General features: G+C 58.7%; 54 protein-coding genes, 1 tRNA gene and 3 pseudogenes (2 of these 58 running past the window's edge). 31 read left to right on the plus strand and 27 right to left on the minus strand.

Translation table 11 applies throughout. The annotated features are described in order from the left end of the window. Positions 1-379: the 5' portion of an ATP-dependent helicase gene (locus ACPPVR_RS16420; RefSeq protein ID WP_426615235.1), read on the minus strand. Its footprint begins 1,679 nt before the window's first position; 379 of the gene's 2,058 nt are visible here — the first part of the coding sequence; it begins with the start codon at positions 377-379; its stop codon lies beyond the left edge, outside the window. 111 nt (positions 380-490) lie between these two features. Between ACPPVR_RS16420 and ACPPVR_RS16425 the strand changes: the two genes are divergently transcribed. Further along, positions 491-1,087, plus strand: coding sequence for a TMEM175 family protein (locus ACPPVR_RS16425; RefSeq protein ID WP_426615236.1), 597 nt, complete (start codon positions 491-493; stop codon positions 1,085-1,087). A gap of 7 nt (positions 1,088-1,094) precedes the next feature. Here the strand turns inward: ACPPVR_RS16425 and ACPPVR_RS16430 are convergent, their stop codons facing one another. Next, the gene (locus ACPPVR_RS16430; RefSeq protein ID WP_426615237.1) at positions 1,095-1,481 is read right to left on the minus strand and encodes a YciI family protein; all 387 of its coding nucleotides are present in this window, start codon (positions 1,479-1,481) and stop codon (positions 1,095-1,097) included. A gap of 206 nt (positions 1,482-1,687) precedes the next feature. On the opposite strand from ACPPVR_RS16430, the gene ACPPVR_RS16435 reads away from it, so the two are divergent. The 6 genes from ACPPVR_RS16435 to ACPPVR_RS16460 all read left to right on the plus strand — a co-directional run bounded on the left by ACPPVR_RS16435 (position 1,688) and on the right by ACPPVR_RS16460 (position 3,768). Next, positions 1,688-1,873: a hypothetical protein gene (locus ACPPVR_RS16435; RefSeq protein ID WP_426615238.1), complete on the plus strand. Its 186-nt coding sequence runs from the start codon at positions 1,688-1,690 to the stop codon at positions 1,871-1,873. 28 nt (positions 1,874-1,901) lie between these two features. Further along, complete coding sequence (locus ACPPVR_RS16440) at positions 1,902-2,105, plus strand: hypothetical protein (protein ID WP_426615239.1); 204 nt, start codon at positions 1,902-1,904, stop codon at positions 2,103-2,105. 356 nt (positions 2,106-2,461) lie between these two features. Further along, positions 2,462-2,535 (plus strand) — tRNA-Gly (locus ACPPVR_RS16445). Between the two features lie 194 nt (positions 2,536-2,729). Continuing rightward, a complete protein-coding gene (locus ACPPVR_RS16450; protein ID WP_426615240.1) occupies positions 2,730-3,050 on the plus strand; it encodes a hypothetical protein in 321 nt (106 codons plus the stop codon). Between the two features lie 132 nt (positions 3,051-3,182). Beyond that, a complete protein-coding gene (locus ACPPVR_RS16455) occupies positions 3,183-3,431 on the plus strand; it encodes a hypothetical protein (RefSeq protein WP_426615241.1) in 249 nt (82 codons plus the stop codon). Positions 3,432-3,498: 67 nt separating this feature from the next. Next, on the plus strand, positions 3,499-3,768 hold the full coding sequence (locus ACPPVR_RS16460) for a hypothetical protein (RefSeq protein ID WP_426615242.1): 270 nt from the start codon (positions 3,499-3,501) through the stop codon (positions 3,766-3,768). Positions 3,769-4,498: 730 nt separating this feature from the next. Here ACPPVR_RS16460 and ACPPVR_RS16465 read toward each other — a convergent pair. The 4 genes from ACPPVR_RS16465 to ACPPVR_RS16480 form a co-directional block, all read right to left on the minus strand. Beyond that, complete coding sequence (locus tag ACPPVR_RS16465) at positions 4,499-4,651, minus strand: hypothetical protein (RefSeq protein WP_426615243.1); 153 nt, start codon at positions 4,649-4,651, stop codon at positions 4,499-4,501. 318 nt (positions 4,652-4,969) lie between these two features. Beyond that, positions 4,970-5,680, minus strand: coding sequence for a hypothetical protein (locus tag ACPPVR_RS16470; protein ID WP_426615244.1), 711 nt, complete (start codon positions 5,678-5,680; stop codon positions 4,970-4,972). 8 nt (positions 5,681-5,688) lie between these two features. Further along, positions 5,689-7,071 (minus strand): DUF4055 domain-containing protein, encoded by a 1,383-nt coding sequence (locus tag ACPPVR_RS16475; RefSeq protein WP_426615245.1) that lies wholly within the window; start codon positions 7,069-7,071, stop codon positions 5,689-5,691. Beyond that, entirely contained in the window at positions 7,068-7,238 is a 171-nt protein-coding gene (locus tag ACPPVR_RS16480; protein WP_426615246.1) for a hypothetical protein, read from the minus strand. Before ACPPVR_RS16480 ends, ACPPVR_RS16475 begins: the two co-directional genes overlap by 4 nt. A 269-nt stretch (positions 7,239-7,507) precedes the next feature. On the opposite strand from ACPPVR_RS16480, the gene gstA reads away from it, so the two are divergent. Further along, the gene (gstA, locus tag ACPPVR_RS16485) at positions 7,508-8,140 is read left to right on the plus strand and encodes a glutathione transferase GstA (RefSeq protein ID WP_426615247.1); all 633 of its coding nucleotides are present in this window, start codon (positions 7,508-7,510) and stop codon (positions 8,138-8,140) included. Between the two features lie 115 nt (positions 8,141-8,255). Here gstA and ACPPVR_RS16490 read toward each other — a convergent pair whose 3' ends face one another. The 3 genes from ACPPVR_RS16490 to ACPPVR_RS16500 all read right to left on the minus strand — a co-directional run bounded on the left by ACPPVR_RS16490 (position 8,256) and on the right by ACPPVR_RS16500 (position 12,855). After that, positions 8,256-8,690: a hypothetical protein gene (locus tag ACPPVR_RS16490; RefSeq protein ID WP_426615248.1), complete on the minus strand. Its 435-nt coding sequence runs from the start codon at positions 8,688-8,690 to the stop codon at positions 8,256-8,258. Positions 8,691-10,837: 2,147 nt separating this feature from the next. Next, on the minus strand, positions 10,838-11,020 hold the full coding sequence (locus tag ACPPVR_RS16495; protein ID WP_426615249.1) for a hypothetical protein: 183 nt from the start codon (positions 11,018-11,020) through the stop codon (positions 10,838-10,840). A gap of 464 nt (positions 11,021-11,484) precedes the next feature. Continuing rightward, positions 11,485-12,855: a transposase gene (locus ACPPVR_RS16500; RefSeq protein ID WP_426615250.1), complete on the minus strand. Its 1,371-nt coding sequence runs from the start codon at positions 12,853-12,855 to the stop codon at positions 11,485-11,487. Positions 12,856-13,414: 559 nt separating this feature from the next. Between ACPPVR_RS16500 and ACPPVR_RS16505 the strand changes: the two genes are divergently transcribed. After that, entirely contained in the window at positions 13,415-14,248 is an 834-nt protein-coding gene (locus ACPPVR_RS16505; RefSeq protein WP_426615251.1) for an FkbM family methyltransferase, read from the plus strand. 161 nt (positions 14,249-14,409) lie between these two features. Here the strand turns inward: ACPPVR_RS16505 and ACPPVR_RS16510 are convergent, their stop codons facing one another. Beyond that, a complete protein-coding gene (locus ACPPVR_RS16510) occupies positions 14,410-15,159 on the minus strand; it encodes a Crp/Fnr family transcriptional regulator (protein ID WP_426615252.1) in 750 nt (249 codons plus the stop codon). A gap of 282 nt (positions 15,160-15,441) precedes the next feature. Here ACPPVR_RS16510 and ACPPVR_RS16515 point away from each other — a divergent pair, with 282 nt between their 5' ends. The 9 genes from ACPPVR_RS16515 to ACPPVR_RS16555 all read left to right on the plus strand — a co-directional run bounded on the left by ACPPVR_RS16515 (position 15,442) and on the right by ACPPVR_RS16555 (position 28,422). Continuing rightward, entirely contained in the window at positions 15,442-16,911 is a 1,470-nt protein-coding gene (locus tag ACPPVR_RS16515) for an undecaprenyl-phosphate glucose phosphotransferase (protein WP_426615253.1), read from the plus strand. 105 nt (positions 16,912-17,016) lie between these two features. Then, on the plus strand, positions 17,017-18,327 hold the full coding sequence (locus ACPPVR_RS16520; RefSeq protein WP_426615254.1) for a nucleotide sugar dehydrogenase: 1,311 nt from the start codon (positions 17,017-17,019) through the stop codon (positions 18,325-18,327). A gap of 37 nt (positions 18,328-18,364) precedes the next feature. Then, on the plus strand, positions 18,365-19,579 hold the full coding sequence (locus ACPPVR_RS16525; protein ID WP_426616123.1) for a glycosyltransferase family 4 protein: 1,215 nt from the start codon (positions 18,365-18,367) through the stop codon (positions 19,577-19,579). Positions 19,580-19,623: 44 nt separating this feature from the next. After that, a complete protein-coding gene (locus tag ACPPVR_RS16530; RefSeq protein ID WP_426615255.1) occupies positions 19,624-21,609 on the plus strand; it encodes a heparinase II/III family protein in 1,986 nt (661 codons plus the stop codon). A 9-nt stretch (positions 21,610-21,618) separates the two neighbouring features. Next, positions 21,619-22,392 (plus strand): class I SAM-dependent methyltransferase, encoded by a 774-nt coding sequence (locus ACPPVR_RS16535; protein ID WP_426615256.1) that lies wholly within the window; start codon positions 21,619-21,621, stop codon positions 22,390-22,392. Continuing rightward, positions 22,382-23,365 carry a glycosyltransferase family 2 protein gene (locus ACPPVR_RS16540; protein WP_426615257.1) on the plus strand — a complete coding sequence of 328 codons (984 nt, stop codon included), beginning with the start codon at positions 22,382-22,384 and terminating at the stop codon, positions 23,363-23,365. The genes ACPPVR_RS16535 and ACPPVR_RS16540 overlap by 11 nt, the downstream gene beginning before the upstream one ends. Next, positions 23,362-25,848 (plus strand): glycosyltransferase, encoded by a 2,487-nt coding sequence (locus ACPPVR_RS16545; RefSeq protein WP_426615258.1) that lies wholly within the window; start codon positions 23,362-23,364, stop codon positions 25,846-25,848. The genes ACPPVR_RS16540 and ACPPVR_RS16545 overlap by 4 nt, the downstream gene beginning before the upstream one ends. Next, positions 25,848-27,110 carry a hypothetical protein gene (locus tag ACPPVR_RS16550; RefSeq protein WP_426615259.1) on the plus strand — a complete coding sequence of 421 codons (1,263 nt, stop codon included), beginning with the start codon at positions 25,848-25,850 and terminating at the stop codon, positions 27,108-27,110. The genes ACPPVR_RS16545 and ACPPVR_RS16550 overlap by 1 nt, the downstream gene beginning before the upstream one ends. A gap of 259 nt (positions 27,111-27,369) precedes the next feature. Beyond that, positions 27,370-28,422, plus strand: a complete 1,053-nt coding sequence (locus tag ACPPVR_RS16555) for an AMP-binding protein (RefSeq protein WP_426615260.1) — start codon at positions 27,370-27,372, stop codon at positions 28,420-28,422. Between the two features lie 85 nt (positions 28,423-28,507). Here ACPPVR_RS16555 and ACPPVR_RS16560 read toward each other — a convergent pair whose 3' ends face one another. Beyond that, positions 28,508-29,272 (minus strand): FkbM family methyltransferase, encoded by a 765-nt coding sequence (locus ACPPVR_RS16560; RefSeq protein WP_426615261.1) that lies wholly within the window; start codon positions 29,270-29,272, stop codon positions 28,508-28,510. A gap of 245 nt (positions 29,273-29,517) precedes the next feature. On the opposite strand from ACPPVR_RS16560, the gene ACPPVR_RS16565 reads away from it, so the two are divergent. Continuing rightward, a complete protein-coding gene (locus ACPPVR_RS16565) occupies positions 29,518-30,765 on the plus strand; it encodes a glycoside hydrolase family 5 protein (protein ID WP_426615262.1) in 1,248 nt (415 codons plus the stop codon). Positions 30,766-30,922: 157 nt separating this feature from the next. Here the strand turns inward: ACPPVR_RS16565 and ACPPVR_RS16570 are convergent, their stop codons facing one another. Next, positions 30,923-31,543, minus strand: a complete 621-nt coding sequence (locus ACPPVR_RS16570; RefSeq protein WP_426615263.1) for a methyltransferase family protein — start codon at positions 31,541-31,543, stop codon at positions 30,923-30,925. 109 nt (positions 31,544-31,652) lie between these two features. Beyond that, positions 31,653-32,996 (minus strand): glycosyltransferase family 4 protein, encoded by a 1,344-nt coding sequence (locus ACPPVR_RS16575; protein WP_426615264.1) that lies wholly within the window; start codon positions 32,994-32,996, stop codon positions 31,653-31,655. 362 nt (positions 32,997-33,358) lie between these two features. On the opposite strand from ACPPVR_RS16575, the gene ACPPVR_RS16580 reads away from it, so the two are divergent. Then, positions 33,359-34,690, plus strand: a complete 1,332-nt coding sequence (locus ACPPVR_RS16580; RefSeq protein WP_426615265.1) for a polysaccharide biosynthesis/export family protein — start codon at positions 33,359-33,361, stop codon at positions 34,688-34,690. Between the two features lie 18 nt (positions 34,691-34,708). On the opposite strand, the gene ACPPVR_RS16585 is transcribed toward ACPPVR_RS16580, so the two are convergent. Both ACPPVR_RS16585 and ACPPVR_RS16590 read right to left on the minus strand, forming a co-directional pair. Then, a complete protein-coding gene (locus tag ACPPVR_RS16585) occupies positions 34,709-36,541 on the minus strand; it encodes a P-loop NTPase (protein ID WP_426616124.1) in 1,833 nt (610 codons plus the stop codon). Positions 36,542-36,674: 133 nt separating this feature from the next. Further along, positions 36,675-37,616 carry a phosphatase PAP2 family protein gene (locus ACPPVR_RS16590; protein ID WP_426615266.1) on the minus strand — a complete coding sequence of 314 codons (942 nt, stop codon included), beginning with the start codon at positions 37,614-37,616 and terminating at the stop codon, positions 36,675-36,677. A gap of 258 nt (positions 37,617-37,874) precedes the next feature. Between ACPPVR_RS16590 and ACPPVR_RS16595 the strand changes: the two genes are divergently transcribed. Both ACPPVR_RS16595 and ACPPVR_RS16600 read left to right on the plus strand, forming a co-directional pair. Continuing rightward, positions 37,875-38,156, plus strand: a complete 282-nt coding sequence (locus ACPPVR_RS16595; RefSeq protein ID WP_426615267.1) for an adenylate/guanylate cyclase domain-containing protein — start codon at positions 37,875-37,877, stop codon at positions 38,154-38,156. 216 nt (positions 38,157-38,372) lie between these two features. After that, complete coding sequence (locus ACPPVR_RS16600; RefSeq protein ID WP_426615268.1) at positions 38,373-39,104, plus strand: hypothetical protein; 732 nt, start codon at positions 38,373-38,375, stop codon at positions 39,102-39,104. Between the two features lie 111 nt (positions 39,105-39,215). Here ACPPVR_RS16600 and ACPPVR_RS16605 read toward each other — a convergent pair whose 3' ends face one another. From ACPPVR_RS16605 to ACPPVR_RS16615, 3 genes are all read right to left on the minus strand, one after another. Then, the gene (locus tag ACPPVR_RS16605) at positions 39,216-39,749 is read right to left on the minus strand and encodes a hypothetical protein (RefSeq protein ID WP_426615269.1); all 534 of its coding nucleotides are present in this window, start codon (positions 39,747-39,749) and stop codon (positions 39,216-39,218) included. A 108-nt stretch (positions 39,750-39,857) separates the two neighbouring features. Next, positions 39,858-40,244 carry a Mov34/MPN/PAD-1 family protein gene (locus ACPPVR_RS16610; protein ID WP_426615270.1) on the minus strand — a complete coding sequence of 129 codons (387 nt, stop codon included), beginning with the start codon at positions 40,242-40,244 and terminating at the stop codon, positions 39,858-39,860. Between the two features lie 27 nt (positions 40,245-40,271). Then, positions 40,272-40,610 (minus strand): PilZ domain-containing protein, encoded by a 339-nt coding sequence (locus ACPPVR_RS16615; RefSeq protein WP_426615271.1) that lies wholly within the window; start codon positions 40,608-40,610, stop codon positions 40,272-40,274. A gap of 996 nt (positions 40,611-41,606) precedes the next feature. Here ACPPVR_RS16615 and ACPPVR_RS16620 point away from each other — a divergent pair. Beyond that, positions 41,607-41,747, plus strand: coding sequence for a hypothetical protein (locus tag ACPPVR_RS16620; protein ID WP_426615272.1), 141 nt, complete (start codon positions 41,607-41,609; stop codon positions 41,745-41,747). A gap of 324 nt (positions 41,748-42,071) precedes the next feature. Here ACPPVR_RS16620 and ACPPVR_RS16625 read toward each other — a convergent pair whose 3' ends face one another. Both ACPPVR_RS16625 and ACPPVR_RS16630 read right to left on the minus strand, forming a co-directional pair. Next, a complete protein-coding gene (locus tag ACPPVR_RS16625) occupies positions 42,072-42,302 on the minus strand; it encodes a hypothetical protein (RefSeq protein ID WP_426615273.1) in 231 nt (76 codons plus the stop codon). Between the two features lie 614 nt (positions 42,303-42,916). After that, positions 42,917-43,795 (minus strand): transglutaminase-like domain-containing protein, encoded by an 879-nt coding sequence (locus tag ACPPVR_RS16630; RefSeq protein WP_426615274.1) that lies wholly within the window; start codon positions 43,793-43,795, stop codon positions 42,917-42,919. Between the two features lie 154 nt (positions 43,796-43,949). On the opposite strand from ACPPVR_RS16630, the gene ACPPVR_RS16635 reads away from it, so the two are divergent. Beyond that, entirely contained in the window at positions 43,950-44,831 is an 882-nt protein-coding gene (locus ACPPVR_RS16635) for a transglutaminase family protein (protein ID WP_426615275.1), read from the plus strand. Between the two features lie 501 nt (positions 44,832-45,332). Here ACPPVR_RS16635 and ACPPVR_RS16640 read toward each other — a convergent pair. Further along, the gene (locus ACPPVR_RS16640; RefSeq protein ID WP_426615276.1) at positions 45,333-45,473 is read right to left on the minus strand and encodes a hypothetical protein; all 141 of its coding nucleotides are present in this window, start codon (positions 45,471-45,473) and stop codon (positions 45,333-45,335) included. Positions 45,474-45,528: 55 nt separating this feature from the next. On the opposite strand from ACPPVR_RS16640, the gene ACPPVR_RS16645 reads away from it, so the two are divergent. Beyond that, positions 45,529-45,762 (plus strand): hypothetical protein, encoded by a 234-nt coding sequence (locus ACPPVR_RS16645; RefSeq protein WP_426615277.1) that lies wholly within the window; start codon positions 45,529-45,531, stop codon positions 45,760-45,762. Positions 45,763-46,270: 508 nt separating this feature from the next. Further along, a complete protein-coding gene (locus tag ACPPVR_RS16650; protein ID WP_426615278.1) occupies positions 46,271-46,447 on the plus strand; it encodes a hypothetical protein in 177 nt (58 codons plus the stop codon). Positions 46,448-46,515: 68 nt separating this feature from the next. Here the strand turns inward: ACPPVR_RS16650 and ACPPVR_RS16655 are convergent. Beyond that, positions 46,516-46,982, minus strand: a pseudogene (locus tag ACPPVR_RS16655) (IS5 family transposase); the annotation flags it as partial. Between the two features lie 223 nt (positions 46,983-47,205). On the opposite strand from ACPPVR_RS16655, the pseudogene ACPPVR_RS16660 reads away from it, so the two are divergent. After that, positions 47,206-47,502: pseudogene (locus ACPPVR_RS16660) on the plus strand (transposase); the annotation flags it as partial. Between the two features lie 13 nt (positions 47,503-47,515). Here the strand turns inward: ACPPVR_RS16660 and ACPPVR_RS16665 are convergent. The 5 genes from ACPPVR_RS16665 to ACPPVR_RS16685 form a co-directional block, all read right to left on the minus strand. Further along, the gene (locus ACPPVR_RS16665) at positions 47,516-48,478 is read right to left on the minus strand and encodes a sugar ABC transporter substrate-binding protein (protein ID WP_426615279.1); all 963 of its coding nucleotides are present in this window, start codon (positions 48,476-48,478) and stop codon (positions 47,516-47,518) included. 207 nt (positions 48,479-48,685) lie between these two features. Then, on the minus strand, positions 48,686-50,032 hold the full coding sequence (locus ACPPVR_RS16670; RefSeq protein WP_426615280.1) for a sensor histidine kinase: 1,347 nt from the start codon (positions 50,030-50,032) through the stop codon (positions 48,686-48,688). A gap of 315 nt (positions 50,033-50,347) precedes the next feature. Next, complete coding sequence (locus ACPPVR_RS16675; protein WP_426615281.1) at positions 50,348-50,548, minus strand: hypothetical protein; 201 nt, start codon at positions 50,546-50,548, stop codon at positions 50,348-50,350. Between the two features lie 152 nt (positions 50,549-50,700). Beyond that, entirely contained in the window at positions 50,701-51,081 is a 381-nt protein-coding gene (locus ACPPVR_RS16680; RefSeq protein ID WP_426613752.1) for an ester cyclase, read from the minus strand. Next, positions 51,078-51,218: a hypothetical protein gene (locus ACPPVR_RS16685; protein WP_426613753.1), complete on the minus strand. Its 141-nt coding sequence runs from the start codon at positions 51,216-51,218 to the stop codon at positions 51,078-51,080. The genes ACPPVR_RS16680 and ACPPVR_RS16685 overlap by 4 nt, the downstream gene beginning before the upstream one ends. Before the next feature lie 568 nt (positions 51,219-51,786). On the opposite strand from ACPPVR_RS16685, the gene ACPPVR_RS16690 reads away from it, so the two are divergent. From ACPPVR_RS16690 to ACPPVR_RS16705, 4 genes and pseudogenes are all read left to right on the plus strand, one after another. Continuing rightward, a complete protein-coding gene (locus ACPPVR_RS16690; protein WP_426613754.1) occupies positions 51,787-51,960 on the plus strand; it encodes a hypothetical protein in 174 nt (57 codons plus the stop codon). 1,448 nt (positions 51,961-53,408) lie between these two features. Further along, complete coding sequence (locus tag ACPPVR_RS16695; RefSeq protein WP_426615282.1) at positions 53,409-54,440, plus strand: IS110 family transposase; 1,032 nt, start codon at positions 53,409-53,411, stop codon at positions 54,438-54,440. A gap of 756 nt (positions 54,441-55,196) precedes the next feature. Beyond that, positions 55,197-55,509 (plus strand): annotated as a pseudogene (locus tag ACPPVR_RS16700) (PilZ domain-containing protein). 299 nt (positions 55,510-55,808) lie between these two features. Beyond that, positions 55,809-56,118 carry the 5' portion of a hypothetical protein gene (locus tag ACPPVR_RS16705; protein WP_426615283.1) on the plus strand. 11 nt of this gene lie beyond the right edge of the window, so the window shows 310 of its 321 coding nt (coding positions 1-310); it begins with the start codon at positions 55,809-55,811; its stop codon lies off the right edge, out of view.

Below are 56,118 nucleotides of genomic sequence, written 5' to 3' on the forward strand. Positions count from 1 at the left end.
TGGTGAAGGCGGGGTCGACGCCGATCCGCTCGGCGTATTCGCGCAACAGCCGCGCGCCGATACCGTGGAAGGTGCCGGCCCAGCTCAAGGCGTCGCGCATGATTGCGGCGTTGTTCTCGCCCAGCACCTTTCGGGCGATGCGTTCCACGCGGCCGCCCATCTCGGCCGCGGCACGGCGGGAAAACGTCATCAGGAGGATACGGCGCGGATCGGCGCCCGCGACGATGAGATGCGCGACGCGGTGGGCCAGCGTGTTGGTCTTGCCGGAGCCCGCGCCGGCAATGACGAGCAGGGGGGCGCCCACGGTCGCGCCATCGGCCACGCCATGCTCGACGGCGCGGCGCTGCTCCGCATTGAGCGTGTCAAGATAGGTTGTCACGAATCGCCCCGATGAAGCGCCGAGAGTCGGCGATTTGCCCGCGAATCGCAATGCGGCTGGACGAGGCGGCAGTTTGGATTTAGGGGAAAGTGCCGTACGTGGGTTCCAGCCATGGCGTTGCCTGAAATAACCGATCCCGACCTGTTTGAGATGCGGCGGCTGGAATCGCTCAGCAACACCATCTTTGGCGTGGCCATGACGCTGCTGGCGAGCGACCTGCCCAAGGCCGGCGAGTTCAAGGCGATGCCGACCTGGAGCGATCTCGCTCAGCTCTATTCCGGCCGCGTCACCGGGCTGGTGCTGAGCTTCATCATCGCCGGCGTGTTCTGGATGAGCCATCACCGGCGGCTGGCGCGTCAACCTGCGGCCAGCCACGGCGTGGTGATGGGAAACCTGCTCTTCCTGCTGTCCATCGTGCTGCTGCCGGTCACCAACGGCCTCGAAGCCAATTATGGGTCGAGCAGTGCGGTGGCTGTGCTCTTCGGCCTGCATTTGACGGCTATTGCCAGCCTCAATGCCTGGCTGTGGTGGATCGTCGTGGGAGGCTGGCGGCATGAGTTCGTTGCCGCGCTGTTCCCGATCTTGGTCCTCGTGTCGGGGACGATCGTGGCGGGGATTGCGCCACAATACGCGTCGTATCTCTGGCTGTTCGCGTTCGCGGCGCTCCTGATTCGTCGCGCCTCCGGTTCGCCGAGCGCAAGCAGCTAGCGCCCCGTCATTTCTCTGGAGTCGTCGCGCCGAACCCATCCGCCGGCACGTAAAGCTTGACCGGGCGGATTTCGTAGACCGCAGTCGGATTGACCTGGCGCAGCTTTCGCACCGCCGCGATCACCTCCTCATCGGTATCGAAGTTCATCAGGTGAAAGCCAAGAAGCTGCTCCTTGGTCTCGGCAAATGGGCCGTCCAGCACCACGCCCGCGCCGGGGCCACGCACGGTGCGGGCCGTTCGGGTCTCATCCAGACGGGCGGCCGGCCCAAAATGTCCGCTGGCCCTCAGGGGCGCCTGCACCTCGATGACTTTGGCCACGACCGCGGCGTCCTGCTCCGGCGTCAGCGCCAAAATCTCGTCTTCCACGTGATAGGCCAGGATGGCGTAAAGCATCGTCACCTCGTTTGTTTTGGAGCTCGCGGTCCGAAGGACGTATCATCGCCGCCGATACCGACAAACCCCAAGAGCAAAAATATTGCGTCGCAGAGTGCGCGACGAAACCATCCTGAAACCCGATTGCCGCCTTGCGGGGTGAACGATGCCCAAAGCCGCGGCGACTGATGGCCACGAAGAACACGTCAAGCCAATCGGAGGCGGCAATGTCGGGTCAGACCATCAAGATCATCTGTGACGCGCGGCGGGCAGGGAAGTCGGAGCCGGTCGATTTGCACGACCAGGCGGGCCATCACCGCTATTACGGCAGCTCCGTCGAGAACGGCGGCGAGCGCATCACCGAGAGCCGTCGTGGCAAACGCCCGTCTCTGCTGAGCGTCTTCGGCTTCTGAGCCTTGCCGAGCGAAATGGCGCACGCCAATGAGCGTCCTGCAAATCGCGATCGCCACGCTGCCGTTCCTGCTCTCGCTCGCGAGCCGGAACAGCAACGCGATCGCGCCTTGCCTGATCACGAGCATCTTCACAGCGTTGCAGGGCGACGAGCCCCACCGGGCCGCCGTGGCCTGGTGCATCGGCTTGCTGATTGCCGCAGTCGCAGTGCGCGAGCGGCTTCGCGCGCTCTGAGCCGGGGGCTCGCATCGCCCCCATCCGAGGCAAATTCCCAAAAGAAAAGGCGCGGCGGGGAGAGCCCCGTCGCGCCCGATTTCTTGCTCGCTGGTCCAGGGCTGAGAGCGCCCCGATGCCAAGCCCTTTTCAGAACTTAGCGGGCGATCCCAGCGAGGTGACAGCGCTTGGTAAGAGACACTGGATCACCTCCTTTCGTTGGTTTCGGAAGATCTCAATATAGGCTGGAAGGCCGCCGCTGTTAAGGGGCGGCGCGCCGGCCGGAACCAGGCCTGTGCGCAAGGCCGGAAAGCCGCGGGAAAGCCACATCCTGGGCAGTTGAGACCGCCGCCCGGCCGTGTTAGGGAGCCCGTAACGCGGGTGTAGCTCAATGGTAGAGCAGCAGCCTTCCAAGCTGAATACGAGGGTTCGATTCCCTTCACCCGCTCCAACAAGATGTGCCTGCGGCACAAGGGTTTCTTGAATTTTGGCTCGACTTTTTCCGGCCATTTCGTGTCCCGCGGTCTATTTCGGGACGCTCCCGAGAAACCCTAGTATTTACAAGCATTACCATCCGTTCCGACGCCCGCTTCTGTCCGTTTCAATCTGTTCCGTGTGACAGGGAGGGCACATGAAACATCACCGATGTTCGACAGGTGTTCGCTCATTATGAGAACCATATTGATAGCCGTTGCGGCGATGATGTCGATGTCACCCGCGCTCGCTGCACCAAACGCCAACGAGCAAGCGTGCATTCTCAAGGTCGCCGATACGCTGCCGAAGATTGCGGGAATGAATATCGGTAAGAGCCGGACCACACCGATGCCGTTGCCCGCAGGCTGGCCCGGGTCGGGGCCACCACTTCGCGTGGAAATAGATTGGAGCGCGGCCGGGCAGACTGCTACGTGGGCTTATCTATGCGCCGTGTCGCTCAACGGCGTGATCGTTCAGCGATTGGCTCAGTAGGTGCGGGCTAGGTCGGAGGTCTACGTCCGGCCAGCACTTCTCCACACCAACGACGCGGAGTGGCTCGCGCGCCTTCTGAACCACAAGTAATCGACAATTTGACTCTGGCTCGCGCCGCGTTTCGATGGCGCCATGACCAAGGCAGAGAATAGAGCCGCCGCGAAGGCGTACCATCAAGAGCGGATGCATTGGCGTGCCGAGGAAGTCCGAGCAGCAGCCGTCAAAGCTGAACTTGTCGAGTTGGATCGGCTCCGTAGCTACCTCATCAAGAACATGACGCTCGGGTTTCGAGAACCGCTCATTAATGCGATCGACGACTATGTCGAGCAGATCACCGGAGACCGGACCGCGCTGCATACCAAAAACCACAAGTGCGGGTAGGCAGGGCCTTTACGATGATGCGCAATCTGCCTATAGCTCATCGGCTTTATCCGGCTGGGGCCGATCTATGAAATTGGTAAGTGACCGACCGTACTCCGATCCGGAGGCGGCTGCCCGCAAGCTCATTGAGCTCGCCAAGGGCATTGAGGCTGTCCAAGACGGCCGCGTCCACATCGAAAAGCTCAACGAGCCCTTTCTCTTTAAGCTCAAGGCAAGCGGTCCAGAGTTTGGCGCCGGTATCAAGCACGCAATCGAGAGCGGTTGGCTCGAGCTGCATGAAAGCGGGACCTATGTCCGGGTATTGGCGCCTGGTGACACGCTCCTAACGGCTGACTAGCCGTCCCCGCAAGGAGCAGCGAGGAACAAAGCTCGCCAGATCGGCTTGGGAGACTCGCTGGCTCGCCGCACGAGCCGGCGGAGCGGCCCCGGCCCATACCCCCCAAGCCCCCTGCGGAGCCGGGGCCGTCTCTCCGGCATGTCATGACCCAAGCTGAAGAGGGATCAATGACCGTCTTCGTGTACGTCAATACCGCCAGACAGGTTGGCGACGGATCACGTCAAGGTTCTCGCTACTGCAGATTCCGCTGAAACGTGGTTCGAGGAGAACGACCCAGAGGGCGTCGCTTTCGAATACGACGTGATCGAAGGGGTAGGCCCGCTGGCGTGAACCAAGCCCAAATTGACTCGCGCATCAGGTCAATGAAGCGCATACTTGTGGGTATCACCGTTACGTATCCTGGCATTTGCCGGTGACAGAGAGTGTTGCGCTCCCGCCTGTGCGTAGGGAGTCCTCAACGCCCGTCGCCTGCCATTCCACCGATCACATTCCAGCGCTCTGTCTGTCCAAGGTGCAAGGCTTCGATGATGCTTGTTAGCATCGAGGCAGAGCGCCCAGGCGTGGACTTGCACAGGTTTCAGTGCGCTCTCTGCAATGACGTACTTACGATCCGTGCCGCCTACGAAGATCCGATGCATTCCAAGTCCCTTGGCCGCTGGCTTCAAGGCGATTTACACCCGCCTGGGTAATCCCGTTGCGAGAAGAAGCCCGCCAGGGTGAACCGGCGGCCTTAATCCTGGTCGGGGTGGAGCTTTCGTTTTTGCTCCTCCAACTCGGCAATCAGCGAGGCGATGCCATCCAATGTTTGTCGATCACTGATCAGGGTGCGCAACATCTGGTAATGGGCGATACGGTCTTCGATCGGCTTGCACTTCTCGCACATGTCACGGTTCCGCATTAGCGCGGGGGTGGGCACCATTGCCCACCGGTTCCTATGACGGCGGGGCCGCCGTTTGTTCATTCATAAATCAGAGAGTCGGGAACACCAATACCGCACGTAAGGCACGCGTTTTGGTTTCGCTGCGCTGCAAAAAAATCTGATTGCAACTACATCAAGCCCAGCGCTACGGTTGGCTACCGGGGCTGGCTACATACTTCACTTGTTCATTTTACCCGGTTTCTTTTGACCATGCGCGGGCTGCAGCGATTTCGTGTCGCTGCAGCCTTCGTGGAGCCATTACTTGAACTTCTGATTTGATGGTTACGCGGCCTGCAACGAATGCTGAATGTCAGCGTCAAGTCGTGAGGTATCGCCAACCGACTGCTCGACGAAGGCCTGCAGCAGCTTTGCATTCGGAAATTCGCCGATGTCGCGTGCCGTGTCCTCAAGAACGCGAGTCACGACGCCGAGCAATTCCACGGCTTCGGCGTCTCGCTCCAGTGCAGCCAGAGCGCCAGGGTGCTCGCGTTCGATAACGCGTTCCGTCACGGCTCGCCGCGTTTCGTCATTGATGCCGCTTGCGTAGTTCGGCAGTTCAAGCACCGCCGCAAGCAGGATCGGGTCGGCGTCGGGCGCGAGCAGGAGTTGCATGCTTTTGCCAATTGGCATGCCTCGCAACATGCTGCGAAGGTCGCTTCGTGCTACCGCTCCCACCAGGTCGGTCCTGTCGGCAGCACGCGGCTGGATAGCGACGCGCTGCGCTTCGTGCTGTTCTCGGATCTTCGCGAGGGTTCGCTGCGCCCGGAGAACCCGGTGTGATTCCTTGCCCACGTACTCCTGCATCTTTTCCCGGCGACCGACGGGCGTCAGCCGATTGTCGGCGGCGACCTTCTTCACCATTTCGGCAGCCTCTTTCTTAAGTGTCTTATGCGCGTCCAACGTCACCTTGAACGCCGACTGAACGTGCTTGAGGCTGGCGACGTCGGCAAAGCGCTGCATTTGATTGGCGAGAGTTTCTTCAAGTGTCGGCATGGTCGCTCCTAATGCGTGAGAAGGTTCATTGAGCCGCCAGCCGCGTCAATACGATGCAGCACGGTTTCGGTGTCGACAGCGTCGCTGAGCGCGCCGCGGCGTTTTAGCTCGTCGATGTAGGTCTGATCGTCGAGCATGCCGGCGATGACTGCCTGCGTGAGGTACTGGATGTCGAACCGGTTGCCGGAGATGCCGAATTCGGTATTGACGGCGAGCGAGCCGCCCTTGTCATCACCGAGTCCCGCGTATTCAGCGAGAAATCCGAACGAAAGTTCGAGTGCGTCTTGAAGCGCCGCAACCATATACGCGAGCGTCGAGTTCTCTTTCACGTCGTCCCGTATCTCGCCGGTCGCAGTTCGGCCAGGATCAGGCACAAGCAATTGCAATCCACACGCCTGCATCTGGAATTGCAGATTCTGCAAATCCTTGTCGCCTGCTGCGATCGCCGCACCCGTGTGTTCGACATAGCTCAGCTTGGCGTCAGGATTGGATACGCGCACCATTGAACTGGCGCCGATCTCTAGAACGACTTGCTCCTCGATCCCGGTGCCGAACAGAATCGGCACGCGAGCGACCGTCAGGATATTTCGCTGGTCCGACTGTGATTGCCAATGGGCGACGTTGAGATCGGCCAAATCTTGCAATGGCGGCTCGCCGGTCATGAAGCCAGTTCGGTTGAGATAGACGGGCGCGATCGCAATTTTGCCGAGACCGTTTGGGCCTTCTGCGAACACTTCCCATGCGCCTGACTGCCCGCTTTTGCGCCAAGTCTGCCACCTGGCAGGTTCGATAACGCGGATCTGGTCGACGGTCTTTTCTGCAAAATCACCATCGGGCTCGCTCACGCATTCCTTGATGCGGATCTGCGTGAGGGTTTCTGATCCGTCGACCGTGGTTGACTTCCAGCCGATCAGGTTTTCGACCGGAATAAAGACGAGGTATGGCCGCCACCCCGCACCCTGGTAGTCGGCGACGGTCGGCGTGAGGCCGTCCGTGCGAACAGGAGCGGGAGGTGCATCCGTTAGAATGTAACCGATCCCCGTCTGTAGGCAGTCGTAAAAGACGTCACGCGCGAAAACATTGAGATGCCGACCCGTCAAGTCGATGTTTTCTGCGAAGCCTACCAGTTCCTCGGGCACGTCCTTCCCTATTGCGATGGGCTTGATGAACACACGGCCCGTCATGTCGGCAACGGTCTTTTTGAACGCATTGAACGAGGTCGAGCGGTGTAGGCGCGCGCTATAGTTCGCGACCGTCTCGCTTGCGAATCTCGGCAAATAACGTTCGCCCGCAGCGCGCATCGCGCGCGTTCCGCCCATGAGCGTTCGCGGTAGCTCGGCGAGCTTGTTTGCGCGGTCGTGCTCCGGGGTTGGTTTCGCGACGTTTGTCACTGCTTGACGCCCAAAGCGCGCGCAAGGTCCGGCGGCAGCGGTTTGACGACAGGCGGCGGCGCCTGTTTCACGCCTTCGGCGGCATTGAAATCATTCACCGGCTGCGTCGCCTGGATAACCTTGGCGGCGGCCGTGTCTGCGGTAAGCTTTTTGCTGGTATCGGTCATTGTGAACCTCTTGTCAGGTTTCACAATGACACGGAGTCAATCCGTTTTACGGCGCTGGCTGGACGAATTCTGCAAACGGTCTAAAACGTGTACTCACAAATCCGAGCATTCGAGCGTCCGGGCCAAATGCCTGCTGTACCCGGAAAGCAGACACCCGCCGCTACGATGGCCAGGTTTGCTAAGGGCCAACAACAGACGTTCGAGGTTCCTTGGCAATCTGAACATGATACTGTCAAATTCGCTTTGCTCGCGCTGGTCGAGGTGCCCTGATGAAGTTGTTCTATGCACCCGGTTCTTCATCGCTGCTCGCCCACATCGTTCTTTACGAAGCGGAGTTGCCATTCGAGCCCGTCAGGATTGATGAGCACACGAAAGTCATCTCGGGCGGTGGCGACTATAGGAGCGTAAACCCTCTCGGATACGTACCCGCGCTCCTGCTTGATGACGGGACGCTGCTGACGGAAGGAGCGGCGATCGTCCAATACATTGCCGACCTTGTTCCACAGAAGAAGCTCGCTCCCCCGAACGGCTCGATTGAAAGAGTTAAACTACAGGCATGGCTCAATTTCTTCGCGAGCGAGCTGCACAAGGGTGGCTTCTCACCGCTATTCTACGGGGGCGTCCCAGAGGAAGGCAAAGATGTGTTTCGCGCCCGCCTCAGGGCCCGCTTCATCCATCTTGATGGGCATCTGTCGTCGAACGATCACCTGATGGGACGCGCCTATTCGGTGGCAGACGCGCATTTCTTCGTCGTGTCGAACTGGGCAAATTGGGTCAACTTCGATCTGTCGCCTTATCGCGCTGTTCTTGCTTACCGCGAACGAATAGGTTCTCGCCCGGCCGTTGTTGCTGCCCTCAAGGCCGAGGGGCTTGTGCCGTGGCCGCCCGCGCAACCTCATTGATGCCGCACACCTTCGATGACCGGTTTGGGTCAAAAACAGTCTTCCAGCCTCGCTCGCGCAACTTCACCTTATCGCCAATAGCGGACATCGGCTATTGCGGTCTCTAGGTTAACTCTTATCCGGCTTTTGTGGGTACGCGCCCGAGTTCGACCAGGCCGGCGTTGATCGCGATATGGGCGGCGCTTCGCTTCAGGTTGAATCGAGGCAAGCGACCGACTTCCGTCATCAACGCAAGATCCGAACGATTGGTGCCGAGTCCGGCTCTGCGAACAGCGCGTTTATTAAACTCTCGCGCCATTTCCATATTGCGCTCGCGTGTTCGAAGTCTCTTGGTCGGGGATCTAGCGTTTTCACTGTTGCGCGCGCACAGATCGGCATATTTCGCGGCCTTGGCCAAAATCTCGCGGATCGCATGCAAGTTTGTTAGGGTTGCCTCCGCGCGGCGCGCGAAAGCGTCCCCCGGGTTGAAGTCGATCAAATCCAGCAGGTGCCGAGTTGCTTCCTCCCGGCTTGTAATCCAGGCTTCAATGGTTTCTTCGGTGTCAGCCACGCTAAACCCCTAATGGTGTGACAGTCGCCGAATGCCGGTTGACGACGCAATGCGCCACGCCCGCCACCGCGTTTGCGACATCGTCGTGTCCGGCCGGCGGGGAAGGGCCGTTTTTGACGCTGACGGAGTTGAGCGCGCCTCGATTGAGCGGACGGCCCTTGCCAAGGGGGGCGAACGGCCTTCCCAAGGCGGGCGCATCTTGCAGCAAGTCGAAATGGTCGTACTTGGCGCGATTATCTCGAGGGCTTCCACGAGTGGCGCCTTCGTCGCTCCAACGCGGGATCGACGATAGTTACGATCAATACGGCTACGAACGTGCAAAGAGTGAGGCCTTCGCCTCGTCGATCAAGGGACATTATATGGGGACATCGAGGAGACATCGGGGACATTCGGTGCGCCGCAGACGCTTCCAGCGGACATCCGGCAAGCTAGTGGAAGCTGGGCACGTCGGAGCGCTTGGGCGTCGTGTATGGCTACCCTGATAGCGGGGACATCGGGACATGTCCCGGCCCATCCTAGCGGGACAGGATGGGACAGGTATCTATTACCTGTCCCGATGTCCCGCTGTGGGAGGTAAGAAAGAAGAAAAGATACCGCAGGGCGGTGGTCATACCGCTGGACGGTGCTGGCGAGGCCGTACAGTGGATTGGGCGGCGGCCGGTCTTTGGTGAGGCGTATTGTCCATCACCGCGCCAGCGATCACGACAAGCTGCATACAGGAGGCAAGTGATCCGATCGTTTGTCCTGGCTAGGCTCCGCATCAAAGCCATTCCTCAGCGAACCGTCGCTCTGCTCAGATGAAATAGGACACATAGTCAATCTGTCGAAACGTAGTTCAGCGCGCGGCGGCGGAGAACTCAAGGCGGTCGACTAACCAAGCGACCTTCGCTTGCGCGTCGCTGGGCTCGGCCAACTTCTTTCGGACTTCATCCAACAGTTTGTTTCGCTCTGCTAGTTCATGCCGAGCAACGTCTCGTTCCGCCTGCAGAACGCTAATTATTCTATCGGTGCTATTCATCTGCACTTTGCTCGGAAGGGGTCAATCCAGAGTCAAGTATAGACCGCCACGCTGACAGGAAACTGAACCAGCATACCGCTCCGCGCCGACGAAGCGGCATCCAAATAGGAGGCAAGGCACTAGGCATGTCAGCCGCAAGATAAGGCAAAGCGCGGCCTCGGTGCCCCCAGGGCAGGGGCATTGCATCTCAAAAAGCGGTTCTAACCGATAATGCCAGTTCGCAAACGCAATCTGTCGCGCCGTGCGGCTCTCAGCAGCAACGCACAGGAATGGCTCCGCGGTGATCCATCGTGGGGATTCTTTCGCTTCAAGCCTCAGGACGAACTAGCGCCTCTCTGGGCGGGATACGGCGACCACGCGAATATGTTTTGGGAAAGCCGCTATTGCCTACCGGCGAAACTGGAAGAGGCAATTGAGTAGGCCCGAAGCGATCGCTCCGGGGCTGGCGTCTTCGCGCTCAAACTTCGGGCCACTGAGGTGCGAAACACCCTCAAGTCGAGAAGTAGAGAGGCGATGGAATCGCGTCAACTTACAACGTCATGCAAAAAAGGCCGCAGCTGGTAGGCTGCGGCCAACCGGGTAAAAAAGATTAAGTGAAATATGAGCCAGCCCCGGTGTCCGTAATTTACACAACCTCCCGCCACAGCGCAAACACAATCAGATTTTCCTTCATTGGGAACCTTGCCAAGCGATTTGCACGCGGCAGGAATGCTGCCACTTAGCTGGAGAGGGGGCCGTAGGCGCTAAGCTCGCGGCTTTCGCAATTCATTGAGACCGCTCTCAGTGATGCGGTACAGCACCGCGCGCTCGCTCTCTTTCCTTTCGATCCACGCATGACGCAAAACGTGTGTCCTCACCTTGGGCGCATGCGCTAGGTCCTTTGAGCGGACCCACCCGCCGTGCCGAAGATGCTCGAGAAATTGGCGGTGGTAATAACTGAATCGCACGGGCTCGCCGGAGTGTTCGGCGCGTACCTGTTGAAGGACGGTTTCTAAAGAACGATCGTTGCTCATTTGGGTACGGTTGCATTGCCTCGTTTAGAATCCGTTTATCTCGGCTGACTTCTGAAGCGCACGATGCTGGCCGCAATTGTCCTAGCTGAGGCCACACGTCGCACGTGAGCATCTGTCTATCGCCTGTGCCCAAGCGGCATACCTAGCGACATCGCTTTTTGGCGGAGAGATGCTTCCGTACGCTTCGTCAGCTTGGCAATTTTCACCACGGGCGTCTTGGCTTTGGAATGGGCACGAAGTTCTTTGACGTCCGCCTTCGTGTATTCACGACGTGCGATCTTCTTCACTTTCTTGGCCATTGCCGCTCCATTTGTTGAGCGGCGCTTTTACCCGCTACGGTGGCTGAAGAACAGTTATGGTTTGACGGATGTCCACTTTTAAATAGGGAACGGACGATTTGCTTTGATGGAGCAATGACCGCACATGACCCCCATAGCCGACGTACAAATTGCGGTTGCACGCGTCAACGCGGTCGGTCTCTATTCCTTAGTATGCGCCTGACCGAATAGCCTACGTGATTTGCTGAGCGCGAGTATTACGGCTCGTGACCCAACTCTCTCGCCCGCAACTGAATGACTCCTTGCTGGTGGAGCCGGCGGCGATCCGCATGGGCATTCCTGCCGCCATCAAGTTTGCGCCGATGTCAGCTAACAGCAGATTTTGTTGCAAAAGTCTGCAGTGACCGGTGATGCGGTTCCGCCATTTTAATTGGGGTAACGGGGTTTGGTCCCGCGAGCCGGACGCTCTCTACGCGACTTTTACGCTACGCAGTACACAGAGCCTGAGCGGGTGGCGGTCGCGCAACCAGCGATGCGAGCCGCCGTAGGTTCTGAGCAATGGCGGCCAGAACAAACTCGTCCTGAGCGCCTCGTGGACCACGCAGTCGGAGCCGACCAAGCTTCAGGATACGCTTCAAGTGTGCGAACCTCATCTCGATCTTCTTGCGCTCATGCCGCGACTGCTCGAAGCCCTTGGTGCCAGCCAACGACCGGGCCACGTCTCGGGCATGCTCATGGATATCGCGTGGGATCTTGCGTGATGGTTCCTTTGGGCAGCACTGCGGTTTGAGCGGGCATGCATTGCAGTCGAGCTTGCTTGCGCGATACAGAAGGGTCTTGCCCTCGTGCACGGTACCGCTCGTCCCAAGCCGCTTTCCGCCCGGGCAGTGGTAGACGTCGCTGGTCGGGTCATATCGAAAGTCGCTGCGCGAGAAGGTGCCATCATCCCGCTTCGACTTGTCGAACACGGGGATATGTGGCGCGATGCCTTTCTCCTCGACCAGCCAGTTCAGCATCGGAGCTGCCCCGTAGGCGGTATCTCCGATCAGCCGCTCCGGCTTGAGGCCGAAGCGCTCCTCTGTTCGCTCGATCATGGTCTTCGCCGCCCCGACCTCAGCCTGGCGAATGGAGCGGGAGGCCTCGACATCAACGATTACACCGAACTTCACGTCGATGAGATAATTGTCGGAGTAAGCGAAGAATGCCGGCCCCTTGTGAGCCCGAGTCCACTGCGCCGCGGGATCGGATGGCGAAACGAACTTCGGGACAACATCGCTGGCGGCGCCCCACGCCGTATCGTCAAGGGTCGCCAGATACTCCTTCACCGCGCGGCTCGACCTCGCTGGATCACGATCTCTCCGCCAGTCCTGACCTGCGATCGAGCGTTGCTTGTTGGCATAAGCCTGGATCAGGCTCGCATCGACTGCAAAGCCATCGCCGCCAACCAGACCGGCCGTAATGCACCTCTCGACAACTCGCTCGAACATGTGGCGAAATACATCTCCCTCGCGAAAGCGCTCGTTGCGGGCGCGCGAAAACGCCGAATGATCCGGGATGGCGTCCTCGATCCCGAGCTTGCAGAACCAGCGATAGGCAAGGTTCACCTGCACTTCACGACAAATCAATCGCTCCGAGCGGATCGCAAAGACATATCCCACGACCAGCATCCGGATCATCAGTTCCGGATCGATCGACGGGCGACCCATGGACGAATAATGAGGTGCTAGTTCACTGCGAAGCCAGGACAGATCGAGAGCAGCGTCGATCTTCCGCACCAAATGATCTTCAGGAACCGCGTCGCCAAGATGAAACTCGTAGAACAGTTGACCTTGGTCACTCTTCACACGGCCCATCATGGATCGACCTCGCCGAGATTCGCGTCACACACAACGGAATCACGGTTCGCCGCTCGTCTCAACCGACTTTTGCAACAAAATCGGCAGCCAGCCGCCATTTAGTGGGATGGCGGGCGGGGCGCGTTGGGGCGCTTGGGGCAGCGGTATGCTTTAGTCCTCGCCGGACGAGCCGCTGGCGGCAACTGGACTTCGCTCGTCGATAACTCGACGCACACGATCACGTCGAGCGAGGCCGGAAGCGCCGTTCCCAAAGGCGATAGGCGGCTATCCTCCTCACGCGTGAAGCCTGTCCTTCGTTGGAATCCGACGGAGGCCCGCTTCGTTCTGCAGAACAATTCGGAATGAATACCGCTTTCCTTGATCATTGCTGCCGGCGAAGAAGCAAGCGCAACCACGTACGGAACGCGCCGGGTGATTATGCGAACGGGTGCCCCGCAATGGCAACAAATGTTCCACGCGTGCGTTTCATCCGACCTCAAAGACGGAAGAACGGCGGGTAGTCTGGGTTCATTTTTGCGTGAACGCTCGCTCTTCCCGACACTCCGAATGGAATCTGCCAATGGCCCTGTCCAATCGCGTCCAAGGAAATTGCGTTCACGAAGACCTGATATTTGATGTAGGTCTCCATAAAGGCGAGGACGCCGCCTACTATCTCAGAAAAGGGTTCAGAGTTGTCGGCATTGACGCAAATCCTGATCTGATAGAGTGGAACAGGAAACGGTTTGCCGGAAATGAGCGGATCAAGATCATTTTTGGCGCCATCGCCCACGGCCAAGGCAATGTTCGCTTCTTCGTCGACAAGCAATCCACCTGGGGCACGGTCGATCCAAATTGGGCCGGGCGCAACGTGCGCCTCGGGTCCGCCCATCACGAGATCGAAGTGCCGATATTCGATATCCGCGAAGCATTCGAAAGATGGGGCGTTCCATACTATCTCAAGCTCGACATCGAGGGGCGAGAAGACGTCGTCATTGATGCTCTCGGCGGGCTTTCCGGCCGGCCAGCATTTATCTCCATGGAAAGCGAAAAAATTGACTTTCGAAAACTGATCCATGAACTCCGGAAGCTGCGTAACCTTGGATATCAACGTTTCCAGGTTGTGCCCCAAGTGCACATTCCGAATTCGTCAATCCGCACGCGCGACCGCAATGGCTCTATCTTCAACTATATTTTCGAAGATGATGCATCGGGAGCGTTTGGCGATGATCTGAATGGGCGCTGGATCAGCTTTGTAGAAGCCACTGCAAGATACGCCTTCATTTTCATCCAGTACAAGCTGTTCGGAGACGATGGCTTGATGTTCCGCCTAAGAGGTGGAAGGTTCATTCATCGCTTCTTGATGGCGTGCTTCGGGCCGTTTCCCGGATGGTACGACACGCATGCGAAGCTATAGCCGCCTTTCTCGGCTGAACTATGAATCATGCTTTGCGTTCGCCATCGTCGTAACGTTGAGTTTGCCGCTCGATCAAAGGGAAACCGTTCGTCCCAGTCATCTCCTCAGGCATGTAAGGCCATTTAACTTGAATACATTGTGAGGGGTTTGGAAACAGCTGGTCAGGCGGCCAAACGGCCCGCGCCGACGATCTGTTTGACCTGGTCCTTGATCGCGGCGTAGCACTCGCACGAGCATTCTTCCAGCGCTGCGGCATCAACGATGCGGACCTTGCCGCGCGAAAGCGAAACTAGCCGGGCGGTTTCTAACTTTCGCAAGACGTGCGTCAGGCTCGGTCGGTAAACCCCCAACATGGAAGACACCAAATCCTGCGTGAACGGCAGGGTGTCCGCGCTCGACAGATCTCTACATTGCAGGAGCAACCGGCAGAGGCGCGCTTCCAGCGGATGTACGGCGTTGCAGCCGGCGATCTGGACAGACTGCGCCGCCAATGCCTGGGAATGCCGGATCAACACATCGCGAAGAGCCTCGCTCTCCCGTGCCAGCCGCCGCATCACATCAGCCTCGATCCGGTCGGCATTTCCTGGAGCTGCAACCATCACCTGATTCAAAGCGGTCCCATCGCCAAACGCCGCGATCGCTCCAACGATTGTATTGGAACCTGCGACAGCCGCCTCGGCCGAATTGCCGTCGGAGAAGATCACGACGATGGAAAGTAAGCCGCTTCGCGGGAAGTAGATGTGCCTTACGGGCTCGTGCGGGGTGTGAATAGCGTGTCCAGGGATCAGTTCGCACAGCCGCAAGTGAGGAACGATCAGCGATCGTTCCTGTGCGGAGAGGCAGCTTATGACCTGGTTGGTTCCGGAGTAGAGCATCGTTCGGGCCCCGCAAGCAGCGTCGAAGTGGTTCAAACGCCCGGTCTCATTTTTCGTTCAAGGTAAGGAAGCATACCGAAGCAGGCGGAAGTGCATGTCATGCTTCGTATGGGTAAGTCTGCCCCTCGCGTCTTGTCGCATATCGCGAGTTTGACGAACGGTGGAGCAAACAAGGCGCGCAGCGAATGTATGTTCGCGTGCATAAGGTCTGAGCCTTGTCTCTGAGCCTCTTGCTCTGAGCCTCCTGCTATCTTGGAATTTCCTGGAAGCCCATGCCTCGGCTGCGCGTGCAAATCGCGTAAGGGAGATCGGCAGCAGATGTTCCATCGGACGGTCTCCCCTCAAACCGATGAGTTGCGTGAGCGGGCGCCGCACGACCGTTTGCTCGCAAGTATCGTCCCATATTCCGAGATCGGACTATTCATGGCGGCCTCGGATCTGATGCTGATCCTGATGGCCAGTCTGGCTGGGGGCGTCACCTATCACATACTGGCATTCAGCGAGGTGGGCAGCCTTAGCGAGTACCTCGGAGAGGGGGGCAATGCAGGACTGTTCTTCGTGCTGCTGATGAACTCACTGGGGTTGTACCGGGTATCCATTCTATTCTCTCGCGGACAACTGCGTGCCGTGGCCGGCGGATGGCTGACGGCGATGGCGACCCTCGTCGGGTTCCTTTTTCTGCTTAAGTCGACGGCCTATTATTCACGCGGAGGGCTGATTACCTTCGCGTCGCTCGGATTCGCGTTTCTGCTTGGTTGGCGCGTAATTCTGGCCGCACAGCTTCGAAATGCCCTTGCGGAAGGTCAGGTGAACGGACGCAGGGTCATTCTGATCGGCGAAGCAGCGGAACTCGCACGTCATTCCCCTCGCAGTCTGTTGATGAACTACGGGGCGCGCGACATCGGCCGCTTTCCGCTCTCCTGTTGCGATCCTGGCGGCGCCGAATTGTGCTCTCGCGATTCGGAGGTCATCGCAGATGCAATACGCGCCGCCCACGCTTACGAAGCGGAGAAGGTGCTGATAGCAATAGCCTGGAATGACGAACGACGGCGCAAGTTGATTTGTGAACGCCTGAGGATATTGCCTGTCCCGGTCTTCCTATTGCCCGACAGGCAGTTGGAAATGTTGCTGACGCAGCCATTAACGAATATGGGCAGGAACGCCGCGATCGAGCTCCAACGCGCGCCCCTGTCTCGCGTGGAATTGTTCGTCAAACGAGGGTTCGATCTCATTTTGGCGATCCTCGGGGGGGTCCTTTCGCTGCCACCTCTCATCATCGTCGCGGTACTGATCAAGCTAGAGTCCGCGGGGCCTTTGATCTTCAAGCAGCGCCGGCACGGGTTCAATGGTCGAGAGTTCACAATATACAAGTTTCGCACAATGACCGTACTCGAAGACGGTCCGAACATCCGCCAGGCCCAACGAGGCGATAGTCGAATAACGCGCGTAGGAAGGGTTCTTCGTAGAACCAGCATCGATGAGGTGCCGCAGCTATTGAATGTGCTGTTGGGCGACATGTCCCTCGTGGGTCCACGACCACATGCCGTCGCGCATGACGACCAATACTCGGCGTGCATTGCCGACTATGCATTCCGCAATCACGTGAAACCCGGGCTCACAGGTTGGGCGCAAGTTAACGGCCTGCGCGGTGAAACAGCGCAAATCGAGCTGATGAAGCGCAGGGTCGATTACGACGTCTGGTACATTAACAATTGGAGCCTGTGGTTGGACCTTTTGATCGTGGTCCGCACGTTCTTCACTGCCCCCTGGGCAAAGAATGCGTACTGACAGCAGCCGATAGTCAGGCAACGTCCTGCAGGACACTGATCGAGCCGAGGGTCGATCGGGTGGTTCCTGCAAAGTCATGTGAACCGGAGGCTTGGGAAGGACACCATGAACATCAGCATCTTCGGAATCGGTTATGTCGGCGCAGTCGCGGCGGCGTGCCTCGCACGAGACGGACATGAGGTCTTCGCCGTCGATATCAATCCCGACAAAGTCGACGATATTGCCTGCGGTCGGTCTCCCATCGTGGAGCCGCGGTTGGACGAACTGATATCGAAGACGGCGGCCGCCGGCCGACTGCGGGCAACTCGTAGTGCTGATGAAGCGATTGCTGCTACGGAACTGTCGTTCGTGTGCGTAGGCACGCCGTCGCGGCCGAACGGCTCCCTAAACACCAGCCACGTCGCCCATGTGTCGGAGCAGATCGGCGTGGCCCTCAGGAAGAAGAATGACTTTCATTCCGTGGTGGTGCGCTCGACGGTTCTACCAGGAACCATGGAGAGTCTGATCATTCCGGAGTTCGAAAGGTGCTCGACCAAGAGTGCAGGCGACGGCTTCGGTGTGGCGTATTACCCGGAATTTCTGCGCGAAGGGTCAGCGATCGCCGACTACGACAACCCTGGTGCAGTCGTGTTGGGAATTCACGATTCCATCACGTGCGATCGAATGCTGAAGCTTCACTCGCATACGCCGGTCACGCCACAGCTCATGAGCATTCGGGCGGCGGAGGCGGTCAAGTACGTCAACAATGCGTGGCATGCCTTGAAGATCAGCTTCGCCAACGAGATCGGCTTGGTATCGAAGGCTCTTGGTGTCGACTCGTTCGACGTGATGGACGCCCTGTGTGCCGACGCGAAACTGAACATCTCGGCGGCGTATCTGAGGCCCGGATTTGCATTTGGGGGGTCCTGCCTTCCGAAGGACCTGCACGCGCTGCGCTATTGTGCGCACATGTTGGAGGTCGAGACGCCTGTTCTGGACGGCGTGTGGAGAGCAAACGAAAATCAGTTCGAGGCCGCCTATCGCGTCATCGAGCAGAGCGGTCAGCGCCGAATTGGTTTCATCGGGCTGAGCTTCAAGCCGGAAACTGACGATCTACGGTCCAGTCCTTTCGTCCAATTGGCCGAGCGGCTCATCGGCCGCGGATACCAGGTGAAGATCTATGATCCGATCATTCGCCTTTCGTCGCTGAACGGAGCGAACCGAGCCTATCTCCTGGAGCACCTTCGGCACATCGCTGATCTCCTGCTTGAACGCAGCGAGGATCTCGTCGCCGAGAGCGAAGTTATCGTTGTTGGCAATAGCCGTGTATTCCAGCGGCTCGATCAGATTGGAAGCGAGGACAAGCTCGTGATCGATCTCGTCAGGGTCGATCGCTCGCGCTCAAGCAACGGATCGTACCAGGGACTGTGCTGGTGACATGCATGCATCTTGGAGAGAAAGCCGGCGCGTGCTGATGATGGTCGAAAACCTGCCGGTGCCGTTCGACCGCCGGGTCTGGGCTGAAGCCCGCACTTTGCGGGCGGCCGGCTATGAAGTCACGGTGGTGTGCCCGCGGGGCACGTTTGCCTGCGAACCGGCGGAGGTGATCGACGGCATTCAGATCTATCGCCATCCTTTGCCGCTCGAAGCAGCCGGGAAGTTGGCCTACGTCGTGGAATACGGTACCTCGCTGTTCTGGGAGTTCGTGTATGCCTTCAAGGTGTTTCGTGCGACGGGGTTCGACGCGATCCACGCGTGCAACCCGCCTGACCTGCTGTTCGTCGTCGGCGCGGTCTTCAAGTTCGTGTTCGGCAAGAAATTCGTGTTCGATCATCATGACGTGAACCCGGAGCTGTTTGAAGCGAAGTTCGCGCGGCGCGGTATCCTCTGGCGGCTTCTCGTGCTCCTGGAGCGATCGACGTTTGCGGTCGCCGACATCTCCATCGCGACGAACGAGTCATATCGGCGGATCGCTATGACGCGCGGGCGTATGCCGGCGGACCGCGTGTTCACAGTGCGGTCGGGACCGGACCTCGATCGGGCGAGATCTCGCCCGATCGACGAAGGATGGCGAAATCGGCGCGCCCACATGGCGGCGTACGTTGGAGTGATCGGAGCGCAGGAGGGCATTGATCTCCTGCTTCGGGCGATGGATCACATCGTCCGGGAGCTGGGACGCAAAGATGTGCAGCTGGTCATCGTGGGTGCGGGCCCGCAACTGGAATCCGTCCGGCAACTCTCTCAGAACCTTGGCTTATCGGACTACGTGACGTTCACCGGCCGCGTCGATGATGACCTGCTGATGACCATCCTGTCCACGGCCGACGTGTGCGTCAATCCCGATCGCCCCAATCCGATGAACGACATGTCGACGATGAACAAGGTCATGGAATACATGGCGCTGGGCAAGCCCATAGTCCAGTTCGACCTCAAGGAGGGGCGCGTTTCGGCTCAGGAGTCGTCGCTCTATGCGCGCAATACTGATGTCGCAGATTTCGGCGAGAAGATTCTGGAGTTGGTGGACGATCCGGATCGGCGAAGTGCAATGGGCGCGATAGGACGGAAGCGAGTGCTGAGCGAACTATCATGGTCGCATGAGGCACCGAAGCTTCTCGCCGCCTATGATGCGCTCTTCGCGGCCGAGCCGGAGTTGGCGTCGGTGCGCCGGTCTCGTGGAACGAATGAATGAGAGGGCGTTCGCAATTCCTGTGGTACGCGCGCCGGCTCGGGCGCATGTCCGGGCCTGAAATCGCGCATCGGGCAGTCGAACTCTCAAAGCGCTTGAGCGATGCAAGGCGGAACTTCGGCTGGGATCGGTTCTCTGGATTGGAAGGACCGCTGGATGGACTGCCCGGGCTCGTGCCTGTGGCAGGTGCCGGTGTCCACCAGGAAGTTGCTGGCATTGATGCCGGGAACTTCTGTTTGCTTGGCCAGCAATGGCGGCTGCCCGCGGGTGATCGCCCATGGTACGCGCAGCGCGGCATCTGGCATCGCGATCCTGTATCAGGCGATCTGTGGCCAGGTGCCGGGACCTTCTCATTCCAGATCCCGTACCGCCACGAGCGGCGGCGGGGGGATGTAAAGTTCGTCTGGGAACTTAATCGTCTGCAGATTCTCCAGGTGCTCGCCGCTGCGGGCGCGCACGGCTCCGTGCCGGACATCATGGAATCCTGGATGCAAGCAAATCCTCCATTTGAGGGGATCAACTGGACGAGCGGCTTAGAGGCCGCATCGCGGGTCGCGTCGCTTCTGGTCGTGCTGGCTTCGGTCGACACTAAACTGCGCCGTCGGCTCGATCCGCTGGCACGCCGTTTCCTGTCGGCGCACGTCTACTGGATAGCTCGATATCCGTCGTTGCACTCGTCGGCAAACAATCATCGCGTTGCCGAGCTTGCGGCGTTGCTTCTCGCGGGCACCTGCGCGCCCGGTCTGCCGGGTGCGAGGCGCTACCTGGCCGAAAGCCAGAGGGACCTGGAACAGGCGATGCTCGACTTGTTCTACCCTGACGGAGTTGGCGCGGAGCAGTCGCCGACCTACGCGGCCTATTCGTTGGAATGGTTCGCGCTGGCGAGCCTTGCGGCCGAAGAGAGGGGAACGCCGTTTTCCCCGACCTTTCGCTCACGCCTGCATGCCGCTGCGAGCCACCTGCGCTGGATGATGGACGACGGCGGCCGCCTGCCACGCATCGGAGATGACGACGAAGGTCGCGTGCTCGCGTCCCGCCTGCATCGCGAGGACCGCTACGTCGCATCGGTCGTGGCGCTGCTAGCGCGCATGTTGAGTGACCCGGCCCTGCAGCCACCGTCGTCTGACCCGCACTTGAGGGACCGATTGATGCCCAGGCGTGCAAACGCGAGCGCCGCGGTCAAGCCGGAGTGCGCGCTCGCCGACGATCTCGGCGCGAGTACTACGCGGATCAAGGTATTCGGGCAGGGCGGCTACACCGTTGCGCGCACCGGCACGCCGCACGGCTCGCTCGTCGCTGTTTTCGACCATGGACCGCTCGGGTTCGGGCCGATCGCGGCGCATGGCCATGCCGACGCGCTGGCGATCTGGCTGCACTGGGGTGACGAACCGATCTTGGTTGATGCCGGGACTTACCTCTATCACTCCGGCGGAGCGGACCGGGACCTGTTCCGCGGGACGGTCGCCCACAACACGCTGGAGGTCGAGGGTGCCGACCAGAGCGTCATCGCCGGTCCCTTCAATTGGTCGAGCCACGCCCGGACGCTGGTGATCGAGCGGACCGCAAGCGGCCTCATAGGTGAGCATGACGGTTACTTCCATCGGTTCGGAGTTATCCATCGGCGTGGCCTCGTCTTCGAGCGTAACATGCTGGTGATCGAGGATCGCCTCATCGGCCGTCCAAGCAAGAGGCCTTTGCGCTGGTCGATCGGGTTCCGGCTGGCGCCGCATGTCGTAATACGGCTCAATGGCGATCGCGCCGACATAAGGACGAAGTCCGGTCGGGTCCTATCCTTTTGCTTGGGAAGTTCCCACTTGGGTTGGGCAAGAATGCCAGCCATGCACTCACCCGCGTTCAACTGCCGGGATGAGGCGCTCGATCAGCTCCGTGTCGGAGCTACGTTCAACTCGGCACCGCACGAACAACCTTACGTCCGGACCGTCATAACCGCTTGTTGTGTCGCACCAGAGGGAAGCGAGACGACATACCATGAAAATGCGCGTGGCGCGGCTGCACAAGGCACCTGGATCTAGGAGTGCATCGTGAGTGCTTCCGTAAGCGAGATCTCCGAGTCGAAGACGCGAGCTCTTATTTCCGTGGTCGAGCAGCGTCTGTCGCCCAATCCGTCGCGAATCCTGGTTGTCGGCTGTGGAACCGGACAGGAGGCGGGTACACTGGCCAGGCACTACCCCAACTCCTACACGATCGGGATCGATATCGGCTGTCAGTTCGCTTTCGATCACCCGGGTGCGCGACCCGCGAGGCTCCTGATCATGGATGCGCAGAAATTGGCGTTCCGCGACGGTTCGTTCGATTTCGTCTACTCCTTTCACGCACTTGAGCATATGCCCGACGCGGAGCAGGCGTTAGCAGAAATGTCGCGTGTCTTGGCGCCAGGTGGGGCGTTCTGCGTCGGAACGCCGAACAAGAAACGATTGATCGGCTATCTCGGATCAGACACCTCCTGGCGGAACAAGCTTGCATGGAATCTTGCCGACTACTCGTGCCGTCTTCGTGGGCGGTGGGAGAACATCTACGGCGCCCATGCGGGCTTCTATGCAGACGAACTTCTGCTCCGCTGTCAGATTCACTTTGGTACGGCCCAAGCCGTCAGTGATGACTATTACGGCGCGGTCTACGCAAGCCAGCGGCACTTATTCGGACTACTCGCGTTGGCGCCAGTCCTCAAGGAGCGCCTGCTGCCGTGCGTTTATGTTGTCGGACGCAAACGCGCGTACCCAGGTGAGGGGAGCGGGCGGCGTGCTGACCTGGAGCAGGTTTATGGGCGAACAGAGGAGGCGGAAGATGCCGGCTGATCGTCCCCTGTCAATCACGATCCTTATCAATAACTACAATTACGCCGCCTTCTTGGCACGGTCGATCGAATCCGCGTTCAGTCAGACTTGGCGGCTTGTCCAGATCATCGTCGTTGACGACGGATCGACGGACGCCTCGGTAGAAGTTGCGCAGCGCTATTCCGCCCGTAGATATCTTTTCTTGCGCAAGCAGAACGGCGGGCAGAATTCTGCTATTGCGCACGCCTTGCCCTATGTCGAGGGCGACTACACGATCATTCTGGACGCGGACGACTGGCTCGTCCCGGACGCGTGCGAGACTGTCGCGAAGGCCGCCGCAAGAACTACGCCGAATGCGGTGATGTATCGGCTGGCGATGATCGATACGAACGGCCGCGCCGTCGGAGTCTTCCCAAACGAACCATTCCAAACGGCAGACCTGTCCAGATTTGTCCTGCTCCACGGTTACATCCCGTCGCCACCCACGTCTGGCAATGCCTACCGGACCGAATTTCTGAGAAGCGCCTTTCAGTTCGTGAGTGCTTCCAGCTCCTTTTGCGACGGTTATTTGTCCTGGGCAGCCGCTTCGACCGACGCTGTCGTGAGTCTCCCGGCGGTGCTCGGCTGCTATGGTGTGCATGGAGGAAATGTGTCCACATCGGGCGGATGCGATCGAGCGAGGTTGTACCACAACAATAACTATGCGCTTGATCACGCCCGCCATCTCTATGCCTGGCTGGACGCGCGTCATGCTTCGCCCACCTCGTGGCACGATCTGATAAGTGCGTATGGATGGCGAAACATTCTCTACTTTAAGCTCGTAGAGCGCGCCTATCCGGAGTTTTCATGGACACTCTGCCGTCGGCAGGGCACGGCGAAGTTCTGGCGGGCCCGCCACCATGGGGCATGGAAGCAGCTCAAGAACATAGTTTTCCTGGTCGCCGGATGTCAGCTGGGGGAAGTCCGCGACCTGATACAACGCCGCCGACCATGATCAAATCCTTTTTCGTCTACTTGCCGTCCACGTTCCTGATGAGGGCGGTCGCATTCCTGACGATGGTCGCGGGCACGCATCTTCTGGCCTCGAAGCAGTTCGGATATTTTTCCTTGGTCATCATCATTGGCGAGCTCGCCGAGACCACAACGACGAACTGGACGCGTCTGGCGTTGGCGCGGTTCGGCGCCCACGGGGGGAATCTGCCGCGCGCCTTCGCCAGCAAGGTCGCACGACTTTCGGCAGTTTGCACGCTTGTCGCAATCGCGCTCTCCGCGGCGGCAGCTTGGCTGCTCGCTGCTGAAAACGTCATGGCGGTCGGTGTGGCAGTGGCGGTGTATATCGCCGCGGCGGCGGTGGTTCGCTTCGGCGTAACGCTTCACCAAACAATGGAAAGCGGACGCACTGCGTCGATGCTGGAAGGTAGTCGCGCTGTCCTCGTGCTTGTGGCGGCGATCATCGCCATGATTGCAACCGGTGACTTCCTGATTACCTCGCTCTCCGCGAGCGTCGTCAATCTTGGGATCGGTTGGATCGCGGTCGCGACTGGCTTTCGGCGCACCAATGCGGCGCGAATTGAGCAAATAGCGGCCCGCGTCCTGTTTTCATTTGCGGCTCCGATGGTCGTGCTTGCTCTCCTGTCGCAGGTCGCCGCTAGTCTCGATAAGGTTCTGCTGAAATCATATCACGACGCGGCCATGCTCGGCTTTTACGCTGCGGCCTACACGGTCGGGAGGAACGGGTTCGACGTTATCGCAGCGGCTTTCAATATCGGGACTTTCGTACAGTTGTCCTCGATGTTCAACGCGGGACGGCGTCAGGAGGCCGGCAGCCTGCTATCGCGACAAATGGCCTGCATTCTGGCGATCGCTTTGCCGGCCGCGGGCATTCTGATCGCATCGCGAGACGTCATTGCCCGCATTCTCTTTCCGCCCGCTTATCTGGACACTTTCGTGACCGCAATTCCGTGGATCGCGTTCGGGGCGATCACGCTCAATATCAAGAATTTCGTCTACGACAATGTTTTCCACATGCAATTGCGCAATCTACGCCAGCTTCCGAGCTGCATAGCAAGTGTTGCCGTATCGGCCGCCGTCGGTCTTATCCTGATTCCGTCTAGACCGGCCCTGGGCGCGGCCGTGATGTTCGCCAGCGGCAGCATGGCAGCGTTGATGGTGAGCATTGCGTCGACCTGGTCTCTCATGCCCGTTCGGATTCCCTGGCCGTCGATCCTCGTGGCAACGGGCGCGGGCCTCGGTGTCTGGGCCGTAGGAGCAGGCCTCGAGGTGGCTCTGGACGATGTGCTTCCTAGTACCGTTCTGCTCGGGGTTCTGACGATGATTGGTGTACTGGCAGCGGGAGTGTCGCTCCTTCTTGCGCGAATCCTGGAGCAACCGAAGGGCAACAACGTCGCCATTTCCTTCATCACGCCAAACCCCGATCGGGTCACGGGGATTTCCAGCTACGCGGAAAGCTTGTTCGAGGCAATGGCTCGGCCGCGCGAGCGCCCGCCGCTTGTCCTGCTGACGAATGCGCGGCGGGAGCTTTTTGCCAGAATTGCTGGCGATTGCAATGTTGAATGGGTGATGCTCCCGGCCTGTCCGCGCGGCTTCCCCTACAAGCTCTACAGCCTCATTATCCATGATGTGGCCTGCTCACGTGCGCGCCTGAAAGGTTGCGGCTGCTATGTAAGTGCGACGGCGGCGGGCGCGCTGTTCCCGGTGCTCGACCAATTCGTGACCTTGCACGATCTCTACGACGTCGAGCGACGCTTCCGTCCGTGGCGTACAGTCGTCTATGCCCACGCGCTGTGGCGCTGGCTGGCGTTGGTGTCGCGGGGAATTATTTGTGTTTCCGCCAGCACTGCGACGGAAGCGCGAAGGTTGCTACCATTCGCCGCCGACAAGATGTGCGTCATAAAGGAAGCGTCCAAGTTTACACCCGAGGACGCGTTGAAATCGGCTGATCCTGCACGTTTCCTGTTTGTGGCCAATATCCAACCGACCAAGAACATCGAATGCCTGCTCGAGGCGCTGCGGCGCGCCGACCCAGACATAGAGGTGGACTGGATCGGCTGGGACCCGGCAGGCATCATCAAGGAGTGGATCGCACGGCATGGCGCGCCCCGCGGCTTCAACCCACTGGGCTCGCTGCCCGAGGCGGAACTCCGCAGGGCCTACCGGAGCGCGTTGGCACTCATTGTACCTTCCTGGAAAGAGGGCTTTTGCCTTCCAGTGCTCGAAGCTCACGCGTTCGGCGTGCCGGTGATCGCCTCCGATCTTCCAGTCTTGCGGGAGGTGTCAGGCGAAGCTGCCCTGTTCTTCGATCCTCACGATCCAGACATGCTGCTGGCATGCATGCGAAAGCTGTTGAGTGATCCCGCCTTGCGCGCACGGTTGAGCCGGGCTGCGTCCGCCAACGCGCGGCTCTATTCGTGGGACCACGCGGCCGCAGAGACCTTTCGGCTTGTGGAGGCGAGCTGATGCAGGTCATTACCACCGCCCCCCGTTCGTATCCCGCACGCGTTATGGACCTCGAGCCGTTAATCGCCTGGCTATGCGGCGCAACGATACTGCTGACTTTCACATTGGGTACGCCGAGTCTCGACCTGTTCATGCCCTACGCTGTGTCCGGCGGCAACTTCTTGGCCAAATTTCATCCGGCCAGTTGGCTGGCACCCCTTCTGCTCCTGCTCGTCTGGGAGGACTATGCGGTCGGATGGCAAGTGCCGGTTGGGCATCTCACCTGGGGCATCGGAATTCTGGCTTCCTTGATTTTGTGGCTAGCGATGCGGGGGAAGGGCGCGTTGGCGGCGACCTTTATCGATATCTACCTCGTGCCTGCTATCCTGCTGCTGGCACTGTCGCGGCTTCCTACAGAGCGAGTGCGCTCGCTGCTCAAGCTGTTCATCGCGCTGGCGGCAGTTAACGTCTTCATTGTGGCCATTGAGTTCGCTTCACAAAGAGCTTTGCTGCCACGCGAGGGCTATGAGCCATTTTTCCGGCCGGCGGGTCTGTTTGCACATCCGATCATGGCGGGCTCACTGTTCTATTGCGCCATGTTCTTGACCTCGCGCGGCGTGGTCTCCTCCGGGATGATGCGCGTGCTTATGCTGCTCTTTCTGGTGGGCATTGCGCTATGTCGTGTGCGCGGGCCGCTACTGGTGGGCGGGCTGATTTTCCTGATGAATATCATCACCCCTGCCGTCCCGAGAAGACGCATATCTGACTACGTGCTCGATTTTGGGCTCGTCTTGCTCGCACCCGTTGCCATCTTAGTGGCATTCTCGTCCGACGCTTTCGATCGCATCGTCGCACTGGGGATCTGGGACCAGAGCGCACAATCGCGCTATACCATCTTGGACACGATACACCTGCTGAACGGACACCAGTTCTGGAACGGCGTCGATGGGTATGACGTTGGCAAGTTCCTTGCGACCCAGATGACTGGTGACCAACTGATAGAGAATGCCCTTGTGAGCGTGATCTTGCAGGCTGGCTTCCCGGCGGCTCTGATGATGGCCATCTGTCTGCTCATCGTGCACGCGCCCGCCATGCGTCACAGCCTGACCTTCGTCGTCATACTGGTCGTGATTGCGACAACCACGCTCGGATTTGGCGCAAAGAACATGATCCCGGCTGCCATTGCGTTGTGCGGCTATTGGGTACAGCGCCAGTTCGTAGAACAGCGGCGACGACGTGCCCGGTCAGCAAGAGCAGGAATCAAACCGAATGCGATGGCATGACGTGTTCGGTTTGAAGGCCACTCGGTTTGGCGACGTGCTGCTCCGCCGCACGCCGGGGATTTACCCGCGGTTTCGGGGACTTCTCTCCCAGTCGGAGGACGCTTCACCGGCCGCGCGCCTCTCAACCCGTGACCGGCTGACAGCGCGGACTATGCGGCAAGCCCGAACGTCGGTTTACGCACGGACTCGCGGCGCGGATAGTTTCTACGAGAGGTGGCCGATCCTCGAAAAGGACGTTCTGCGAGATGAGGGATCTACATTGCCCCAACGTGCATGGCTTCCGACGATCGGGGCCGAAACCGGCGGAAGCACGGGCGTTCCGATCGCGCTGCGGCGCTCGTGGTCTTCCGTCGTGTTCGAGCAGGCCGTGCTGGATCATCTCATAGAGCGGCATGGAGGCGTCGACTGGCGGAGCGCCCGGACCGCGGTACTGCGCGGCGACACGATCAAGGATCCGTCCGACATGACGCCGCCTTTTTGGCAGCATCAGCATGGCGGAAGTTATCTGGCGCTCTCGTCCAACCACCTTCATGCGGCCACGGTGGCTGACTACATTGAGGCCCTCAAGGAATTTCGCCCGGACATTCTATGGGCATATCCGAGTTCGCTTGAAGCCCTGTACCGTCTGGCTGGATCGACGTCGTTGGTCATTCCCGGGCTCAAGATTGTCGTTTCGTCGTCCGAAGTTCTAACACCGGAACTACATTCCGAAGCCGCTCGCGCCTTCAAGGTTCCGGTTCTCGACTACTACGGGCAGGCAGAGCGCGTCTGCCTTTCCTATTCGATCGATGGCAAGAGCCATTATTTTGTGCCGGTCTACGGGCGTGTAGAGCTCCGCCACTCCTACGATGACGAAATGTACGGACTGCATGAGATCATTGGGACATCCTATTGGAACGCTGCGCAACCGCTCGTGCGCTACGCCACCGGCGATCTCGTCCGCATACCGAAAGACGAAGGCGAGGCGGGGATCGAAGAGGTTGCACTTGGAATCCGTCCTCATGCCGGCATTTCCGGCCGGCAATCGGACTATCTGGTGTCGCCGGAAGGCGGGCATCTGATTGGGATAAATCATATACCGCGCGGCGTGCCCGACGTGGCGCAAATGCAGGTTCTTCAACCTTCGCGCTTTCACGTCAAAATTCATGTGGTGCCCTTGGCGACCTATTCGGAGCAGACGGAGAGGTTGATCATGAAGAAGGCCCGACAGAAGATTCCCGCAAGCATGAAGATCGACATTGTTGTAGTTGACCGCCTGCAGCGCACCGCGCGCGGAAAAGCGCCTCTGGTGGTGAGGACTTGCGGGCAATGATCAATCATCCGAAGCGCTGGAGCGTTTTCGAGTGAGGTGGCCAACGGTTCGTGCGAAGGATACGCGCAAGGCAGGCGACGACAAGCTATACGCGAATGAACGCCAGATTGTCACCGCTAATCAGGATCTCGAACGGCTGCTGTGCCATTGCACGCTGAAACGGCTTGCTGGTCATTTGGCCTGGCAGCATCCAATCGTGTGGTTCGACATAGACGACATAAACATCGTTCAACCAGTCCAGATTTTCGGAGAACAGGTCCTTCTCGAATCCTTCGATATCGATCTTGGCGATGAAGGGCACGCCGTGTTCCACTGAACGAAACGCGTTGTCCATCGTTATGATCGGCACTCCAGTTTGTGCTCTGATCGTCTGTGTGGCCCAGTGAAGGCCGTCGCTCTTGATTGAAACAAATCCTTCGGTGGATCCAACCGCCGCGCCAATCACGGACAAACGCTCTTTCCCATGCGCATTCAGTCGCAGCATAGCGAGATTGTCAGGTTCCGGTTCTATGGCAACAACCGCGGCTCGCGGGTATGTGCTCAAGAACCACAGGGATGCGGCTCCTATATTCGCACCCGCGTCGACAATTGTCGGGATCTCGCCACGTTGCAGGATTTCTGTATAGCGGCGCCAAATGCGCTCGTTAATTCCCGCGGTGGTGCCGACATCATATTGCCGTTCACGGAAGACCTGCCTTATCACGGCGCAGTCGCTCTGGCCTGGGCGCAAATGAATATTGCCGTAGCCGGCGATCGATACACTTCGTGCCTGCGCGTGATTAAGATGGCGAAACAAAAATTGCGGACCAAGCGAGAAAACATCCTTGATGTTCTCCTTGGCGTCGATCAAGAGATTCCTGACTGCCATTTCGCGCTGACCTCTGCTGAGGCTTCAAAGCGTGCACCACGGAAGTGTTTAGATCGTGCACTACGGAACTGTTGAGATCAAGAGTTGGTGCTTGCGCTGGGGCAGCGGCGTGGAAAGCAGGAGACACTCGGTCGACAGCCTTTGGAACCAATCGCCAAGCCGCCTTGTTACGTCGAGTCTTCAGGGGAGTAGCAAGATGTCGGCGACAGCAAGCGGGAGAGCGGGAAATGCGAAAACTGAAGGGGCCCTTCGCCGGCTTGGTTGCAATCGTGATCTCGGCCGTAACGGCATACGGAACGGAGTTGTTGCCAGAAGCCCGAGTAGGGCGGGGCATCTCTATTCACGGAGTGATGAACTGGCCTCAGATGACGCGGGGGCCACAGCCCTCGTACGTCTGGCCTCCGTTCGCCGCCGCGCCCTACGCTCTGCGCCAAGATAAGCTGGCCCGGTTGAAACAAGTCGGTTTCGATACCGTGAGGCTGACGGTCGGGCTCGGTATCTTTCTGTCGGCGAATGCGGAGCAGCGTCCTGAGCTCGATGCCATCATGGTCGATCGCGTATCGCAACTAATCGCTGCCGGATTCACCGTCATTGTCGACTTTCATCCAACCAGCCAGGACCCGCGGTTCCCGCCTGTAGCTTTCACGCGCGGCCCGGGCCAGCCGCTCGTCGACGCCTTTCGCGAGGTCCTAATGCGGACTGCCGCGAACTTGTCGCGCCTACCGCGGGACAAGGTCGTCCTCGAAATCCTGAACGAGCCAACCACGAACAACTGGAGCGAAAGCGAGATCGCCCTTTGGCAGCTCGCGCAAAAGAGCTATTTCGATTCCATCCGCAGCATTGCGCCGGAGCTGACTGTGATGGTGACGGGCTGTTGCAATTGCTGCGGACTTGAACTGATGGCGCTCGATCCTTCCAATTATCCCGGGAGGAACGTCTACTTCACCTTTCATTTCTATTCGCCGCATGGCTTTACCCAGCAGGGCGCGTTCGATCGCAGCGATATTCTGGCATCGACCCGGTTCGTGAACAACGTGCCCTTTCCGCTGGATTCCATCGGCCTCGCAGACGTGGAAGGCCGCGCACGTGCGGGGCTGGAGGCCGAAAAGATTGGCGACCTGCAAACCCGGTTGCGGGCCGAGCATGGAATCGACGTGGCCGTTTCCGACTTGCGACAATTCTCGAGTGTGGCCGACATCGAGCGCGTGTTTGACAAGAATCTGGATTGGGCGAGAACTTACGGCGTATCGCCGCAGAGGGTTTTCCTAGGAGAATTCGGCGTCATGCGTCCAAACGTTGACCCGAAGTCGCGCTACAATTGGCTCGAGACGGTCCGCGAGGCAGCTGAGCGGCGGCAGATGCCGTGGGCGTATTGGAGCCTGGAGCAGCCGGAGTTCATGGGCCTGGAGCTGAATCGTAGCACGGGCGAGCTTGATCCGCTCACTCTTGATGCACTTGGAATGACTCATCATTGATGCACGCATCGCGGCAGAGTCTGTGCGGTGAGGATATCGTCAGGCAGCCGTCGCGTGACGTCGGGATCCGGTCGTTGAAGTAGGTTTCGGACGAGCCTGATCGATCCAGTTTCCGTGCTCTTGGCCTGCAGTTAGACGCTAGCGGCGTCCGGTGAGTTCAAAAAAGGAAGGGCACAAAGCGCTTGGTGCTTCGCATATATTGCCGATAGCTCTCGCCGTGTTGGGTGAGAAGCGCCTTTTCCTCGACCATTACTCGAAAGGCATAGACCGCCGACATCGTCAGGGCGAGCACTATCGTGCTCAGCAGATTTGTCAGGACCAGTCCAATCCCGATGTTGTAAAGCAGGCCTCCTGTGTATGACGGATGCCGTACCCATCGATATGCGCCTGTTTGCACGATCGGTTGTGCGGCCGACACCGTGACGGAGAACGTGAAATCCTCTCCGAGTGCTATAAAGCACTTTCGTCGCAAATACGTGCCGGCGGCCATCGCAACCAGACCTATGGTATACATCAGCAGCTGCGCAGATCCACCGACCCAAGGAGGCGTGACAAATGCTGTCACAAGTGCAACGAGGCGCGCCGCCTTTGATCCATAATCGATGAACAGCCATGATCCCCTGTCGAAATCATGAGCATCAGGCCTCGCTGTGCGCTGCCGCTTGTCCCTCTCATTCCTGCGAGTCCAGATGTATATGCCCAAGAATGGGATTACATACGGCGGCCAGATTTCCAATGCCATCGGCCAGTGAAACTGATCGACAAGGGACGCATACATAGTAGCTCTCCTCCGTGTGGAGTGACAAACGTCGTGCAATCCCTGTCCTGGCAATTACCCGCGAGGTCGGCGATGACCGGCTCTACCTCACATCCAATCGTGTGTCGTATCAGTTCCCGCGTCCGCGCGGCATTGATCGCGCCAAGTTGTTGTATTCGTCCAAGAGGACGGGAATGACGTGGGCATCTGAAAACAGACATTCTGCACGTGATCGAGCGCGAAACGAGAGGCTCTTTAATAGACCCGGAGAACGGATGGCTGCGAGGAGGACGGAAGCGTAGTTATCGGCTGTCGAGTCAGTGGACAAAATGAATCCGCAGTCTCCGACAACGTCCTCGTTGAACCCATGATCGCTGCAGACAGGAACCAATCCGGCGGCCATCGCTTCGGTCAGTGCATTCGAGTGACCTTCTCCAAAATGACGTGTGGGAAAAAGAAAGATGTGCTCCTTCGAAAGGCGAGCCTCGATCTCAAGCGGGTTCAGGCTCCCGGCAAATAGGACCGGAAGATCCTTTCCATGTTCCATGAGAAAGTCGATGTAGGTAGGGGCGCCGGTGCCGATGATCGTTAGTCTGGCCGGAACATTGGCGTTGCGGAGAAGCCGCACAATCTCAATACCAAGGCCGGCTCCCTTTTCAGGGGCAACGCGCCCCAGCATCACGATGTTTATCCGGTGGTCGAGGTCATCGAACCGAATCTCGTCGCGCTTGCGTGGAATGGTCGTGAAGTTCGGGAGATAGACGACGCGTGATGCCTTCAGTGTTTCAACGAGAAAGCGCACATAACAATTCCCCTCGGAGCCAACGACATCCGCCGTCGAAATCATGATCGCCAGGCAGTTTCGATGGAACGCGCCTCTCTCCTGATAGGAGCTCACAAGGTCTCCAGCTCGCAGGTCGAGTAACAGTCGCTTCTTCAGCATCTGCGTCAGTCGGCAGAGGAGCATCTCGGGGAGAATGAATTGGCGTCGGAGCGGAGTGATGTGGACCAGTTGAAATGAACCGGCGCGCCTCACGAGAGATAAGGCTATCCGCACGAAACCTTGGAGATAAAGCAGTGTTTTGATCCACGTCGGACCGCGCGCCACGGGGTAGGGTAGTTCCAGCACCTCGACGCCGTGCTGTCTGAGTAACGTGATGGTGCGTCGATTGGCCGATTCAAAGCCGCCTCTGGCCGGTTCACCCTCGCCCGCAATCGGTCCGATAAAGGCCACGGTGATAGCGGGCGCCATCTTTGAATCAATGCCCGCCTCGATTGGCCACCGCTCAGGTGCCGCCGCATCGGAGATCAAGGGCGGGACCAGAGTGGTTGCCGTGGCATTTCCGGTGGGCTCCGCAGGATTTTGCGTCTCCGCTGCGTAAGCGCGATCCTCCCGTTGGAGCTTCGCCAGAGAAGGGTCTTGCAGCCTCGCGGATTGCGACATCCAGTACGGCCGGTCGGTTCCGTCGCCCATCGATCGATCCCCCCCTCACACGCCTGTAGTACTGCCGGTCCGCCTTCCCAGTGAGCACCCGCGCGAGCCGAAGTCGCTGGTTCGTCGCCAATGTCTGGGCCCAGAGACGATCTTCAACAACAAACAAGAGAAGTATAAAAATGGTTCCGAGATGTGATCACCTTGCGCGGGAACAGCAGAAGCCGAAAACCGTAGCAATGATGTAGCGTTCGACTATTGGTCGACCCATACGGCGATCCCAGCGCAGAGGCGCGCGGATACGACAATGACCAGGGTTGGAATGCTGTCAGCGTTCCCGGGAACTCGAAGTCGGCAGCGTTGTTGTGATGCTGAGCATTCACAATCACAAAGGATAAGCCAGCATGCCAGCTTCAGGTAGTTGGGGTGCATTGCTTGGAGCTAACCCCCTCCTGTTACTTATCTTTTTCCTGCTTGTTCCGGCTCGCGCGCACGCGGAGTACATATTGGCACCCGGAGACGTTGTGGAGGTTGGGGTGGTTGGTGTGCCGGACCTGCGCCATCGCGCCACCATCGATGTGGATGGTCGCACCTCGTTACCTCTGCTTGGAAGCATCCAAGCAGCTGGACTGACCGTCACTGGGTTGGGCAAACAGATAAAGTCGCTGCTTTCAATGAAAGCCTTTCGCGCGCGCGAGACGGATTCGCGTGGACGCTCGCTCGCCACCCATGACAACGATGTGGTCACGATTTCTCCGGAGGAAGTGATCGTCGAGGTGGTGGAGTATCGGCCGGTCTATCTCAATGGCGATGTGGCAAAACCGGGTGCAGAGACCTACCGGCCGGGAATGACCGTGCGTCAGGCTATTGCCCTCGCGGGCGGTTTCGACACGATGCGCTTCCGCTCTCGAGACCCGTTCCTGGACTCCGCGGATTTCCGCAGCGACTATTATGACCTGTGGACCGAGTTCGCGAAGATCAGCGCTGAAATCGCGCGGTTCCAGGCTGAGTTGGACGGAAGAAGCGCGTTCCAGGCGCCAAGCTTGGGTGACGTGCCGCTTCCAACCTCGGTCACGTCGAAGATCATCGACTTGGAAGCGCAACACTTTAGTGTCGACGCTGCGGATTTGGCCAAGGAGAAAAGATATCTGTCCGAAGCCATCGCTCAGGAAGATCGGCGGATTACGGTGCTTGATCAGCAACGGCAGTCGGAACAGCAGGATGCGGACGCCGACGCCGCCGACTACAAGGAGGTCATCTCAAACTTCCGTAAGGGCATCTTGCCTACAACGCGTGTGTCGGAAACGCGACGGCTGACGCTCGAATCGGCGACCCGCGTACTTCAGACAACCGCGCTGCTCCAGGACGTCGAGCGCAAACGCTCCGAATTCGCCAGATCCCTGGAAGCCATTGACGACAAAAGGAGGAAAGAACTGCTGCAAAGTATGCAGGATGCGACAGTGCGGCTCAACAATGTTCGGGCTCGACTTCAGTCCGTCAGTGAGAAGTTGTTGTACGCTGGAATGGCGAGATCCCAGCTTACCCGCGGCCCAGGTGGAGAGCCGGACGTCAAAGTGTTCCGAAAAAACAACGACACCACGGCGACGATAGTCGCGAACGACCAGACGGAACTCATGCCGGGGGACGTGGTCGATGTCAAACTCCGCCTGGACAGCACGCCGGCACAAGAGAGCACACCACCGGAACGGAACGGCGAAAGTAAGCCAACAAAGTAAGCCAACGAGGCTTGGGCATCAGGCCATTGAAGCGCGAGATCCGTAGAACTCGCTTTCTTGCTGGCGGTAGCCATACCTTCGCATTGTGCGAAGATCAACGTTGTTGAGGACCACGCCCAGCAGCTTGCATTGCATAGATTGCGACGATTCCAGAGTGCGCTGCACGGTCGGGATCGGCGTTTTACCCCACTGAACGACCAGGATGAGGCCGTCCAGGATGGCGCTGCCGGCCCGCACGTCAACGACCGGCGCGAGAGGTGGCAGGTCCACAACAATGTAATCGTACTGCTGCCGCAGCTTCTCCAGGAACGCTCGACTGGCTTCCGATCCGAGAAATTCACTTGCCTCGAAGGGCTGCGGCTGGGGCACGCCCGGCAGAAAGTGCAGGCCGCAGTTGGAATACCGACGGATTACCTCGTCCGGCTGAGCGCGTCCGAGCACGGCCTCGCAGAATCCCTCGGTGGCGTCGGGCGCCAGCACGCGGGACAATGCGCTCGTGTGAAAGTCCGCGTCCACCAGCAGGGTCGTCCTTCCCGCACGCGAGAGAAGCAAAGCGAAATTCGACGCGATCGTCGACTTTCCCTCTTTCTCGAGTGCGGATGTAACCCCGAGGATCTTGGATTTACCTTGGGTCATCTGGCAATCGCAATTCACCTTGAGGGCGCGGAGGGATTCGGCGAATTGCGATACCGGGCTCAACAGCACGTGCGCGAATATCCCGATACTTCGGATGTTCTGCGGACTCCCCCGTCCAAAGAAGCTGGATAGAGCGGAGCGACGCTGCGAATAGGATGTCGCGATTGTCTCGGGAACCGCGAGACAATCCATCTTCAGATTATCGCGAACCTGCTCAGTCGTTCGGAAGGTCTGATCGGACAGCTCCCTCCAGAGCGCAAATCCGAGCCCGAGGCAGAGCCCAGCGAATAGGCCGATGGGCAGCACCAGAGAGGGCTTGGGATGGCTCTTGACCGGCGGAGGCAGCGCCGCGCTAACAACGTCCGCGTCAGCCAGTTGCAACGATTCCTGCTGCACCGTCTCAGCATACCGCTGAAGCGAACTGTCGTAGAGCTTCCGGTAGGTGTTTGCAGTGGCTTGAAGGTCGCTGAACTTCGCCTGTGCGCTAATGTCGTTTTTGGCCCGGAATTCCTGTAGTTCGCTCTCTGCCGCCGCCGCCTTCTGCTGAAGCTCCTTGAGATTAGTTCGTAACCAGGCGCTGGCCCTCTCTGCGATCTTGCGCCTCGCGTCGATGCGGCTGTCCACGTATGCCTCGGCCACGGCGTTCGCGATCCGGGCGGCCCGCTCCGGATCCGAGTCGCCGTAATCAACCCTGATGACGGCAGAAACGCCGCTTCGTGCTACGCTCAGGTTGCTTTGTACGACCCGCATCGCCCTTTGGATCGGGCTGAGAGCTGATCTGGTGGTCGGCGAACTCAAGGCTTCATTCAGAAAACCCAGGACGCTTCCAACGACACTCCGACCCTCTGCGAGGAAACCTGCATCTTCTGCCAATCCCTGCTTCGTCACTACGGCCGCGGCGATTGCGTCGGATTGCAGAATCTCCACCTGGCTCTCGATTGTCGTTGAATCGATCGTGCCTTCGATCGGACGCTCCGGCTCCATGACACGAACCTTCGGAGCATCGATGTACAGCGCCGCCTTAGCCGTAAAACGCGGCGTCGCGGTCAGCAAATAGACGATTGACGCCACGGACGTTATCGCGAGGCAGGCCAGAATCGTCCCACGATTTCGCCGGACAAGTGCCAACGCGGAAGCAATGACTTCCCGGGGCGGAATAGCCGCCGGAAACTCCTCCGAAGTGGTGACGAACTTCGAATGACCGGCTTCTAACATCAAGAACCAACGCCTCATGGGTGCGGTACCCGCGCTAACGCATCCACGTTCCACAGGTTCCGAAGGGCGGACCCAGCTGGCGACCAAAGGCGCGCGATCCGTTCGGCCCGGCGTCTGAATTCCCCGCGGCTTGCTATCGGCTGTAGCTGGTAAAGAAGTGGACGATCGCCAGGGCGATGCGCCGTGCGGTCTGGAACCCGCCGGATACTTCGCCTAACGCCAGAAAGAGCAAACCGTAAAAATAGGGCGGGTACCGCGGCTCGAATGCGAGGATAGGGGCCGCGATCCGTCTTCTGATGGCTTCGCGATTGACCGCCACGCTAATCGCGACACCAATCAAGGCGCCCGCCAGGACATCGCTTGGATAATGAATGCCAAGATAGACTCTCGCGAGGGCAACCGAGCAGGCCAACGCGCCGAATAACAATCCCCACCATCTCGATACCAGCCACAAGCCTGCAGCGATCGCAAAAAGGTAAGTTGCGTTGTCGCTGGGAAAACTGCTCCAGTGCTCAAGGTCGGGGTGCCACTCGAGGGAGGGGGCGCTGGCTCCGATGCTGTACATCGGGCGCGCGCGGAACGGCAGCAGCATGGAGATGATGCGGCTGACGATCAGCGACAGGGCTACAGTCAGGATCATGGTGAGCAGCGTTTCGCGACGTCGCTGCATCTCCTTGCCCGGTTGATACCAGAGAAATCCGATGATTCCCAAGAAGAGGGAACCCTTGATGATTTCGACATGGACGGCGATCCGGTCGAGGGTCGGACTAGGGCCGCACAGACCGTTCAAGGCCCGAAAAACCGAGACATCAAGTCCGGCCAGGAAATCTGCCACGGCTAAAATGCCCTCACGTCCGACGCGTCTCCCTTGGCGATCGCGCCAAGGGGCGGCCTGCTTTTCATAATAACCTAGCCAACTTTTGGGTTCCCGAGCGTCGAGCAGAAAGTTCCATTCGGTGGTGCCCGCCAACACCTTCGACGAGCACGGCATGCCCCGGCGCGCCATGGCGACCTCGCGGCCGTTCGGCGCATTGCTAACGACCTGGGCCGGGCAGTCCGCAAAGATGCCGGGCATCGATGGCAATTGCCAACATAGCTGTGAGCGCGCGAACCCGGGGTAGACCGGAAATGCCCGCAGCGGCCTAAAATTGGCGCCTTAACCCGAAGCGACAATCAGTCCGCTGGTATGCCGGTATGGGAGCAGATAGGTCTCCGCTCCGCGGCCGCGGTCGTTCGCGTCTGCGCCGGAGAGATTTCAATCCGATGAATCTCCATCTTCTGGCCGATGCCCCTCAAGTTCTCGTAGTCGCGCGACGCCGGGCGTCCTTTGACAATGTCACTGACACCGGGCGACTCCATTACTGCCTCCATCGAGATGATCGAAGAACTGTCGCGGTTCAACCAAACCGCTTCACGGCCGCTCGGCCTTAAAGTCGGTGTTCACAGAGGCAGGGCCATTGCCGTGAGGTTCAACGACCGGATCGACTACTTCGGGCAGGACGTGAATATCGCCGCCCGCGTGCAAGGTCTCGCCGGCGTCAACGAAGTGTGCCTGACAGAAGCGCATTGGAGACAAAGGGGACATTGGCATCGGGTTCTTTGTGCCGTACGCTGACGCATTCGGTCAAAACCATGCACGGGACAATTTCGCTCTAACTCTCAAAATGCGATCGTAGCAATTTTGCGTTGGGTAGATGCGGCTTTTGACACCCGCGCACACGGGCGCGACCCGGTTATAAACCTGTCCGATCAATGCATCAAGCTCGATCCGTCTGACCATGCGTCGATTGCATTCGTGTGCAAACACAGCGAATGACCGCAGGAACGTGCCATGACTCGCGGTAAGCAGATTGCGCATCTTCGCCGGGTGTTCGCGCACCGCGGTGGGCGCTTACCGGATACAGAGACCGGGCGCCAACACCTGCTCGCGTTGTTGCGCGTACTGGCGACCATTCCGCGGATCAAGAAATTGACCCTTGTTAAGGAAGCGCTGCGCTGGGCGCCGTTGTGGAGCGAGGCTGAGCGGAGTCAACTCGTGTACTTCGCGGTGCAAACGCCGCCGGTCCACCGTAAGGAGACTTTGGGACGCACCATCGGTCTCGTCGACGCCGAACGGGAGGCGTGCAAAGCGTGGTCATTCTGGCCGATTGACCTTAGCTTGGCCGAAGCAAACCTGCGCAAGCAGCAGCGAGAAAGGAACAGAAGAGGGAGAAGTGTAGGGCCGCCGGTGCCCGTCCTCAGTCGGAATCGTTGTCGGCGACCGAACCGTGGAAGGCGGAGGGTATTAGCCGAAGCAGTTGGTTTAACCGCCGCAAAAAGTCCAGCGAAACTCAGCCGGACAATTTCGTCGCCGCTATTAAAGAGGAAGAAGAACTTTATACGAGCGACGAAACCGTCCGGCTTCACGCTCCGGATATCGATCGCCGCGCGCCAAAGCGCGGCGGCGCCCCCCGTTCGATGGCGGCTAGAAGATGATGGGCCCTGTGACGGCGTCGGCTTGTTGCCGCCGCCGCATGATGAGTACCGACATGAGCGCCAGAAAAGAGCCAGAGAGGCGCTTTGACGAGTTGATAGTTGCGGCTCACGACAAAACATTCCATGTCTCAGTGAGCTGTGCCCTCATGGTAAGCGGTCGCTATCGAGAGTAAGTCAACCGCCGATAGGTCGCTCTGGCTCAGCAAAAAGTCCGGTCCGCGACACGTTGCATCCAAGGGAGGCGCTCAAGTCTCGCTTGCCAGATTTCTAACTCGCGCTTACTCAGGCAAGTGACTAGGTATTCCGGATGAAGGCAGTGTTCCTCGTCTTCAGTAACCGCGAGTGTTAGAAGCGCCTGTTCTATTGTTGCACCTGCAATGTCTTCCGGGATCGTCATTTGATATCGATTTCCGGTTTGACGAAAGAATCCAATCTTTGCCAGTACGACGAACATGTCCCCCCATTCGTCCCGCAGATCCAACGAGAAGCAGCTGAGGTTCTTCATCAGAAGTTCAAGAGATCGAGTCGCTGCGGGTGAAAAGGACACTACGTAGAGGAACTCAAGGCTGGCGACCCGTTGCCTCAGACTCGTGTTCTTTTTGAACTGTTCGTCAAGCGCTCGATCAGCAACAGCAGCTGCGAGCAACCAGCGGCCCAGAAACTCGGCGTCGCCAGGCCCAGGGCCTTCGATTAAGACCCAGGTCGGTTTGTCGTCGGCTACATCTTCATCCATCCTCATTTCATCTCCATTCGTAACTGCGCTCGCGCAACGGTCGGGATCGAGTGTGCTCTTGCGATTTCCGCCCATCGTCTGCACGGAATCAACGGCCGGCACCCGGCTTCAGCAGATGGAAACGCCGTCGCCGCGAAATAGGGAGACGTGGCGTCCATCGGGCGCCGGTGCCTGCCCCACGACGACGAGAACGAAGGCCAGCATGGCGTGAACTGATCTGCGCACCGTGTCGTCCAGGCTGGAGATGTCGGGACAAGAGGGGCGCGGAGTCCTTTCGAGATGGGTGTGCCAATCCCCGAGGAAATGCAGGTCGCGACCGAAGCGGTCATCGATCTCGCGTTGTTCGGCTGGTCTGTCGGGCGCATAGGACGTGCGGGTTCGCCGATCAGTTCTCCGAGGACCGGTCGCCTCGACGACCTCGATCCACGTCGGAGATGGGGCTCGACAAGTCCGGTAAGGGCCAATACCCGAGGTGGCCGGTGCTAGTCGGCCCACACAAGGAGTTATGCTGACGCTTCCAAGCTAAGGACGCCCTCGGCAGCACACGATCTGGTGATCAAGTCGCACCACGTTTGTGTGGTTGCTGGAATCGTTCGCCAATTTCGGCGAGCGGCGACGCAGGAGGAAGCATACGCCGCAAAGCGTCTCCTTCCTCCACGCGACGCGGCAGATGAAGATTCCGGAATGGCCGTCGAACGACAGCACAAATTCGCTGGCAAATATGTAGTACGGCGTGGAGATGCGGGCCCCCAGCGCGCTGATATCGCGCACCATGCAGGGATGTGCCCCACTAATTTCACTAAATGACAGCCGCGCCGCCCGGTTGATCGGTATGCGCTTCATTGCACGACGTTCGATCATGGCGAGATGCTCCGAATGAGGATTTAACTTCCAATCGAACGATCGCAGCGATTGCGATCGCACGTTACGAAGTCAGTTTCCCGAAATTGGATCGGAGTTAGTGGTTAATTCGGGAGCCGAGCTTACAAGCGGACCTTCGTGCTTTCGAAGCGGCCTCATCATCGATACCGAATAAGTGGCGCCTTAAGGCCGGAGGCACACTTAGCTATCTTGCTCAGTTGGTTCGTCTGACCATAGCCAGTCATTCTCGGTAAATGGGCTGGCAACTTGGACCACTAGGGTTAAAACACGCCAGCGCCGGCTGTTTGCTCCCTTGAAGGGAGACGCGGAGGTTTCCGCGCAGCGGTGACAGCCATCTCGTCAGACTGCCAGTGCAAGTGGCGCAGCTAGACCTCGCAATGCCTGGCGAGAACCGTGTTCTGGCGGAGCAGTCGGACGCTTTCGGAAATGGCGGCATCGGCTCGCTCTGACAGGCGGCTTAGCTCTTCATCCATGGGTTGAGGCTATCACACGCCTCAGTCGTGCGCCCACGTTACAAGTTCACTTCCTCAGGACGAGGGGCCAGCTCTAAGGGGCCTAGATGGACCAGGCGATATCAGGATCTGGTGTAAGCGCTCGGCTTGATCTTTCGTCAGACTGGCTGCCCACCCGGTACCAAGCAGCGCAGGGCCTCTACGCTCGCGATCGTAAATCATCCAGCCCGTTCGTCCCATGCGGATGAAGTATCGTTTCTCTAACGATGTCCCCTTGTCCATTGCTCCCTCCAGCCAACCAGGGCGGAAACATGTCTTGATGCGAAGTCATACTGCATTTGCATTTGTGAATCCGGTAGCCAAAAAAACTGTTCCGTTTGAGGAACTTCCGCGCGTCTAAGTGAGAAACTAGAAGTCCACCTAGGGCTAGTCCACTACCTTAGCTCGGCGCCATCCCGCGGAATCCTGGTTTCCGCCAAGGGGCGGTCCTTATCCAAGCCACTTGAAATCGGGACACTTTGATTTGCAGCTCAAGTTAGCCGAACTGATCCTCGCCACTATAGGTGCCCGCAACCACATTGCGGGCATCGAAGAAGCACTAGATCATGTGATTGAAGCTGCGAAGGCGGAGGTCAAGGATCGGGCAGCTCAGTGCGACGACTAGCTGTTATGTCCGTTCCTATGGACGGGCAGTGGCTCCTGGGTCGTCGGTGCCAGACCGGTTGCGGCGTCGTGGGCGGGGCGAGGTCACCCATCCGCAAGCTTGTCCATTACGTCTGCTCGGCCCATTGACGATCAGCCGAGATGACCAACACCGGGCCGATGTCACTTACCAGCGCGTGAGACACGAGTTCTTCGGCTAAAGACACGATTGTCAGATCTGTCTCTGGCTTCCATAGCAGTGTGATGTCCAAATCTCCCGGAAAGATGCGCCAACGCGAACCGTCCTCGAGTTCGACGATATGACTTTCCGAGTGTTATCTGATCTTCATTGCGCAGACCCGACGGCCCGCTCTAGTTGCTTCAGGTGGGTTAGTGCGGAAACGACCAGCGGTTGCTCGTCTCGCTCACCACCGGCGATATGAGCAAAAGTAAACTCCGTGACGGCTTGGCGAGCCTGCGCTTGGTCGCAAAAACTCAGGTCCTTCATCTGTTCAGAGACTGCCATGGCGCGTTCGATCGCCACTGCGCCAAGCTCTGCTTTCGGGTCTTTGGCCATCCCGCAGTTCCTTGTTACCGCGCTAACCGATTCGTCCCTCGTGAGTTCCTACGGTGTTATTGGGACTCGGCGGTTGTTGCAAACTTCATTGTCATTGCCCAACTTGCCGCTCGTGCGGGCTTTTTTCGGGGGAGAGAGGTGGCGGCAATGGTTTACGGCGATCAAAAATTTCCCAAATCCCATTGGACCACGAGGATTGGGCAGGCTGCTGGACATCCCGCCGCTTTTGCGATCGTTATTCTATATGCATTGGCTTAGGACGTCTGGGATCCCAGAACATTCGATTTCAATGCAGTAGCGACCCTGTGCGTCTGGGTCATGACTTGTTTATCCAGCGCGCTAACCGCCGCGATTTGCTTGCGCTCCACGCTAAACTAGACGAGCTCATTCGCGTGGATCATCGGGCGAGATCTGAGCTAACGCGTCTGGACGAAAATGAGCCTGAGATTATCGAGAAGCATCGCGACGAGGAAGTCGCCGCGATGGTTAGAACCATCGCGACGAGGAAGTCGCCGCGATGGTTAGAAAGCGCACTTGAAGAATCTAGCCACCGACGATCGAAAGTTCACTACAAGTCTTTCCGAAATCCATAAAAAGACGGTTGGGATCCTAAACTAGAGCGATGCATGAACCGCGTACTGTCGCTGCTTCGAATCGATATTCGGCTGTAGCGGAAACGTATCACTCGGTAACACTTCTTCCGTAATGACGGCGAAACGAGTCAGTTGAGTCGGCCCGAACGATGTTGAGATAGCAACGTCGGCTGCATCTCTGCCGCGAGCGATCACAATTCGGCCAATGCGCGGATGGTTGTGCCGGGCATCGAAAGTGTACCACTCACCGCCGATGTAGGCCTCAAACCAGGCACTGAAATCCATCGGCGCCGGGTCGGCCGGAACACCAATATCGCCCAGATAGCCCGTGCAATACCGCGCCGGAATGTTCATGCAGCGGGACAGTGCAATCGCCAAATGGGCGAAATCTCGACATACTCCGATGCGTTCTTGGTGGCCTTCAGAAGCAGTGCGGTCGCTTCGAGCGAATTGATAGCCAAACTGAATGCGGTCGTGCACGTAGTCGCATATCGCTTGTACCCGCTGCCAGCCGCCGTTGACGTGCCCGAACGTCGACCAAGCGAAGTCGGTCAGCTTCTGCGTATCGCAATAGCGGCTCCCCAACAGATACATCAGGACTTCATTGGGTAACTGTGAGAGTGGCACCTGAACAGCTTGCGGCACGACGGCATCGGGAAGTCCGCTATCCTTGATGATAAACTCAGTGCGAACTGCGATCAGCCCCGCTCGGGCGACCAGACGGGTGCAGACATTGCCGAATATATCTTGGTAATCTCTCGCCAAGACGTTCGGCGAGACGCGGATGGCGTGGTCAGTCAGGAGATCGGCTTGTCGGGACGGATGGACGGTGAGCATAAGCACCATCGGGACGTCCTGGAGGGAATTAAACGCGATATCATAACCTGCCCGAATCCTCAAAGCCGTCTCCCTGCCAGGTATCATTGACTGCGGCAGAGAAAGTTCGATTGATGGCTGATTGTTCCGCGGGGCCGTGAACAAAACTGCTGAAATGAAAGGCAGGGTGCACATTCTACCTTGGTAGCCCAATGTTCGTTTTAGTCCAGAGCGCTCAATGACCATTTACACTGTCCACCACAACACAGTTTATCGCTACCGCCGGCCCGTGAAGCTCGGTCAACACCAAATGCTCTTTCGTCCGCGAGACAGCTTCGACCAGCGTCTGATCGACTGTCGCCTTTTGGTAAAGCCAGAGCCGGTTGAAATCCGCTGGATTCATGACGTGTTCGGCAACTGCGTCACTTTTGTCGATTTTAATACGACATCCGACACTCTGGAGTTCGAAACAACAATTCGTCTTGAGCACACGCCGGAAAATGCTCCAGAATTTAGGATTGAGGATTACGCTAGACAGCATCCCTTCGCTTACGATCGCGCCGAGTTGCCGGATTTGGAGTCCTACATTCGCAGGCAATTTCCCGGCGACAGAATGGTCGACGATTGGCTATCCAGATTCATCGCGCCTGGCCAAAGTCAACCGACCGGCCAACTCTTGATGACGCTCAATGAAGCAATTGCCGAAGGCTTCTCATATCGAAGCAGGACATCGCGTGGAACACAAACACCCTCCGAAACGCTCACCCTTCAGCAGGGGACATGTCGTGATTTCGCTCTGCTCATGATGGAAGCAGCGCGCTCCCTCGGTTTTGCTGCCCGCTTTATCACTGGCTATATCTATGTTCTCGATCGTGACGGACCAGTAAGGCTTGGTGGTGGCTCGACACATGCATGGTGTTCGATTTACGTCCCTGGTTCAGGCTGGGTCGAGTTCGATCCGACCAACGGGATAATGGGAAATCGCGAGTTGATCCGGGTTGGTGTTGCTCGAACCCCGGATCAGGCTATTCCGCTTTCTGGGAGCTATTGGGGCGATGCTGACGGCGAAGCCGGAATGGAAGTCACGGTGAACGTGAAGTCAGAGGCGATTGAAAGATAGAAGCCTGCTCAGACTAATTCTACCGCCTGCAACTCTGGCGTCGCTTCTATTGGTTGAACGGCGCCGTGCGCAAGCCGAACCATTTTTGCGGTTCCGCGTTATCTCGCAAAACAGGTGATAGTAATGCTGGTGAATTGTCGCGCATTAGCCTAGGGATGGTTTTCGTTGCGGCGTTCTTCGTGGTGCCAGCCAGCTAACGGTTCTCGCCGATCAAGTTGAGTTGGCTATGTTAGACAGGAAGAAAGCGAGCAGAGAGTAAGGCTGCCTCAGTCGGCCGCCTACCATCGAGTTTATGCTGCGGGCCTTCGACCCTGCGAAAACGCATCGAGCAAGAGATCCGGATTGGCAACGATCACTGCATTGAGGCCAGCGCAACCAGTGCTTCTGCTATCCGCAGTGCTATCGAAGCCGATCGACATAACCGGCAGCCCGTAGGCGGCTCGCCAGTGAGCGTGTTGCGAGTTAGCTTTATAAGGTCCGAGCTGTCGCAGTTCAGGCAGATCATCCCTGGAACTTGTCTATCGCCCGTCGAATAGTTTCGGCTGCAGGAACCTTCGCCATTTTCGCAAGTTTTTTAACGTTAGCGCGCTGCTCTTTGTAAAGGCGCACCATGAAGGGCTTGGGCGTTTCTTTGTGTGCCATAAGCCAATCGTACCATGCGCAAGCGCGATACCGGCTTCAGGTTTGGATAGCGCGAATGCGCGATATCGGTAAACGTGGTACATTTAGCGTGGTCGATGATCGCCCCGACGAGGAGTTGCCACGTCCGGCGAACGACAATTATCTCGCTATGAAATTATTTGAAGCGGGAAGCATCCTAGAGCCGCGGGACTACGATCCAGCAGCAGAAGATTTGAAACACTTCGGCCTTCTATTTGCGCTGTGTGTTGGCGCACTGGGCGTGTTCGTTCTCACATTATCAGGTATCTAATCTCAGGCGTTGCGTCGCGCCAGCCGACTGAGTGATTGGTGCGGCTCAGCGAAGAATTATGAACGACGAAGAGTTTGCAGATTTATTCGCCGACTTCACGGGTAACAAGAAGGAAGCGACCGCGGGCCTTCAATCAATTGGAGATGCGATTGATGCTTGTCAGCGATGCATCCACGTCTGCAACAAAGTTTTGAAGGGTCGCAAGACTAAGAATAAATCGCTTAACCAACCGCTAAAGAAATTGATGCCGCGATAGCTGAAGAAGCTGCGGCAATGAAGCAGTTCGCGACAGCCACAAGAACTGAAACGCAACGCCGGAGTGAAGACAGAGCGTCATGAGCGGTCTCCAATGAAAATGTACAGGTTGAAGTCCGCTCTCAATTGTACCTCGGATTAAGGGTGCTACCCCTGACGACCACACTCGTTAATTTCTGACGGGATTTGTTAACTGGTTCACTAATTGTGTGGCACGGCGATTGCTATTCTCTATTTGCAGGAGGACCACCGTATGGATTCGATACAACACTACCGCGCGTTGCTCGGGATCTGTCGCCAAAGGGCACAGATGGAGGGTGAGAGCGATGCGTTCTGGCTCGATCAGGCCGCTGTACTGGAGCGTCTGCTCGTCACCACAGAGCGCATGCAGGCGCTTGGCATGGACATCGGGATTGCGGAAGCTGCCTGAAAGAAAAAGCCTCCCGTAGGAGGCTAGTACCAGTTCCTGTTCCACGAATGTCCAGAGGTAAGACGTAGTAACGCGCTGAGGAGAACCGAACACAGCCGATTGTCGTGCGCCTCACCGGGCGTGAGCGCGAGATGGACCGGCAAGCCATTGGTGTCCACCACCGCGTGAATCTTGCTCGTCAGCCCCCGCGTGAGCGACCCATATCTTGATGATTGTCGTCGGCGATGCCGGCTCCGTGCTGGTGTACGCGGACGACCGAGGTATCGATCATTTGCACCGCCGCGTCACGACCGGCGGCCAGTGCATCCATGATCCGATCCCAGACGCCAGTTTGCCGCCACCGAACGAAGCGATTGTAACAAGTGGTATGGGAACCTTAGTTCTCCGGCAGATCGCGCCATGGCGCACCTGAACGTAGGACCCAGAAGATGCCATTGAGCACGCGACGGTCATTTACGCGCCGATCGCCGCGCGGCTTGTTCGGCAGCATTGGTTTGATGGTGGTCCATTCGTAATCGCTGAGTTCGTAGCGCATAATTCGAGGCTCCGGTTTGGAAGCTTGAACCACGTCTAAGGCAGAACCATCAACCGACGACGCCTCGTGGCCGTTCCGCTAATGGTCTGAATGTACTTCCGCTTTCGGCGGCATAGCGGACTTGGCCGAACATGCTACTGGCTCGACCCGGTCGCGAATGACCCTGGCTGCGTGAAAACGGGCTGTCTGCCATGATTCGCTTGGTGATTTGCGGGGGCAATTCATGAAGCGCTTCGTTGAGGGTGCCGATCGCGGACAATCGACGCTGTTGCCGGAATGCCTCGATGAGTGGGTCGAGGAGAGCAATTCCGTTCGTGTGATTGATTGCTTTGTCGACTCGCTCGATCTGGCCGCTCTCGGCTTCGAAGGCGTCGAGCCTGCAGCGACAGGCCGGCCTGCCTACCACCCCTCGGCTCTTCTGAAGCTATACATCTACGGCTATCTCAACCGGGTGCAGTCGAGTCGCCGGCTTGAGCGCGAGGCCGGCCGTAACCTGGAAGTCATGTGGCTACTCAGACGGTCCGATTGACCCGCTAGCGTTCCGACGACCAGGGAAAATCGAGGAAGTTCGTCCGGGTATCGGAGCAGATGTTACCGTACATCTTCAGGTATTGTCCGCGCCGACGAGGATCCTTGTAGACCGAGGCGGGATCGGCGGTGTCGGCCTCGTACTGGACGATATTCGCGCCCTTGAGAGCATAGGGCAGGATGTCCATGGCTTGGGGGATCGATTTTCCTTCCAGCCAATCGGCGGCCTGCTGGCCCATGGCGTAACTGAAAATCGGCGAAGCCAAACTCACGCTGGCCTTGTACGGCCCTCCTGCCTTGATCTCGGCGACCGCCGCAGGCTCACCGTCGATGCCGCCGAGGAATTGGCCCGGCCGAGCCTTGCCCATTTCCCGGAGGGCGGCGAGCGCTCCCAGCACCACCGTATCGGCTCCCAGCACGACATCGACGTCGGGTTCGGCCAGCAGGATCGTCCGCATCATTGCGGCGCCGCCGGCTTCATCCACGGTCGTCGGCGAGATATCGGCGACTATCGTTACACCCGGCATGTCCTTGAAGGCGTCCCGCATCGCCGCGAAGCGCGGCGCCACGAACTGCAGACTGTCGTGGGTCAGCAGCACGACCTTCGCGCTGCCTTTGAGCTTGTCGCGGACGTAGCTCGCCGCTTCGTCCGCGAGCACCTTGCCGGTGAGGTACTGCGGCGCATTCAAGATTGTGGTGGCGGGCGGCGGCACGACCGCCCCTGCGTAGGTGCCCCCGGCCATGACGTCCCGCAAAACGGGTGCCAAAGAGGGAGGATCGACAGGCGCTACCACGATCGCGCCCACCTTCGCGGCCTGCAGCTCACGGACTTGCTCAATCATCCGGGCGGCATCGTTGTCGGCCTGCATCACGCGGAAGGCGAGGCCGCGATCACTGGCGGCCGCGGCAAGACCCTGCGCGACGCCTTGCATGAATTTTCGCTGGTTCTCACGCGCGAACGCGAGCACCCGCTCCAGCCTTGGCGGAGGTGAGCACGGGGGTGCGTGTTCGTCATAAGGCGGAAGCACAATGGGTTGCGTGATACCGCGTGCATCACTAGCGTTTGCGGAAAGGATAGGCTCGGTGAGGAGAGCGCTTAGCGTGAGCAGAGCTGATGCAACGGTCTCGAGAGGTTGAAAGCGGCGACGTCGTCTCCGAACCCCCATCGTAAAACCTCAGAGTGCTTCTGTGGGCGAAGGAAACGCTAACCGGGCACCGGCGCCCGGATGGCGGGAATAATATTCGACCTCGGCGCCGATAGTGCGTGCCATCGCGTTGACGATGCGCGTGCCGAGGCCCGTGCCCCTGGCCGGCGCGTCGGTGTCCCGCCCGATTCCGTCGTCTTCGACAGTCAGCTCCGCCCGCCCGTCCGGCAGCAGTTTGAGCCTCACCCGGACTTCCCCAGGCTGCTGCGGGTAGGCGTACTTGAAGGCATTCGTGACCCACTCGGTGACGATAACCCCCAAGTTGACGCTGGTGTCGGTCTTAAGCCGCACCGGCTCTAGGTCATAGCGCACGGATGCGCCGTGTCCTTCATTGCGCATCGCGGTTTCGACGTTGTTCAGCAGGCTAGAAAGATATTCCTCAAGGTCGACGAAGCGAGTATCTCCCGAGCTGTAGAGCCTCTGATGCACCGACGCGATCGCAAGGATGCGAGCTTCAGTTTCCTGCAGAGCTTCCTTGGCAACTCTGTCGCCCAGCGCATGGGCTTGCATGTGCACCAGGGAAGCCACCAGCGAGAGGCTGTTGGCAACCCGGTGATTGACTTCAGCTAGCAAGACCTCGGCCTTGTCCCTTGCCTGAACGAGCTCGGTCGTGCGGGCTTCTACTCGGTTCTCCAGGCTCGCATTGAGCAGCTGCAGCGTATCGCGCGTCTGCATCACTTCGCGCGCATATCGATAGACCGTGAAAGTTGCTCCCGAGATGACGCTAATGATGACAAGGCCGCCCAAAACCGTTGCCCAACGCAGCCAGACGGCATTCTGGCGTTGTTCGGCGATTGAAGTCGCCAACCTGTTGTCGGTCGCGCGGATGGTGCTCGCGAGGAAGAGATTGATTTCGTCCATCAACGCCTTGCCGCGATTGCTTCCAAAGAGCGCCAGCGCTTCCGCATCATGCACCTCGCGCTTGAGTGCAATCGTGCGGTCCATCTCGTCGAACTTGTCGACCAGGACGGAGGAAATTCTGCCAATCACTGTCTCAGGCTGATCGGTCGCTGTCCAACCCGCACGCAGGCGTTCCAGCTGAGCCCGCGCCTGCGATTTGGCACTGTTGTATGGCGCAAGATAGATCTCATTGCCGCCGACGAGAAAACCACGCTGGCTCGACTCTGCTGCCTGGACGGCGCTCCGCAATTCAACTGCTGCGGTCCGCACGTTGCGGATCTGGAGTGCCTGCTCGCTGGCAACGTTAGCGCGTTCGGCGAGCCAAATGGTCATGCCGACGATGCCGATGAGCGCGATGGCGCCCAGGGCCAGCAACGCTATCGTCGAATTTATCACGAACCGGGTGGAAATCGGCATTTGCAGCTTGAGGTCGTCGGTCGACCGAACCGCGGGCGACAGAGAAACAAAGGATGCGATGAACCCTAGGGCATGTCCTCGCCGGCGTCCATGCAGTCGGCCGTCTTCGTCAATCTGACGCGGCGTGCCACCTGCGTCCAAAACCGCACACAAAAGAGCAAAAGGAGGCCGCATCATCGTGGGTGCGCGATGAGCATCCCGACCAAGTATATCGGTCTCTCCATCACCCCGTGTTTTTAGCTCGCGTCTCTTGTGACGCCCATGGGGCGGGCTGCGTGGGGTCCAAAGTCCGCAAGCGGACGGGCGTCAGATAACTCAGGAGACCGCTGGTGGCGGGACAGGGATCCCGGTCTGATTATCTGGCTGGCACGGCTGAATGGTGTACCCGTCCTCCAGAACCGTCTTCCCAGCGACAACATCAACAAGGCCGGCCTCTTCGGCGTGAGCCCAAACCTCTTCCTCGGTGGGAAATTCCTTGCTGAGCTTCTGGTCGTCTTCAAACAGCGCGTAGGGCATAGGAGCTCCTCTTGAATAGAACGCCGTGAGGGAGAACTGGTTCAAAGCGCAGTGAACCGGCGTGCGCGTCGCCCTCGATGCCGTGGCCTTTGACCAGCACGATGTCGCGTTGGTCGGGTTTGCTGAAAGGTGGCCCCGGAACCGCGGTTTGCCTAGAGTTGCGCTTCCAGGGCCGCCTTATCGATAATCGATCGAACACGTACGATCTTGTTGTTGTCGAATTGGTAGAAGACGTTCTCGTGAAATGAAACGCGCCTGCCATTCACTGGTAAGCCGAGAAAGACGCCTTTCGGAGAGCAATCGAAGTCCAACCGACTTGCCAGATAGGGATACTCGCTAATCACGATTTCCACGTTGAAGCGAAGATCGGGAATTGCTGCGTAATCCTGTTGGAGCATTTTTCGATAACCAGCCAGGCCGAGGGCATTGCCGTTGTGGGTGACGTCGTCGGCGACGAATGTTCCAAGGTTTGACCAAGCCTGCTCATTCAGACAATCAATATAGTCGCGGTATATATGCTTGAGGTCCGTCACTGAAGGACCTTTGGCATCACCACGACAATGTCGACGGGCTTCTTCACCACGTGTGTCGTGAGAGTGGCGATGTGGAGCGAGTAGTTGTCCTCGACCTCAGCAGCCGTTACTTCGTTCTCAGCAACAACGTACAGCATCGTTCCGTCGATCCATCAAATCGGATACCAGCGAAAGGCGATCAAACACCTCGGCGCTGACGACGGCAGCCACGAGAGCCTGTCCTGGTCCTGCATTAAGGAGAGTTTCATCATGCCGGCATGATATGAGGCGGCCGCACCAACGCAAGAATTTAGGGGTCGGGCAGCTTGCTTCCGTGCAGTCCTTGAGTGGACCGCATAGCATCGGGCCCAGCCGAAGCAGTAGTGACATTCCCTAGACGAGCTGTACCGGATAACAGTGAATGCGCGACTCAGTTTTGACTAAGTCTGGAGATCAGGCGGTCACATCCATCCGTTAGTAGGCCTGATGGAAAGAAAAATCATGATGCGATTAGTGTTGGCTGAAGCTGCGGGCGAGCTTTCGGTCAGCCCAGCCACACAGACGAAAATGGCTCAAACGATTGTAACCAAAGCGGCGGAGGGAGCTTCACGGGGGGAACTGAAGGCTGCTGCACTCGAAACGGGTAAAACACCCTCTGCTTAATGAGACCAATAAGTTCCGGCAAGTCAGGGGCCGAGATCGTTGAGATGGTGACATGGTCGCTCGATGGTTCCCCTCAAGCTCAGGGACGAACTGGCGCGCCTGTCGAAGAGCGAAGGCGAACTTATGCTCAAGGCTGTGGGGAACGCTCTCGATGGGCTGCCAGTGAAGCGCCGGCGCAGACAGCACAAGAAGCGCGACCGGCAGCGGCTGATGCACCGTTGGCGGCTGAAGCTGTAACGACGAAGGCCGCAGCGATCAACTCGCTGCGGCCCGCGCCGTGTCAAAAAATGCCGGGTTAAAAGGTCTAAGTGAAATATGCAGCCAGCCCCGGTAAACAAAACCTTAATGCGGGCGGGTGCATACAGCGAATCAATTCGCACTATGGAACAGGAAAAAGTGGCAATTGCTTAATGCACCTCCGGTGCGCTGAGGGAGAGCGCCGCTGGGGCTGGCAAGCTGGCGGGCTCTCACCCAAGCACAAAGCCGCGTATGTCCCCCACGGCTCCGTCCCAAGGCACAGACTGCCAGATCCTCATTTAATGGACGGCTAAGATCTCAACCGAACCGTTGAGAGATCTAGGCCAGCCGGTTTCCGCTGGCGGACTTTCATCTCACTCTTAACTTGGGTTGTGGAACGAACTGTCCACTTTGGTACTTAGGAACCTTGCCGCGACGCGAGGTGATTCGATGCTCGAAATGATCCTGATAATGTTCGCGTTCGGGACAGCGGTCGTTGGCAGCATAATCATCGTGATGGAGTGGCGCGCGCTGGTCGGTTACCGGCGCCTCAAGCGGCAAACGCGAGCACCCGTAATTTTCCCAGTGGACGCGGCGTGAGGCTGCTTCCGTAGGGGGCTCTCGCAATTAGCCAAAAGCGGCTTTAGAGCGGTTCCCAAAAAATTCGGGCTGTACGCAAAAATATAGTTCCGGCGTCTCCCACAAAAGTTGTTTTGCTGGCTCCGGCCGCAAGTACAGTGGCATTATCGCCGCCCGGCCTTGGCAAACATTGGTGATGAGATCGCCCATCACAGCGCTCCGCCTTCCTCTCATGGAAAGGAGCGCGCCCATGCAGCGTCGTTTCACGCAAACAGTTTCACTTGAAGACCGCCTTGCTGAAGAAGCCAGACGACTTCGCGAGGAAGCTGACTGCTTCCTCATGAGCCTGTACGAGAGGCCGCCATCCGCAGGGCTCGGCAGGCCGAGACAGGCTCTCAAGTAAACCAGTGGCTGAAATCCCCCTCGCAGCCGCCAAAGTGACGGCAGTGATTCAAGACCATCAAGTCGAATCCTGCGCGTTCCGCGCGCGCATGTGTCTTGACATCGCCGCCATTGGCCTCGTCATGTTGCTCGCCGGTTTACTTATGAGCATCTTCTAGCAGCGCTGTGCCGGTCCATTGCCCTATGGAAAGAGTGCCGCCCAAGCGACCGGAAGTCCCGCCCGCTAAGCTCTCGCGGGCGGAGGAAGCGCGCCGGATCATTGAGGAGTATGCGAACGACCTTCGTGCAATAATTCGGAAGCTAGCTCGCAAGATGAATTGGAGGGCCGGCCTCAGTTGTCGGCCTCGATCTCACGCTGCAATCTGACACGACGTCCGTTTTTGATGCTGTGGACGGGTCCTCCAGCGGCACGAGAGTGCCAAGGAGTGGGCGCCGTTTGATGCTCCCACGATTCGGAGGAGCTAGCTATGCAGTCAATTTCGACGATTGGACTGGATATCGCGAAGTCGGTCTTTCAAGTGCACGGCGTTGATGCGGCCAGCCAAGTGGTCCTGCGCCGGCAGTTGAAGCGCGGACAGGTCCTGGCATTTTTCCAAAAACTGCCACAATGCCTGGTGGGGATCGAGGCTTACGCGTCGTCGCACCATTGGTCCCGCGAACTGCAGGCGCTCGGGCATACGGTACGATTGATGCCTCCGGCCTATGTGAAGCCCTACGTCAAGCGGCAAAAGAACGATGCCACGGACGCGGAGGCGATTTGCAAGGCGGTCGCGAGACCCAACATGCGGTTCGTGCCGACCAAGACGGTCGAGCAACAGAGCTGTCTGATGCTTCACCGGGCGCGCCATCTCTGCATCCGCCAGCAGACTGCCGTCATCAATTCGATCCGCGCCTATCTCGCCGAGTTTGGGATTGTCGCCCCTGTCGGACGCAGGGGTGTCGAGCAGCTGCTGGAAGTCGTCGCCGATACAGCCGACCGCAGGCTTCCGGAACTGGCTCGCGCTTGTCTTGCTGCTCTTGGCAGCCAATTGCGCGCATTGAAGGCTCAAATCCTGGAGTTCGATCGACGCATCATCGCCTGGCATCGATCAAGCGCGACAAGCAAACGGCTGGACGCAATCCCCGGCGTCGGGCCAGCGCTGGCAACAGCTCTGGTCGCCAGTATTGCTGATCCCAAGGCCTTCCGATCGGGACGAGACTTCTCGGCCTGGGTTGGGCTCGTGCCGAAGCAGCACTCGAGTGGGGGCAAGGACAAGCTTGGCAGTATCAGCAAACGAGGCGATCGCTATTTGCGCAGCCTGTTCACGGCTGGCGCGCTCGCCGTGATCCGCTATGCCAAGATCCATGGCACCGATCATCGGCCCTGGCTCACTCGATTGTTGGCCCGGCGACCCACCAAGGTCGCTGCCATCGCGCTCGCCAACAAGCTCGCCAGGATGGCATGGGCGATGATGGCCAGAAACGAACCTTACCATGAACCCGCCGCTCTCACGGCGTGACGAGACTACACCGGACATCCGGTGTGACGTAACGGTTGGGAGGGCGAACAGCACTTAATGCAGCGCCGGTCGATCCGGCGATCAGGACAACCCACTTGGGCCACAGCATCTTCGAATGCGTGCTTTTGACCGGGACCTGATCCGCGGAGGGCATTATGGCCAGCGGTGATGTGAACCGCGCAAACAGGCCGAACACATGGCCGCTCCGACCAACGCCGCAAAGTGAAGATTCTTCTTGCCAACCCGGAGCCGTCCACACATGGCCCATCGCGTCATTTAGCTGCGTGGCAGAATCTGGTCGCTATCGGTGCATAGCGGACTTTGGCCAAGCGTTCCCGGCAGATTTATGGGTTCACGGCCTAGTTAGTAATGTACTCGTCAGAAGATATCGCACTTGGATATGTGGGCGTAGCTTATTGAGTGATATGATCGTGCCCACCGTCACCTTGCAGCCTGGCGCTCGGTAAGAATGCTGCCGAAGCCGCGAGCCCGCGGCGTCTCATCGATCACGGGGCCGCCGATTTCGTCCCAATCAAGGTGGAAGTCATACCGGTCGTCGTAAGACGGATGAGCGCACAGTCCGCTACATCCTTGCATAGCTTTTTTGGTTGGAGGTGCATGTCCCTCATCGAGCCAACCAACCGGGCTTGTTCCAAAGACAGAACCCGGACCCGATGCGGGAAGACCGTGACCGAGCACCGGGCAGCGTCAGAACCCCGTTAGGCTTTGCTTGCTAGGCGTCGTCAGGGGGAAATGATGCCGCACAAAGAGCCGCCTCAAAAAGTCGCCTTCGAACGGCCTTTGCCTGCTCAGATGATGGCGATCGACGGTACTTGGCGGCGATCTTGCGCGATCAAAGATATATCCGATCACGGTGCAACGCTCATCGCCGAGACGCTCGAAGGGCTCAATCTGAAGGAGTTCTTTCTTTTTGCTTTCGTCCACAGGTCTAGCTTGCCGAAAGTGCCAACTGGACGGCGTCAACGGAACCGACATCTCAGTCGCGTTTTTGAAACCCAACGACAAGCGCAAGCAGATGGCGCGCGACCCTAATCAACTTGTGAGGTGAGGCTCGCGGCGATCAGCTCTGCTTCGCTTCGAGTTTGAATTCAACCATCCGAGTTTTTACCGGGACCTCGGCGGCGAAGCCAGCGCGCGCGTCTGACTAGACAGCACCAGCCGCTCTCTCCACTGCAAATCGGTGGCAGCGTGTCCGTGGGCTGGAACAGCTCCGCAAACATTCGCCGCCTAAGGCGCCGCCTTTGCCGTACGGCACGCAGAAGTTGTGCCCGCCAGATCGTCTGACCGGGAAAAATAGGAACCTCCACTGGCTGAGCATGTTGTGCAGGGCCAACACTGGAGGACGATATGACTAGAAATCTTCTTTTGCTGCTGACGGCTAGTTCGCTTCTGGCGGGTCCGTCTTTTTCGCAGAATCCACCGGCGACCGATCGACCGAACAACAAGGCCGTCAACAGCTCAGGGCAGAACAACTCCAACAAGCCGGTGTCGGGCGCGAACAGTTTTACTGAAAGCCAGGCAAAATCAAGGATCGAGGAAGCAGGCTACACCGACGTCAAGTCCCTCAAGAAGGACGGCAACGGTGTGTGGCGCGCAAAGGCCAGCAAAGGTGGCTCTTCGTCCAATATCAGCCTCGACTTCCAAGGCAACGTGAACG

Source organism: Bradyrhizobium sp. McL0616 (genome assembly GCF_049993385.1).
GTDB lineage: Bacteria > Pseudomonadota > Alphaproteobacteria > Rhizobiales > Xanthobacteraceae > Bradyrhizobium.

Excerpts from the sequence above, each read along its gene's own strand:
- ACPPVR_RS16635 (WP_426615275.1), top strand. The coding sequence starts at position 43,950 with ATGACCATTTACACTGTCCACCACAACACAGTTTATCGCTACCGCCGG.
- ACPPVR_RS16670 (WP_426615280.1), bottom strand. The coding sequence starts at position 50,032 with ATGCCGATTTCCACCCGGTTCGTGATAAATTCGACGATAGCGTTGCTG.
- ACPPVR_RS16525 (WP_426616123.1), top strand. The coding sequence starts at position 18,365 with ATGATGGTCGAAAACCTGCCGGTGCCGTTCGACCGCCGGGTCTGGGCT.
- ACPPVR_RS16515 (WP_426615253.1), top strand. The coding sequence starts at position 15,442 with ATGTTCCATCGGACGGTCTCCCCTCAAACCGATGAGTTGCGTGAGCGG.
- ACPPVR_RS16645 (WP_426615277.1), top strand. The coding sequence starts at position 45,529 with ATGCGCGATATCGGTAAACGTGGTACATTTAGCGTGGTCGATGATCGC.
- ACPPVR_RS16640 (WP_426615276.1), bottom strand. The coding sequence starts at position 45,473 with ATGGCACACAAAGAAACGCCCAAGCCCTTCATGGTGCGCCTTTACAAA.
- ACPPVR_RS16690 (WP_426613754.1), top strand. The coding sequence starts at position 51,787 with ATGGTTCCCCTCAAGCTCAGGGACGAACTGGCGCGCCTGTCGAAGAGC.
- ACPPVR_RS16455 (WP_426615241.1), top strand. The coding sequence starts at position 3,183 with ATGACCAAGGCAGAGAATAGAGCCGCCGCGAAGGCGTACCATCAAGAG.
- ACPPVR_RS16500 (WP_426615250.1), bottom strand. The coding sequence starts at position 12,855 with ATGATGGGCCGTGTGAAGAGTGACCAAGGTCAACTGTTCTACGAGTTT.
- ACPPVR_RS16495 (WP_426615249.1), bottom strand. The coding sequence starts at position 11,020 with ATGGCCAAGAAAGTGAAGAAGATCGCACGTCGTGAATACACGAAGGCG.
- ACPPVR_RS16435 (WP_426615238.1), top strand. The coding sequence starts at position 1,688 with ATGTCGGGTCAGACCATCAAGATCATCTGTGACGCGCGGCGGGCAGGG.
- ACPPVR_RS16615 (WP_426615271.1), bottom strand. The coding sequence starts at position 40,610 with ATGATCGAACGTCGTGCAATGAAGCGCATACCGATCAACCGGGCGGCG.
- ACPPVR_RS16675 (WP_426615281.1), bottom strand. The coding sequence starts at position 50,548 with ATGCCCTACGCGCTGTTTGAAGACGACCAGAAGCTCAGCAAGGAATTT.
- ACPPVR_RS16695 (WP_426615282.1), top strand. The coding sequence starts at position 53,409 with ATGCAGTCAATTTCGACGATTGGACTGGATATCGCGAAGTCGGTCTTT.
- ACPPVR_RS16545 (WP_426615258.1), top strand. The coding sequence starts at position 23,362 with ATGATCAAATCCTTTTTCGTCTACTTGCCGTCCACGTTCCTGATGAGG.
- ACPPVR_RS16460 (WP_426615242.1), top strand. The coding sequence starts at position 3,499 with ATGAAATTGGTAAGTGACCGACCGTACTCCGATCCGGAGGCGGCTGCC.
- ACPPVR_RS16595 (WP_426615267.1), top strand. The coding sequence starts at position 37,875 with ATGTCACTGACACCGGGCGACTCCATTACTGCCTCCATCGAGATGATC.
- ACPPVR_RS16450 (WP_426615240.1), top strand. The coding sequence starts at position 2,730 with ATGTTCGACAGGTGTTCGCTCATTATGAGAACCATATTGATAGCCGTT.
- ACPPVR_RS16550 (WP_426615259.1), top strand. The coding sequence starts at position 25,848 with ATGCAGGTCATTACCACCGCCCCCCGTTCGTATCCCGCACGCGTTATG.
- ACPPVR_RS16430 (WP_426615237.1), bottom strand. The coding sequence starts at position 1,481 with ATGCTTTACGCCATCCTGGCCTATCACGTGGAAGACGAGATTTTGGCG.
- ACPPVR_RS16540 (WP_426615257.1), top strand. The coding sequence starts at position 22,382 with ATGCCGGCTGATCGTCCCCTGTCAATCACGATCCTTATCAATAACTAC.
- gstA (WP_426615247.1), top strand. The coding sequence starts at position 7,508 with ATGAAGTTGTTCTATGCACCCGGTTCTTCATCGCTGCTCGCCCACATC.
- ACPPVR_RS16580 (WP_426615265.1), top strand. The coding sequence starts at position 33,359 with ATGCCAGCTTCAGGTAGTTGGGGTGCATTGCTTGGAGCTAACCCCCTC.
- ACPPVR_RS16465 (WP_426615243.1), bottom strand. The coding sequence starts at position 4,651 with ATGTGCGAGAAGTGCAAGCCGATCGAAGACCGTATCGCCCATTACCAG.
- ACPPVR_RS16425 (WP_426615236.1), top strand. The coding sequence starts at position 491 with ATGGCGTTGCCTGAAATAACCGATCCCGACCTGTTTGAGATGCGGCGG.
- ACPPVR_RS16520 (WP_426615254.1), top strand. The coding sequence starts at position 17,017 with ATGAACATCAGCATCTTCGGAATCGGTTATGTCGGCGCAGTCGCGGCG.
- ACPPVR_RS16590 (WP_426615266.1), bottom strand. The coding sequence starts at position 37,616 with ATGCCCGGCATCTTTGCGGACTGCCCGGCCCAGGTCGTTAGCAATGCG.
- ACPPVR_RS16470 (WP_426615244.1), bottom strand. The coding sequence starts at position 5,680 with ATGCCGACACTTGAAGAAACTCTCGCCAATCAAATGCAGCGCTTTGCC.
- ACPPVR_RS16600 (WP_426615268.1), top strand. The coding sequence starts at position 38,373 with ATGACTCGCGGTAAGCAGATTGCGCATCTTCGCCGGGTGTTCGCGCAC.
- ACPPVR_RS16480 (WP_426615246.1), bottom strand. The coding sequence starts at position 7,238 with ATGACCGATACCAGCAAAAAGCTTACCGCAGACACGGCCGCCGCCAAG.
- ACPPVR_RS16505 (WP_426615251.1), top strand. The coding sequence starts at position 13,415 with ATGGCCCTGTCCAATCGCGTCCAAGGAAATTGCGTTCACGAAGACCTG.
- ACPPVR_RS16575 (WP_426615264.1), bottom strand. The coding sequence starts at position 32,996 with ATGGGCGACGGAACCGACCGGCCGTACTGGATGTCGCAATCCGCGAGG.
- ACPPVR_RS16565 (WP_426615262.1), top strand. The coding sequence starts at position 29,518 with ATGCGAAAACTGAAGGGGCCCTTCGCCGGCTTGGTTGCAATCGTGATC.
- ACPPVR_RS16625 (WP_426615273.1), bottom strand. The coding sequence starts at position 42,302 with ATGGCCAAAGACCCGAAAGCAGAGCTTGGCGCAGTGGCGATCGAACGC.
- ACPPVR_RS16440 (WP_426615239.1), top strand. The coding sequence starts at position 1,902 with ATGAGCGTCCTGCAAATCGCGATCGCCACGCTGCCGTTCCTGCTCTCG.
- ACPPVR_RS16530 (WP_426615255.1), top strand. The coding sequence starts at position 19,624 with ATGTCCGGGCCTGAAATCGCGCATCGGGCAGTCGAACTCTCAAAGCGC.
- ACPPVR_RS16585 (WP_426616124.1), bottom strand. The coding sequence starts at position 36,541 with ATGTTAGAAGCCGGTCATTCGAAGTTCGTCACCACTTCGGAGGAGTTT.
- ACPPVR_RS16570 (WP_426615263.1), bottom strand. The coding sequence starts at position 31,543 with ATGTATGCGTCCCTTGTCGATCAGTTTCACTGGCCGATGGCATTGGAA.
- ACPPVR_RS16685 (WP_426613753.1), bottom strand. The coding sequence starts at position 51,218 with ATGCTGTACGTTGTTGCTGAGAACGAAGTAACGGCTGCTGAGGTCGAG.
- ACPPVR_RS16650 (WP_426615278.1), top strand. The coding sequence starts at position 46,271 with ATGGATTCGATACAACACTACCGCGCGTTGCTCGGGATCTGTCGCCAA.
- ACPPVR_RS16605 (WP_426615269.1), bottom strand. The coding sequence starts at position 39,749 with ATGGATGAAGATGTAGCCGACGACAAACCGACCTGGGTCTTAATCGAA.